General features: G+C 44.5%; 54 protein-coding genes and 11 tRNA genes (2 of these 65 running past the window's edge). 25 read left to right on the forward strand and 40 right to left on the reverse strand.

The genetic code is table 11. The features are described 5' to 3' along the window. Positions 1-888, reverse strand: partial view of an NADP-dependent oxidoreductase gene (locus tag M9196_RS01990; protein WP_250615852.1) — the 5' portion only. 63 nt of this gene lie to the left of the window's left edge; only the first 888 of its 951 coding nucleotides appear in the window; it begins with the start codon at positions 886-888; its stop codon lies off the left edge, out of view. A 167-nt stretch (positions 889-1,055) separates the two neighbouring features. Here M9196_RS01990 and M9196_RS01995 point away from each other — a divergent pair, with 167 nt between their 5' ends. Beyond that, entirely contained in the window at positions 1,056-2,159 is a 1,104-nt protein-coding gene (locus tag M9196_RS01995) for an OmpP1/FadL family transporter (protein WP_250615853.1), read from the forward strand. Between the two features lie 807 nt (positions 2,160-2,966). Then, positions 2,967-4,883, forward strand: a complete 1,917-nt coding sequence (locus M9196_RS02000; protein ID WP_250615854.1) for a methyl-accepting chemotaxis protein — start codon at positions 2,967-2,969, stop codon at positions 4,881-4,883. 271 nt (positions 4,884-5,154) lie between these two features. Here M9196_RS02000 and M9196_RS02005 read toward each other — a convergent pair whose 3' ends face one another. The 15 genes from M9196_RS02005 to pncC all read right to left on the reverse strand — a co-directional run bounded on the left by M9196_RS02005 (position 5,155) and on the right by pncC (position 16,092). Continuing rightward, positions 5,155-6,285 carry a sodium ion-translocating decarboxylase subunit beta gene (locus M9196_RS02005; RefSeq protein WP_250615855.1) on the reverse strand — a complete coding sequence of 377 codons (1,131 nt, stop codon included), beginning with the start codon at positions 6,283-6,285 and terminating at the stop codon, positions 5,155-5,157. Between the two features lie 9 nt (positions 6,286-6,294). Beyond that, positions 6,295-8,088: a sodium-extruding oxaloacetate decarboxylase subunit alpha gene (gene oadA / locus M9196_RS02010; RefSeq protein ID WP_250615856.1), complete on the reverse strand. Its 1,794-nt coding sequence runs from the start codon at positions 8,086-8,088 to the stop codon at positions 6,295-6,297. A gap of 31 nt (positions 8,089-8,119) precedes the next feature. Then, entirely contained in the window at positions 8,120-8,377 is a 258-nt protein-coding gene (locus M9196_RS02015) for an oxaloacetate decarboxylase subunit gamma (protein ID WP_250615857.1), read from the reverse strand. A gap of 400 nt (positions 8,378-8,777) precedes the next feature. Further along, a tRNA-Arg gene (locus M9196_RS02020) sits at positions 8,778-8,854 on the reverse strand. Positions 8,855-8,892: 38 nt separating this feature from the next. Further along, positions 8,893-8,969 (reverse strand) — tRNA-Arg (locus M9196_RS02025). 60 nt (positions 8,970-9,029) lie between these two features. Then, positions 9,030-9,106: transfer RNA gene (locus M9196_RS02030), tRNA-Arg, on the reverse strand. A 39-nt stretch (positions 9,107-9,145) separates the two neighbouring features. After that, positions 9,146-9,222: transfer RNA gene (locus M9196_RS02035), tRNA-Arg, on the reverse strand. 65 nt (positions 9,223-9,287) lie between these two features. Next, positions 9,288-9,380: transfer RNA gene (locus tag M9196_RS02040), tRNA-Ser, on the reverse strand. Between the two features lie 35 nt (positions 9,381-9,415). Then, positions 9,416-9,492: transfer RNA gene (locus M9196_RS02045), tRNA-Arg, on the reverse strand. Between the two features lie 51 nt (positions 9,493-9,543). Then, positions 9,544-9,636 (reverse strand) — tRNA-Ser (locus tag M9196_RS02050). 210 nt (positions 9,637-9,846) lie between these two features. Then, entirely contained in the window at positions 9,847-10,044 is a 198-nt protein-coding gene (gene csrA, locus M9196_RS02055; protein ID WP_004415691.1) for a carbon storage regulator CsrA, read from the reverse strand. Between the two features lie 92 nt (positions 10,045-10,136). Continuing rightward, on the reverse strand, positions 10,137-11,324 hold the full coding sequence (locus tag M9196_RS02060; protein ID WP_250615858.1) for an aspartate kinase: 1,188 nt from the start codon (positions 11,322-11,324) through the stop codon (positions 10,137-10,139). A 257-nt stretch (positions 11,325-11,581) separates the two neighbouring features. Continuing rightward, positions 11,582-14,167: an alanine--tRNA ligase gene (alaS, locus tag M9196_RS02065; protein WP_250615859.1), complete on the reverse strand. Its 2,586-nt coding sequence runs from the start codon at positions 14,165-14,167 to the stop codon at positions 11,582-11,584. 235 nt (positions 14,168-14,402) lie between these two features. Then, a complete protein-coding gene (gene recA / locus M9196_RS02070) occupies positions 14,403-15,443 on the reverse strand; it encodes a recombinase RecA (RefSeq protein ID WP_250615860.1) in 1,041 nt (346 codons plus the stop codon). A 148-nt stretch (positions 15,444-15,591) separates the two neighbouring features. Beyond that, positions 15,592-16,092, reverse strand: coding sequence for a nicotinamide-nucleotide amidase (gene pncC, locus M9196_RS02075; protein ID WP_250615861.1), 501 nt, complete (start codon positions 16,090-16,092; stop codon positions 15,592-15,594). A 122-nt stretch (positions 16,093-16,214) separates the two neighbouring features. Here pncC and mutS point away from each other — a divergent pair, with 122 nt between their 5' ends. Then, the gene (mutS, locus tag M9196_RS02080; RefSeq protein ID WP_250615862.1) at positions 16,215-18,773 is read left to right on the forward strand and encodes a DNA mismatch repair protein MutS; all 2,559 of its coding nucleotides are present in this window, start codon (positions 16,215-16,217) and stop codon (positions 18,771-18,773) included. Between the two features lie 87 nt (positions 18,774-18,860). On the opposite strand, the gene M9196_RS02085 is transcribed toward mutS, so the two are convergent. Next, positions 18,861-19,664, reverse strand: coding sequence for a glycosyl hydrolase 2 galactose-binding domain-containing protein (locus M9196_RS02085; protein ID WP_250615863.1), 804 nt, complete (start codon positions 19,662-19,664; stop codon positions 18,861-18,863). A gap of 127 nt (positions 19,665-19,791) precedes the next feature. Further along, a complete protein-coding gene (gene rraB / locus M9196_RS02090; protein WP_250615864.1) occupies positions 19,792-20,208 on the reverse strand; it encodes a ribonuclease E inhibitor RraB in 417 nt (138 codons plus the stop codon). A 559-nt stretch (positions 20,209-20,767) separates the two neighbouring features. Here rraB and arcA point away from each other — a divergent pair. The 5 genes from arcA to M9196_RS02115 all read left to right on the forward strand — a co-directional run bounded on the left by arcA (position 20,768) and on the right by M9196_RS02115 (position 25,309). Beyond that, a complete protein-coding gene (gene arcA / locus M9196_RS02095) occupies positions 20,768-21,988 on the forward strand; it encodes an arginine deiminase (protein WP_250615865.1) in 1,221 nt (406 codons plus the stop codon). A 120-nt stretch (positions 21,989-22,108) separates the two neighbouring features. Further along, on the forward strand, positions 22,109-23,116 hold the full coding sequence (gene argF, locus M9196_RS02100; RefSeq protein ID WP_250615866.1) for an ornithine carbamoyltransferase: 1,008 nt from the start codon (positions 22,109-22,111) through the stop codon (positions 23,114-23,116). A 288-nt stretch (positions 23,117-23,404) separates the two neighbouring features. Then, entirely contained in the window at positions 23,405-24,334 is a 930-nt protein-coding gene (pyrB, locus tag M9196_RS02105; protein ID WP_250615867.1) for an aspartate carbamoyltransferase, read from the forward strand. A 14-nt stretch (positions 24,335-24,348) separates the two neighbouring features. After that, positions 24,349-24,810, forward strand: coding sequence for an aspartate carbamoyltransferase regulatory subunit (pyrI, locus tag M9196_RS02110; protein ID WP_250615868.1), 462 nt, complete (start codon positions 24,349-24,351; stop codon positions 24,808-24,810). A gap of 109 nt (positions 24,811-24,919) precedes the next feature. Continuing rightward, positions 24,920-25,309: a RidA family protein gene (locus M9196_RS02115; RefSeq protein WP_250615869.1), complete on the forward strand. Its 390-nt coding sequence runs from the start codon at positions 24,920-24,922 to the stop codon at positions 25,307-25,309. 84 nt (positions 25,310-25,393) lie between these two features. Here the strand turns inward: M9196_RS02115 and M9196_RS02120 are convergent, their stop codons facing one another. The 8 genes from M9196_RS02120 to mlaF form a co-directional block, all read right to left on the reverse strand. Beyond that, on the reverse strand, positions 25,394-26,122 hold the full coding sequence (locus M9196_RS02120; RefSeq protein WP_250615870.1) for a 1-acylglycerol-3-phosphate O-acyltransferase: 729 nt from the start codon (positions 26,120-26,122) through the stop codon (positions 25,394-25,396). 70 nt (positions 26,123-26,192) lie between these two features. Next, entirely contained in the window at positions 26,193-27,458 is a 1,266-nt protein-coding gene (gene murA / locus M9196_RS02125) for a UDP-N-acetylglucosamine 1-carboxyvinyltransferase (RefSeq protein ID WP_250615871.1), read from the reverse strand. Between the two features lie 9 nt (positions 27,459-27,467). Further along, positions 27,468-27,722 carry a BolA family iron metabolism protein IbaG gene (gene ibaG / locus M9196_RS02130; protein WP_250615872.1) on the reverse strand — a complete coding sequence of 85 codons (255 nt, stop codon included), beginning with the start codon at positions 27,720-27,722 and terminating at the stop codon, positions 27,468-27,470. A gap of 9 nt (positions 27,723-27,731) precedes the next feature. Further along, positions 27,732-28,031 carry an STAS domain-containing protein gene (locus M9196_RS02135; RefSeq protein ID WP_250615873.1) on the reverse strand — a complete coding sequence of 100 codons (300 nt, stop codon included), beginning with the start codon at positions 28,029-28,031 and terminating at the stop codon, positions 27,732-27,734. Beyond that, a complete protein-coding gene (locus M9196_RS02140) occupies positions 28,028-28,693 on the reverse strand; it encodes an ABC transporter substrate-binding protein (RefSeq protein ID WP_406707604.1) in 666 nt (221 codons plus the stop codon). Before M9196_RS02140 ends, M9196_RS02135 begins: the two co-directional genes overlap by 4 nt. Next, entirely contained in the window at positions 28,674-29,162 is a 489-nt protein-coding gene (mlaD, locus tag M9196_RS02145; RefSeq protein ID WP_250615874.1) for an outer membrane lipid asymmetry maintenance protein MlaD, read from the reverse strand. Before mlaD ends, M9196_RS02140 begins: the two co-directional genes overlap by 20 nt. Positions 29,163-29,179: 17 nt before the next feature. Next, positions 29,180-29,959 carry a lipid asymmetry maintenance ABC transporter permease subunit MlaE gene (gene mlaE, locus M9196_RS02150; protein ID WP_250615875.1) on the reverse strand — a complete coding sequence of 260 codons (780 nt, stop codon included), beginning with the start codon at positions 29,957-29,959 and terminating at the stop codon, positions 29,180-29,182. A 1-nt stretch (position 29,960) separates the two neighbouring features. After that, a complete protein-coding gene (gene mlaF / locus M9196_RS02155) occupies positions 29,961-30,755 on the reverse strand; it encodes a phospholipid ABC transporter ATP-binding protein MlaF (RefSeq protein WP_250615876.1) in 795 nt (264 codons plus the stop codon). 301 nt (positions 30,756-31,056) lie between these two features. Between mlaF and M9196_RS02160 the strand changes: the two genes are divergently transcribed. The 12 genes from M9196_RS02160 to mgtE all read left to right on the forward strand — a co-directional run bounded on the left by M9196_RS02160 (position 31,057) and on the right by mgtE (position 40,240). Then, a complete protein-coding gene (locus M9196_RS02160) occupies positions 31,057-32,025 on the forward strand; it encodes a calcium/sodium antiporter (protein ID WP_250615877.1) in 969 nt (322 codons plus the stop codon). A 10-nt stretch (positions 32,026-32,035) separates the two neighbouring features. After that, the gene (locus tag M9196_RS02165) at positions 32,036-33,004 is read left to right on the forward strand and encodes a KpsF/GutQ family sugar-phosphate isomerase (RefSeq protein ID WP_250615878.1); all 969 of its coding nucleotides are present in this window, start codon (positions 32,036-32,038) and stop codon (positions 33,002-33,004) included. After that, positions 33,004-33,561 carry a 3-deoxy-manno-octulosonate-8-phosphatase KdsC gene (kdsC, locus tag M9196_RS02170; RefSeq protein WP_250615879.1) on the forward strand — a complete coding sequence of 186 codons (558 nt, stop codon included), beginning with the start codon at positions 33,004-33,006 and terminating at the stop codon, positions 33,559-33,561. Before M9196_RS02165 ends, kdsC begins: the two co-directional genes overlap by 1 nt. After that, a complete protein-coding gene (gene lptC, locus M9196_RS02175) occupies positions 33,558-34,121 on the forward strand; it encodes an LPS export ABC transporter periplasmic protein LptC (protein WP_250615880.1) in 564 nt (187 codons plus the stop codon). The genes kdsC and lptC overlap by 4 nt, the downstream gene beginning before the upstream one ends. Next, complete coding sequence (gene lptA, locus M9196_RS02180; protein WP_250615881.1) at positions 34,102-34,596, forward strand: lipopolysaccharide transport periplasmic protein LptA; 495 nt, start codon at positions 34,102-34,104, stop codon at positions 34,594-34,596. Before lptC ends, lptA begins: the two co-directional genes overlap by 20 nt. An 11-nt stretch (positions 34,597-34,607) precedes the next feature. Next, on the forward strand, positions 34,608-35,333 hold the full coding sequence (gene lptB, locus M9196_RS02185) for an LPS export ABC transporter ATP-binding protein (protein ID WP_250615882.1): 726 nt from the start codon (positions 34,608-34,610) through the stop codon (positions 35,331-35,333). 45 nt (positions 35,334-35,378) lie between these two features. Further along, positions 35,379-36,845, forward strand: coding sequence for an RNA polymerase factor sigma-54 (locus M9196_RS02190; RefSeq protein WP_250615883.1), 1,467 nt, complete (start codon positions 35,379-35,381; stop codon positions 36,843-36,845). Positions 36,846-36,870: 25 nt separating this feature from the next. After that, on the forward strand, positions 36,871-37,158 hold the full coding sequence (gene hpf / locus M9196_RS02195; protein WP_250615884.1) for a ribosome hibernation promoting factor: 288 nt from the start codon (positions 36,871-36,873) through the stop codon (positions 37,156-37,158). A 1-nt stretch (position 37,159) separates the two neighbouring features. Further along, on the forward strand, positions 37,160-37,606 hold the full coding sequence (gene ptsN, locus M9196_RS02200) for a PTS IIA-like nitrogen regulatory protein PtsN (RefSeq protein ID WP_250615885.1): 447 nt from the start codon (positions 37,160-37,162) through the stop codon (positions 37,604-37,606). A gap of 18 nt (positions 37,607-37,624) precedes the next feature. Further along, positions 37,625-38,482, forward strand: a complete 858-nt coding sequence (rapZ, locus tag M9196_RS02205; RefSeq protein ID WP_250615886.1) for an RNase adapter RapZ — start codon at positions 37,625-37,627, stop codon at positions 38,480-38,482. A gap of 9 nt (positions 38,483-38,491) precedes the next feature. Then, complete coding sequence (locus M9196_RS02210) at positions 38,492-38,767, forward strand: HPr family phosphocarrier protein (RefSeq protein WP_250615887.1); 276 nt, start codon at positions 38,492-38,494, stop codon at positions 38,765-38,767. A 114-nt stretch (positions 38,768-38,881) separates the two neighbouring features. Beyond that, positions 38,882-40,240, forward strand: a complete 1,359-nt coding sequence (gene mgtE / locus M9196_RS02215) for a magnesium transporter (protein WP_250615888.1) — start codon at positions 38,882-38,884, stop codon at positions 40,238-40,240. 155 nt (positions 40,241-40,395) lie between these two features. On the opposite strand, the gene rplS is transcribed toward mgtE, so the two are convergent. The 5 genes from rplS to ffh form a co-directional block, all read right to left on the reverse strand. Beyond that, entirely contained in the window at positions 40,396-40,749 is a 354-nt protein-coding gene (gene rplS / locus M9196_RS02220; protein WP_006074418.1) for a 50S ribosomal protein L19, read from the reverse strand. Between the two features lie 49 nt (positions 40,750-40,798). After that, on the reverse strand, positions 40,799-41,548 hold the full coding sequence (gene trmD, locus M9196_RS02225; protein ID WP_250615889.1) for a tRNA (guanosine(37)-N1)-methyltransferase TrmD: 750 nt from the start codon (positions 41,546-41,548) through the stop codon (positions 40,799-40,801). A gap of 35 nt (positions 41,549-41,583) precedes the next feature. After that, positions 41,584-42,138 (reverse strand): ribosome maturation factor RimM, encoded by a 555-nt coding sequence (gene rimM, locus M9196_RS02230; protein ID WP_250615890.1) that lies wholly within the window; start codon positions 42,136-42,138, stop codon positions 41,584-41,586. A 20-nt stretch (positions 42,139-42,158) separates the two neighbouring features. Continuing rightward, positions 42,159-42,407: a 30S ribosomal protein S16 gene (gene rpsP / locus M9196_RS02235; RefSeq protein ID WP_250615891.1), complete on the reverse strand. Its 249-nt coding sequence runs from the start codon at positions 42,405-42,407 to the stop codon at positions 42,159-42,161. A gap of 413 nt (positions 42,408-42,820) precedes the next feature. Beyond that, positions 42,821-44,197 (reverse strand): signal recognition particle protein, encoded by a 1,377-nt coding sequence (ffh, locus tag M9196_RS02240; protein WP_250615892.1) that lies wholly within the window; start codon positions 44,195-44,197, stop codon positions 42,821-42,823. Between the two features lie 172 nt (positions 44,198-44,369). Here ffh and M9196_RS02245 point away from each other — a divergent pair, with 172 nt between their 5' ends. Both M9196_RS02245 and M9196_RS02250 read left to right on the forward strand, forming a co-directional pair. Beyond that, positions 44,370-45,164, forward strand: coding sequence for a cytochrome C assembly family protein (locus M9196_RS02245; protein ID WP_250615893.1), 795 nt, complete (start codon positions 44,370-44,372; stop codon positions 45,162-45,164). Between the two features lie 105 nt (positions 45,165-45,269). Next, entirely contained in the window at positions 45,270-46,541 is a 1,272-nt protein-coding gene (locus tag M9196_RS02250) for an HlyC/CorC family transporter (protein WP_250615894.1), read from the forward strand. Positions 46,542-46,614: 73 nt separating this feature from the next. Here M9196_RS02250 and metH read toward each other — a convergent pair whose 3' ends face one another. After that, positions 46,615-50,292 (reverse strand): methionine synthase, encoded by a 3,678-nt coding sequence (gene metH / locus M9196_RS02255; protein ID WP_250615895.1) that lies wholly within the window; start codon positions 50,290-50,292, stop codon positions 46,615-46,617. Positions 50,293-50,592: 300 nt separating this feature from the next. Here metH and M9196_RS02260 point away from each other — a divergent pair, with 300 nt between their 5' ends. Further along, on the forward strand, positions 50,593-51,918 hold the full coding sequence (locus tag M9196_RS02260; RefSeq protein WP_250615896.1) for a cation:proton antiporter: 1,326 nt from the start codon (positions 50,593-50,595) through the stop codon (positions 51,916-51,918). A 336-nt stretch (positions 51,919-52,254) separates the two neighbouring features. Here the strand turns inward: M9196_RS02260 and M9196_RS02265 are convergent. The 7 genes from M9196_RS02265 to mutY all read right to left on the reverse strand — a co-directional run bounded on the left by M9196_RS02265 (position 52,255) and on the right by mutY (position 55,317). Then, positions 52,255-52,330: transfer RNA gene (locus M9196_RS02265), tRNA-Asn, on the reverse strand. Positions 52,331-52,384: 54 nt separating this feature from the next. Beyond that, positions 52,385-52,460 (reverse strand) — tRNA-Phe (locus tag M9196_RS02270). Positions 52,461-52,467: 7 nt separating this feature from the next. Beyond that, a tRNA-Thr gene (locus M9196_RS02275) sits at positions 52,468-52,543 on the reverse strand. 74 nt (positions 52,544-52,617) lie between these two features. Beyond that, positions 52,618-52,693, reverse strand: a tRNA-Phe gene (locus M9196_RS02280). Between the two features lie 104 nt (positions 52,694-52,797). After that, the gene (mltC, locus tag M9196_RS02285; protein WP_250615897.1) at positions 52,798-53,931 is read right to left on the reverse strand and encodes a membrane-bound lytic murein transglycosylase MltC; all 1,134 of its coding nucleotides are present in this window, start codon (positions 53,929-53,931) and stop codon (positions 52,798-52,800) included. A gap of 52 nt (positions 53,932-53,983) precedes the next feature. Continuing rightward, positions 53,984-54,256, reverse strand: a complete 273-nt coding sequence (locus tag M9196_RS02290) for an oxidative damage protection protein (protein WP_250615898.1) — start codon at positions 54,254-54,256, stop codon at positions 53,984-53,986. A gap of 14 nt (positions 54,257-54,270) precedes the next feature. After that, positions 54,271-55,317, reverse strand: a complete 1,047-nt coding sequence (mutY, locus tag M9196_RS02295; protein ID WP_250615899.1) for an A/G-specific adenine glycosylase — start codon at positions 55,315-55,317, stop codon at positions 54,271-54,273. Between the two features lie 152 nt (positions 55,318-55,469). Here mutY and trmB point away from each other — a divergent pair, with 152 nt between their 5' ends. Together trmB and glsB are read left to right on the forward strand one after the other, a co-directional pair. Then, positions 55,470-56,189: a tRNA (guanosine(46)-N7)-methyltransferase TrmB gene (gene trmB / locus M9196_RS02300; RefSeq protein ID WP_250615900.1), complete on the forward strand. Its 720-nt coding sequence runs from the start codon at positions 55,470-55,472 to the stop codon at positions 56,187-56,189. A 71-nt stretch (positions 56,190-56,260) separates the two neighbouring features. Next, positions 56,261-57,181, forward strand: a complete 921-nt coding sequence (glsB, locus tag M9196_RS02305) for a glutaminase B (RefSeq protein ID WP_250615901.1) — start codon at positions 56,261-56,263, stop codon at positions 57,179-57,181. A gap of 90 nt (positions 57,182-57,271) precedes the next feature. Here glsB and M9196_RS02310 read toward each other — a convergent pair whose 3' ends face one another. Next, a protein-coding gene (locus tag M9196_RS02310) for an LTA synthase family protein (RefSeq protein ID WP_250615902.1) crosses the window boundary here: on the reverse strand, positions 57,272-57,671 show its 3' portion. Its footprint extends 1,454 nt past the window's final position; only the last 400 of its 1,854 coding nucleotides appear in the window; the start codon falls outside the window, past its right edge; the stop codon is at positions 57,272-57,274.

Below are 57,671 nucleotides of genomic sequence, written 5' to 3' on the forward strand. Positions count from 1 at the left end.
ATGAATGACATCATGCAATGGGAAGATGTGCTGTATTTCGGTTTTCAGTAAACCGACGCCGACCATATAAAGCAATGTCTCCATCTGCTTAGGGTCTGGCGACACCAGCATACCGCTGGCACTAAAACCTAGTAGTGTCGCTTTCTCACAGACGAGTTCCGCCGTCACTGTAGGAATGGTGATCACTCGAGCATGGTCTTTTAAACACTTCAATGCATCAAGGGCGACATCTCCACCAACAAGGTCAATCAAGACATCAATATCAGACAAGCGCTCTGACGCGGGTGCAAATTGATAGTTAATCGCATGTGCACCTAAAGTAGCAAGGTAGTCTAGGTTACTTTCACTACATGTCGTATATACCTCGGCTTTCGCAGCAACGGCTATTTGGACAGCAATATGCCCAACACCACCAGCTCCCGCCAAAATAAGTACACGCTCGCCTTCTTGAACTTGTGCTTTATTAATCGCTTGAGCGGCTGTTTGACCTGCAAGAGGCAATGCCGCCGCTGCGTCTAGGGCCACGGTGCTAGGAACCGAAGATAATTCGCTCTCTGGAACGCAAACGTATTGGCTGTAACCGCCTCCACGAACTGGGAATCCAATAAAACCCGCAACTTCATCACCAACAGAAAAATGGGATACATTGTCGCCACACTGCTCTATCTTGCCAGAAATGTCATACCCAGGTACCCAAGGCAAGTTATCTTTATTCTCATTGGCCGCCCAACCAAGACCCGCTCGTGTCTTGACATCAATCGGATTGATCCCTGAATAGGCCACTTTCACAAGCACCTCACCAGCAGCAGGCTTTGGGATTGTAACTTCACGAATAGCCAAAACTTCAGGTTGGCCAAACTTCGGGATAACAATTTGTTTGCATGACATGACAGTATCCTTTTTAGTGCAGTATTCATCATCTTAGCTATTTAAAACCAAGAGTACTAGAGTAAAAACAAACCCTAAACATTTACAGATTTTACCAAGTATTGATATATCATCAGCGAGACATGTTACTGTCGACACCTCAACGACTCTTTGCGATGCACATACGAATGTATTCCCGACCTCTACCTTTTATTTTGGCTCTTGTCAGTTCCTCATCATATGCCACTGGCTTAAATTTTTGGGAGTCTTCAGCGTCTAATAGTGCGCTTGCAAGTGCAAATGGTGCAAAAGCCATTGATGCCAGTATTTTAGCTACCGCGCCCTCTAGTATGACGCAGTTGAAAGGTACTACCGTGACCGCTAACGTGACTTACTATCAAGTCACCACCGACTACAACATCTTTGGTAAACAAAGCCAAAAATCTCAAGCATCCCCCATCCCAGCAGGATTTATGGTTACACCCATAAATGACAAATGGTATTTCGGCTTAGCCGCATACAGTCGTACCGCCGCCGATATATCACTTCCTGATTTAGCACCCCTTCCTATTTCGGAATTAAGAGAAACTCGGGTTAGACCAATTGTTGTCTCTCTCGCACCAAGCGTGGCGTATCGACATAATGATGTGAGTATCGCCCTCACCGCTGAATACTTGTACGGTGACTACTTACTTGAGCAACAAAATTGCGGTTTGTTTCAATGTAACGGCACGACAGAAACCTCTGGCAACACCAGCGGCTGGAGCGGAGCGTTAAGCGCGACATGGGCGGTAAATCAAGCGATGACGCTCGCCATTGCCCATCGATTCGACAGTCAATTTGGAGATGATGAGATTCAGTTTCAACTTCCTTCCATCACTAGTGTATATGGCACGATTCAAATCAATGAACAGTTACAATGGCACAATACCTTTAGCTTAAGTCGATGGAATGGCCAAGGTATTCACTATCAAAATTACAGCGATCCTGTCGGGTTATTACGAGGCCATCGCCACAGTAAACGAGCCGGCACTTCAATGAGCTACGATTGGGACAAATTGACCTTACGAGGTGGTCTCAGTATCGATGAAGCCATCGATAGTTACGGTGGAAATGATATACGTTACCGCATAGGACTCGCTTACCGATTTACGCAACGTCTCACTTTAGATGTAACCGGTTTTAAAGAAGACTATGCTGAGAAGCAATTCAGTGATGGTAAGCAAACACTCGTGAATGTCAGTAATAACGGTGTCGGAGTAAGCGTAGGGATCAGTTATCAGTTTAACTAATACACGCAGCAAGGACGACGGCACCCAGTAAATCTGAGGCCAAACAACAAGCGAAAAAAATAGCCGTTGAGTCGTCGACATCACCAATAATGGCAATCAATCGCATGACGTACTTTTATCGAAGAGCCAAACTGGATCATTGCAAATGCAATAGCAGTGAGGCTTTATTGGTTATTAGATGGTATGGGTTAATGATAAATAGTTTCGGAACTCGACTAATCAAATAGACTCAATCCCCCCATAGGCTCAGAGGAGACAGTTTGAAGATTGGAACGACTTCAGAGCATGTTTATATCTATTTATTCGTTCAGAGCCTTGTAACCTGTCAGGGTAATTCAGTGATAATGCATTTTAAAATCGGTAGCAGCAGCAAGAAAATAGTCAAACCCAAAATCCAACGTTTAACTCATTGTTTATATTAAACCAAATGCACCCTTCACCTCACGAGAAAACCGATTTATTCGATACATGAATTTCATCACAAAATAAAATCGTGATATCCGCTACTCTATTTGTATTATATTAATTCAAATAGAGCTCTATGGAAAAATCACCTTAACCTCCCACTCCTAATTTTGCCCATTGATTAATTCACCACAGCTAACGCTACTCATTTTCGTTTCCTTTAAGCAATCGCATTCAAGTGAAACAGGTCAACTTTACAATAAAAGTCACACCAATAATCATGCTGCGAAACATAGGACATTTTACCCTGAAACCGAATATCAAATAATAATGATAGGCTTCTATTGATGAATAGAGACCTGTTTTGACCAGAATAGATGTTACACGGAGTATTATTCTGCTATGGATATATTTAGCATGGGCTTTAAGTCCAAACTCATCATGGCGTTGACGGCAACGACAGCCCTATCGCTTCTTGCTACTAGTTACTTTTCCCACTCTATGCTGAGTGAGCAAGTAAACCAAAGAATATTATCAGAGATAGATCACTCACTCACTCTCGAAATTAACGAGCTAGAGAACACTGTCCAAAGGACAATTGAAACAGTGAACGCCGTTGCTGAAGAGTATCAAACCAATACCAGTCGTGAGGTTGCAAATGAACAATTAATGCACCTTGCCTATCGCTTCGGTGGAATAGACAAAATAGTTATTGGCTTCGATGATGGCTCTTCCTTCACTTCTCGCCCTTCAGAGTCCTTTCCCAATGGCGTTGGTATCAAAAGCAAATATAACCCGACAGAACGCCCTTGGTATCAAACTGCCAAGCAGCAGTCTGGCCTCTCATTAAGTGACGTATTTTTTACTAAGAGCGATCAAACACCCATGATTGGTGTTATGTATTCATTTGGGGACGGCGTCATTATGGCGGACATTCGATTTAATGAAGTACAGAAAAAATTAACTGAACTCGATCGCATTGGGAATGCCACCGCATTCGTCATTGATGATAAAGGGTTAGTCATTGCGTCAACGCTTGAAGGCATTACATCGCAGACGCGCATCCAAGATTCTATTATCGCAACCGATATTAATAACATCATTCGTCATCCAGAGCAGTTCTCCGAGTTGACCATTGACGGACAAAACCTGCTCGCAATCGCCAAGCCTGTCAATATCGGTAAGCAGACCAACTGGCAAATGGTTGTTACCTTAGACAAGAACACTGCATTAACGGAACTTAATGCTGCAAGCCAACGTTCGATGATGATCATGCTGGCGACGTTGATTGTTGCTTTAATTATTGTCGTGCTAGTTTTGAACAAGTTGTACCAACCTATTGTGTCCTTAAAAGCGATTATCGAAGACCTTGCTAAAGGCGATGGTGACCTAACACAACGGCTCTCCGTCAAATCAACTGACGACCTTGGTCAAATAGCAATGGGCATCAATCGATTTATCGATGGTCTACAAAGCATGCTTCAAGAAGTGCAATCGTCAACTAAAGAGCTAGGCAATAAAACCTTACTGATCGAGTCAAGTTGCCAAGACACACATACAACGCTCGATACACACACGAATGAAACCACTCAAATTGTCACCGCAATTGATGAGCTATCCCATTCCTCGGTTGAAGTAGAGAAACACTCAGGTTCAGCAGCACAAGTCGCTCAAGAAGCAGCAAGTTTGAGTAATGATACTAAGCAAATAAACATTTCGACTCAGCAGCACATTGCTGAGTTAGAGAATCAAATATCTATGACATCGACCGATATCTCTGAAATGGCTTCTGAAACTCAAAGTATTCAATCGATTGTTAATGTTATTGGTGGGATTGCCGAGCAAACCAACTTGCTTGCGCTTAATGCCTCTATTGAAGCAGCAAGAGCAGGAGAACATGGCCGAGGCTTTGCTGTGGTTGCCGATGAGGTTCGTGCCCTAGCTAATCGTACTCAAATCAGTACATCTGAAATTGAAGCTGCCCTCGCCAAACTGCAAGAGCAGTCGGACAATCTCGTTCAATCTATCGAACAAACCAAACAAAACTGCGAAGGGACCCGTCACCAGGTCGACCAATCCGTCTCTATGTTAGAAACGCTCGATCAGCAGATTGACACCATCAGTCGCTTTAATGACGAGATTTCAACGTCGTCCAGTGAGCAAAATACGGTTATCCAAAGTGTGAATCGAAATATTCACCACATCAACGACATTGTCAATGAACTCAACCAGTTAAGCGATAAGCAAGTCGAAGAGTCTAAAGATATCACCGTGCTCAATACTAATGTTGAAACGCTCGTAAAGCGTTTTAAAGTTTAAATGTCATGGCTGTAGCTCAACGATCAGTAAAAAAACAGAAGGTAGCGTCTCTCGCATCTATCTTCTCAAGCAAGAACTGGATTGGGTTGAATCCTATAATTCAGTGATTTTATTTAATATAAAACACTGACACATTAGGCATCAGATAGCCACCTCACAAAAATCTCATGGAAGCACATACAAAAGAACCCTACTCAAAAGAGTAGGGTTCTTTATCAACCGTAACAGGGGATAGCAATCCTCCCCCTCCTTTTACTTCCAGGCTACTTAATTAGCCAACCAGAGCCAGTAATATACCTGCCGCCACTGCTGAGCCTAATACACCTGCAACATTTGGTCCCATCGCATGCATCAACAAGAAGTTTTGTGGGTTAGCCTCTAAGCCAACTTTATTCACAACTCGTGCTGCCATTGGTACCGCAGAAACACCTGCAGCGCCAATTAATGGGTTAATGTCCTCTTTAGAGTACTTATTGAGAAGCTTAGCCATGAGCACGCCTCCAGCTGTACCAATACTAAATGCCACGGCTCCTAGAGCTAAAATACCTAAGGTTTCAAAATTTAAGAATTGATCCGCTTGTAACTTTGAACCGACACCGAGTCCTAAAAAGATAGTGACGATGTTGATCAGCTCGTTTTGCGCTGTTTTTGATAGACGATCAACAACACCAGCCTCACGCATCAAGTTACCGAGACAAAACATCCCGACCAACGGCGTTGCCGAAGGTAAGAACAAGATTGTCATCAACAAAACGGCTAGAGGAAAGAGAATCTTCTCGCCTTTACTCACATGACGTAGCTGAGCCATCTTGATCTTGCGCTCTTCCGGAGTCGTCAATGCTTTCATGATAGGCGGTTGAATAATCGGTACTAATGCCATGTAACTATAGGCGGCAACAGCGATAGCTCCCAATAAATCTGGGGACAAACGGCTGGCTAAGAAAATAGCGGTTGGTCCGTCGGCACCACCAATAATGGCTATCGACGCCGCATCTGGCATAGAAAACTCCATACCAGGTACGTAGTTGAGCAAGATTGCCCCAAATAGCGTTGCAAAAATACCAAACTGAGCCGCAGCGCCTAGCCATAACGTTTTCGGGTTGGCAATTAATGCTCCGAAATCGGTCATGGCACCAACGCCCATAAAAATTAATAGCGGAAAAACACCCGTTTCAATACCAATGTAATACACGTAGTACAGTAAGCCGCCAGGATCGGTAAATCCAGCATTAGGGATATTCGCGAGTACTGCGCCAAAGCCAATCGGCAATAATAACAAAGGTTCAAAGCCTTTCTTTATTGCTAAGAATAGCAATAAACCACCGACTAACATCATACAGATCTGGCCAAACTCGAAGTTAGCGATCCCTGTTTCTGACCACAAGGTCATCAATCCGTCCATGGTACTCCCTTACGCCAAACTAACTAGAGGTGCGCCAACGGTAACCGCATCGCCCTCTTTGACATGTATATCGTGCACCACACCACTTTGTGCTGCTCGAACTTCTGTTTCCATTTTCATTGCTTCTAAAATCAGTAACACGTCACCTTCCTCCACCTGAGCTCCAGAAGCGACGTTGACCTTAAAGATATTGCCTGCCAACGGAGCGCCTACTGCTTCTACATTTGTAGGAGCAACAGGGGCTGCTTGTACCGGAGCAGGAGCAACTGCGGATGAAGGCGTTACCGATGTCAATTCACCTTTAGGGCCAACCTCAACATCATAAACTTGTCCATCAACCTTCACGCTATAAGACTCGATTCCACCAGTGCTTGGTGCAGCTACTGCTGCTTGAGCGGCTGGCGTCGCCGTTTCTAACGTCGGGGCTGGTTCAAATGCATCAGGGTTATGACGATTTTTTAAGAACTTTAAGCCAACTTGTGGAAACAACGCATACGTCAATACATCATCAACCGTATCTTCAGCCAACGAGATGCCTTCAGACTTAGCCTTAAGAAGCAGTTCGTCCGTTAATGTATGCATTTCTGCGGCTAGTTGATCTGCAGGACGACAAGTGATCGGCTCCGCTCCATTGAGTACTTTTGCTTGTAGCTCGGCGTTCACCGGCGCAGGTGCTGTTCCGTATTCCCCTTTAAGGACCCCTGCCGTCTCTTTAGTAATGCTCTTATAACGCTCGCCCGTCAGTACATTAATGACCGCTTGAGTACCGACAATTTGCGATGTTGGCGTAACCAATGGAATGTGCCCTAGGTCTTCACGTACACGAGGGATCTCTTCAAGTACTTCATCAAGACGATCGGCAGCACCTTGCTCTTTAAGTTGACCTTCCATGTTAGTCAGCATGCCACCTGGCACTTGCGCGATCAAAATACGAGAATCAACACCTTTCAGTTGTCCTTCCCATTTTGCGTATTTTTTACGAACCTCTCTGAAGTAAGCTGCGATAGGCTCGATTTGCTCTAATTTAAGATTAGTATCACGTTCAGTTCCTTGTAACATCGCCACTACGGTTTCAGTTGGCGTATGACCATAAGTCTGACTCATTGATGAGATAGCGGTATCTAAAATATCCACACCGGCCTCAACCGCTTTCACTGCCGTTGCCGCAGATAAGCCTGTCGTAGCATGACAATGCAACGCGAGTGGTACATCACAAGATGCTTTAATTCTAGAGATAAGATCTTCAGCTTCATAAGGTTTTAAAAGACCAGCCATGTCTTTTATACAAAGGGAGTGACACCCAAGATCTTCAAGGCGTTTCGCTAAATCAACCCAAGTATTGGTGTTGTGTACTGGGCTTGTGGTGTAAGAAAGTGTGCCTTGCGCATGAGCACCCACGTCAACCGTTGCCTTCACCGCTTTTTCAAAGTTACGAACATCGTTCATCGCATCAAAGATACGGAAAACATCCATGCCATTGGTGTGAGCACGTTCAACAAATTTTTCTACTACGTCATCAGCATAATGGCGATAACCCAATAAATTCTGCCCACGCAGAAGCATTTGCATCGGCGTGTTCGGCATTGCCTTCTTTAGTTCACGCAAGCGCTCCCAAGGATCTTCCCCTAAGAAACGAATACATGAATCAAAAGTGGCACCGCCCCATGTTTCCAACGACCAGTAGCCGACTTTATCCAGCTCGGCGGCAATAGGTAACATATCTTCAATTCGCATACGGGTAGCAAACAGCGACTGATGGGCGTCACGAAGTACCACATCCGTGATAGCTAGTGGTTTAGACATGCTCATTAACTCCTTTTAATCTTAACTCAATCTATTTTGCGGCCGAAGTGCGGTATTGGTGTACGGCTGCAGAAATAGCAGCGACAACACTTGGGCTAACAGTATTCGATAGGGGTAGTGATGGTTTAGTTTGTTTTGGGGCTGCGATCGGCTCTGGTGCTTCTTCTGGCACCAATTTCGACATTAACCGAACGAGATAAACAAGAATAGTTAGAAATACGAATACAACGGACATGCCCGTTAGCATTAGGGTAGCCGCATCTCCTAGCAGGCTTCCAATATTAGTCATTTTGCGTCCTTTCTTTGTCATCCTGACAAGTCATTCAACCAAGTACTAGGCATCATTGCCTAAGGTTAGATATGCATACGTTCTTACATTGCTTCCATTGCAAGAGGACTAGGATTATCTCGATTGGTGAAAGTTTGTCAATTTTGTTTAATCTAGAGTTGCCATTAAAACGTTATTCAAACGAAAAACTATGATGAAGCCGACAATTTATCGTGTAAGACACGTTACACAGAACTTAATACTGAGTGAACAACATAACAAAGTAAGGGTTTAAAACTGAGACACGCTTAAAATTACAAACAACTTTCTTATAAAAAACAGCAGTTTGTAATAATAAGGTTAGCAATATGATAAATTTTTGTTAATAAAAAACCCCGCCAAAGGCAGGGCTTTAAATAAGTGGCGCGTCCTGGAGGATTCGAACCTCCGACCGCCTGGTTCGTAGCCAGGTACTCTATCCAGCTGAGCTAAGGACGCACAGATGTCTAATATTACTATCAAACATTTCCAAATTGTGGCGCGCTCTGGAGGATTCGAACCTCCGACCGCCTGGTTCGTAGCCAGGTACTCTATCCAGCTGAGCTAAGAGCGCACTAGGTTTTGATACTGTATTCTTCAAGAAAACGGCATCAGGATCTAAGACCCTAAAAAGTGGCGCGTCCTGGAGGATTCGAACCTCCGACCGCCTGGTTCGTAGCCAGGTACTCTATCCAGCTGAGCTAAGGACGCGCAGTATGCTCGATACTGCTATCAAACATTTTCAAATTGTGGCGCGCTCTGGAGGATTCGAACCTCCGACCGCCTGGTTCGTAGCCAGGTACTCTATCCAGCTGAGCTAAGAGCGCACAGAATGTGAAGCATATCACATTAAATTGTCTTGAGAACAAAAAAATTGACTCAAGGTCAATAATGGCGGTGAGGGAGGGATTCGAACCCTCGATACGGCTATAAACCGTATACTCCCTTAGCAGGGGAGCGCCTTCAGCCTCTCGGCCACCTCACCGTCTTGTATTGCTAATCTTCCCTTGCAAGAGGAAGTGGCGCGCTCTGGAGGATTCGAACCTCCGACCGCCTGGTTCGTAGCCAGGTACTCTATCCAGCTGAGCTAAGAGCGCATCATTTACTTCGCTTTATGAATAACTTCATAAAATTAAGCAGTGCAAGAATGGCGGTGAGGGAGGGATTCGAACCCTCGATACGGCTATAAACCGTATACTCCCTTAGCAGGGGAGCGCCTTCAGCCTCTCGGCCACCTCACCGTCTTGCGGAGGCACATATTACGATTTACCAAAAATAAGTCAAACACTTTCTTGGCAAAAATTGCAAAAAACAGCTCAACCGTTGGCAAATTAATCAAAGTGCCACATAAGCACATTTTTGCTGTTTAAAATTCGCACTAAGTCTAAGACATAAAGGCAAATTGTAGATAATAAAAAGGCCAGCAAAATGCTAGCCCTCTTTATAAGAAATTAGTAGTTGCCAGATGCAACATTACCATTTCCCTTTTCCGCTTGAATACGCATGTAAATTTCTTCACGGTGTACTGATACTTCTTTAGGAGCATTAACACCAATGCGAACCTGGTTACCCTTTACACCCAATACAGTAACAGTGACTTCGTCACCAATCATTAATGTTTCGCCAACGCGGCGAGTCAAAATCAGCATTCTTTGCTCCTTGAGTAATCTCTAATTATCTTGCTACGAAACACATTATCCAATAAAAGTTATATTTTCGTAAACTATCTTCTAACAACTATTTACCCCAAATAGGCCAGTTTCTCTTCTCTTGAAACGGTAATATTGGTGATAATGTAGTTATCATGCAGTACGTTAGCCGCTTTGTCGATAGCCTCTGAGTCTATAACCAGGGTAAATGAGTGTTTATCTTCACAAAAGTGTAGGACAGATATTTCAGCCAAGTTGAGAAGTTGTTGAGATTGTGAGATCAAGGATGCCGTAATCTCTCCCACGACGGTCACGAGCCCTACCTGCGTTTCCTCGATAACCGTATCGGATAACATTGAAATAGCTCTGTGTATCGCGTCAGGTTGCGCAATCAGGGTGTAATCGCTGCCATCCATAATCTGACAATCTATCTCTATGCCACACAGCTTAATTTGCTGATCAATTCGCGGCTTTTGGTGTAGAGGCATCGATATTGCGAGTAACCGTTTTTGCAATGCGACACCTGAAATACCTGGTTCAGGGTCCCGACCCTTAACCAACGTACCGGGTCCGGATTCAAAACTTGAGAGGACGCGTAAAGGAACATCATTTTCCCCAGCATACGTCACGCAAGGTAAATGCAATACTTTTGCGCCTTTCTTTGACATGACTTCCATGGTGGTAAAATCAATTTTCTCTAAACACCTCGCATTCACCACAATACGTGGGTCAGCGGTATACACGCCAGCTACGTCGGTGTAGATTTGGCATTCATCAGCCGATAATGCACCCGCGAGTGTGACTGCCGTCGTGTCCGATCCGCCTCTTCCTAAAGTCGTAATATCACCAAGAGCATTGACCCCTTGAAAACCGGCGACAATAACGATGAGATCGTCGTCTAGATAGCGCTGTATTACTTGCGGGTTTATGTCGCTAATCGTGGCATGGTTATGCTGATTATTCGTCTGGATCTGAGCTTGATGCCCTGTCAACGAAACAGAGTGATGACCTAATTTACTCAAGGCCATTGCTAACAGTGCCATTGAAACTTGCTCTCCTGTAGAGAGCAGTACATCGAACTCTCGAGCATTCGGCACACTATCAATTTGTTTCGCCAACTCAACTAAGCGATTTGTCTCACCCGACATCGCCGATACTACAACCACAAGTCGATTCCCAGCCAGTTTAGCTTGAATCACTTGCTCTGCAACATTTTGAATTCGCTCAATAGAGCCGACCGAAGTCCCACCAAATTTTTGTACGATTAGCGGTTTTTTCACCAGTTTTCACCATCCCAGACAGCTGTAATATGTCTCTTACCCATAGGAGCCCTATACCAATCGCCTGTTTAACCTGTCATAAACTCTAGCGACGATTTCAACTCTCGAAGCACAGTTAAACTATTGCGTGGTCATAGAACCATAAAATATAGCGCATTAGTTTGCACTGCCATTGACTGCGCTTATCAAAGGCACCTTAAAGCAACAATGCCCAATCAATAGCTATTGATTGGGCATTGTATTACCAGCTTAAATCGTTATAAGCGTTCTTCTAACCAAACACGCACTGACAAAAGCGCTTCTGGTAGAGCCTCTACATCCGTGCCGCCAGCTTGGGCCATATCTGGACGACCACCACCTTTACCACCAATCTGCTCAGCAACCATCTTAACGAGATCGCCCGCTTTGACTTTACCAATAAGATCTTTTGTCACACCAGCAATAAGACCTACTTTTCCATCCGCGATATTGGCAATCAAAATAATGCCGCTACCCACTTGGTTCTTAGCATTATCGACCATAGTACGCAGGTTTTTATTGTCAGCGCCTTCAATCGCCGCGACCAGTACTTTGGTCCCTGCAATTTCTTCAACTTTGCCCATGATGTTAGCGCTTTCTGCCGCCGCCATCTTGTCTTTCAATTGCTGAATTTCTTTTTCAAGCGACTTCGACTTTTGCGCTGACTCTGCAAGTTTTGCTTCTAGTGCTTGCTGTTGAGCTTCCACTGCATCAAGCGCCGTTTCACCCGTTACCGCTTCGATACGACGGATTCCGGCAGCAATGCCCCCTTCTGACGTGATCTTAAACAGACCAATATCACCCGTATTGTGTGCGTGAATACCACCACACAGTTCCGTTGAGAAATCACCCATTGAAAGTACACGCACTTCTTCGTCATACTTCTCGCCAAAGAGCGCCATTGCACCTTTCTTCTTCGCCGATTCAATGTCCATCACTTGAGTTTCAATGCTATGGTTAATTCGAACCTGCGTGTTAACAAGTCGTTCGACTTCTTTAATTTCTGCTTTTGTCATGGCTTCTAAATGAGAGAAGTCAAAACGTAAGCTGTCGGCTTTAACCAAAGAGCCTTTTTGTGCAACGTGCTCACCTAACACTTGACGCAATGCTGCATGCAATAAGTGGGTCGCTGAGTGATTCAAAGTAATTGCAGCGCGACGCTCAGCATCGACGATGGCATCGACATCATCATGTTTAGCAAGTACACCTTCAATCAGTTCACCATGGTGAGCAATCGCATTGCCTAACTTTTGAGTATCTTCAACGTTGAAGAGTCCTGCCGACGTTTTCAGTACACCAGCATCACCACACTGACCACCCGATTCAGCATAGAAAGGGGTTTCTTCAAGAACCACAATCGCTTTGTCGCCAGCAGAAAGAGCATCGACTTCGTTACCTTCTACAAACAGTGCTGCAATCGTGCTAGCACCTTGAGTCGTGCTATAACCACAGAACTCCGTGTTTGTGTCGACTTTGATCGTTGCATTGTAATCAGTACCAAATTGACCCGCTTCGCGAGCTCGTTGGCGCTGCGCTTCCATTGCTTTTTCAAAGCCAGCTTCGTCAATAGTAAACTCGCGTTCACGAGCAACGTCATTGGTTAAGTCAGCAGGGAAGCCGTAAGTATCGTAAAGCTTAAACACGGTTTCGCCATCAAGGATTTTCTCGTCGCCAAGTGCGTCTAGGGCGTCATTTAGAATGACCATGCCACGCTCAAGTGTGCGGCTAAAGTTTTCCTCTTCGATACGCAGTACTTTTTCAACCAGTGCCTGCTGCTTCTTCAGTTCTTCGCCAGCCGTACCCATGATTGTAGCTAGAGTGCCAACAAGCTTATAGAAGAACGCACCTTGTGCACCTAGCTTGTTACCGTGACGCACAGCGCGACGAATAATACGGCGCAATACGTAACCACGACCTTCATTTGAAGGCATCACACCATCAACGATTAAGAATGAACATGAACGAATGTGGTCAGCAATAACACGTAATGACTGGTTAGACAGGTCTTCATAGCCAATTGTCTCTGCCGCGTCTTTGATTAGCGTTTGGAAAACATCGATTTCATAGTTAGAGTGCACCCCTTGCATGATGGCAGAGATACGCTCAATACCCATACCCGTATCTACTGAGGGCTTAGGTAATGGCTCCATCGTACCGTCGGCATGACGGTTGAACTGCATAAATACGTTGTTCCAGATCTCGATAAAGCGGTCGCCATCTTCTTCAGGCGTACCAGGGCGTCCACCCCAAATATGCTCACCGTGATCATAAAATATTTCCGTACAAGGACCACATGGACCCGTATCACCCATCTGCCAGAAGTTATCTGACTCATAGGCTTTACCGCCTTTCTTGTCACCGATACGGATAATACGGTCAGCAGGAATGCCGACTTTCTTATTCCAAATTTCAAACGCTTCGTCATCTGTCTCGTAGATAGTGACTAATAGGCGCTCTTGTGGCAGTTTCAATGCTTCTGTCAGGAATTCCCAAGCAAAGCCAATCGCATCTTCTTTGAAGTAATCACCAAAGCTGAAGTTACCCAGCATCTCGAAGAAAGTATGATGACGAGCAGTAAAACCAACGTTTTCAAGATCGTTGTGTTTACCACCAGCACGTACACAACGCTGTGACGTCGTCGCTCGTGTATAGCTGCGTTTTTCTGAGCCTAAGAAGCAGTCTTTGAACTGGTTCATACCGGCGTTAGTGAAAAGCAACGTTGGATCATTGTGAGGAACCAATGATGAACTTTCTACGATTTGGTGCCCTTTGCTCTCAAAGAACTTAAGGAACGCGTTGCGAACCTCATCTGTGCTCATGTACATGCAGCTTTTCCTGAAATAATTCGAGTTAGATTTTGGGGACATATTGTAACCCCATGAATAAGCATTCGCCTAGTCTTCTCATAAAAAAGGACAGAAACAAAGCGATTTTATCGGTCATGTTAGGCAAGAAAAGTGATGTCTGCTACACCAACTTTACTGATAGAAATAATAAAGCCCCGCGTTAGCGAGGCTTTATTCAATATTCAATCTATTTTAGGAGCAGGCAATCTCAGCGTTAGAACTCTTCTTCTGCTGGTGCTTCGCCTTTTTCAGGCTCTTCTGGCAATGCTGGAGTGAGCAACATCTCGCGAAGTTTGGTATCAATCGCTAATGCAGCCTCAGGGTTTTCACGAAGGTATTTACCTGCGTTTGCTTTACCTTGACCGATTTTATCGCCATTGTAGCTGTACCATGCACCGGCTTTCTCGACCAACTTGTGCTTCACGCCCAAATCGATAAGCTCACCTTCACGGTTAAAGCCTTTACCATACAAAATTTGTGTTTCAGCTTGCTTAAATGGTGCTGCAATCTTGTTTTTAACGACCTTAATACGTGTTTCGTTACCAACAATCTCATCGCCTTCTTTGATAGAACCTGTACGACGGATATCAAGACGAACTGATGCATAAAACTTAAGTGCATTACCGCCTGTGGTCGTTTCTGGGTTACCAAACATCACACCAATCTTCATACGGATTTGGTTGATGAAAATACACATACAGTTAGATTGCTTCAAGTTACCTGTTAGCTTACGCATTGCTTGCGATAACATACGCGCTTGAAGACCCATGTGACTATCGCCCATTTCGCCTTCAATTTCGGCTTTTGGTGTTAGTGCTGCAACGGAGTCGACAACCATGACATCAATCGCGCCAGAGCGTGCTAATGCATCACAAATTTCAAGCGCTTGCTCACCCGTATCTGGCTGAGAAACCAACAACGCATCGATATCTACACCTAATTTTTTAGCATAAATAGGGTCTAGCGCGTGTTCAGCATCGATAAACGCACAGGTTTTACCAACACGTTGCGCTGCTGCAATCAGTTCGAGTGTTAACGTGGTTTTACCTGATGATTCTGGACCGTAAACTTCAACGATACGTCCCATTGGCAAGCCACCCGCTCCCAATGCGATATCAAGAGAAAGTGAACCCGTTGAGATAGTTTCAACATCCATCGTACGGTTGTCACCAAGGCGCATGATAGAACCTTTACCAAATTGTTTTTCAATCTGACCTAGTGCTGCTGCTAATGCCTTTTGTTTATTCTCGTCCATTACTTTCTCCACAAGTATCCGCTAGGGATAACACGCTATGCGCAATTCTTAAAATAAGTGAGCGGTTGGTATTAAAAGTGACCGCGATATGGTTTTATTATACTGTTGATTCATACAGTGTCTATAGCTGTATGAAAATTTTATTGGTTTATTTAAAAGGCACCCCTTCTAAAACTGAATGATACAAGATGAGCAAAGCATGCAACACTGCTTGTTGTCTGACTTGCGCACGATCTCCACTAAAACAACATGTCTCACTCATGTTCCACCCTTGAGACGATGCCCAAGCAAAACAGACTGTCCCTACTGGTTTATCTTCTGTCCCACCGCCAGGCCCTGCAATACCACTAATTGCAATACTTAACGTTCCATTAGAAAACTGCAACGCCCCACTCGCCATTTCACTCACAACCGCTTCACTTACCGCCCCTTCTTGATGCAGCGTTTCTGGTAATACTTGTAACATCTCAAACTTAGCGTCATTGCTGTAAGTCACAAAAGCGCGGTCAAACCAAGCGGAGCTCCCTGCTATGTCAGTAATCGCCGTCGCCACCCCACCACCAGTGCACGACTCCGCCGTGACCAGTTGCTGATTTTTACCATGGAGTAGTTCACCAAGGGTTGCGCTTAATTCTTGAATATTGTGCATAAATCCAATCCTTCAATGTTGTTAAAACATTCCAGTCGTACAGTTACCAACAATGTCCCTTTCCGCTAAGTGCGGTTTCACGTATCCTAACAACACTCAAAACCAGCAGCAAAGATGTCACAGTGAAATCGGAACAAAAACACACGCCAATGATGCAGCAATACCTGAAGCTAAAAGCTGAAAATCCAGAGATATTGCTTTTTTATCGTATGGGAGATTTCTACGAGTTATTTTATGACGACGCAAAAAAAGCCTCGCACCTACTCGATATTTCTCTAACCAAACGCGGCGCCTCTGCTGGCGAGCCGATTCCAATGGCAGGCGTTCCATTTCATGCCGTAGAAGGTTATCTCGCAAAGTTAGTACAGTTAGGTGAATCTGTCGCTATCTGTGAGCAAGTTGGCGATCCCGCGACAAGCAAAGGTCCGGTCGAACGCCGAGTGGTGAGAATCGTCACGCCAGGTACGGTGACTGATGAAGCATTATTATCTGAGCGACTCGACAATCTCATTGCCGCTATTTACCACCACAACGGTAAATTTGGCTATGCGACTTTAGACATCACCTCTGGACGATTCCAGCTCTGTGAGCCAGAAACCGAAGAAGCGATGCTTGCAGAACTGCAAAGAACAGCGCCTAAAGAATTACTCTTTCCAGAAGATTTTGAGCCGGTTGAGATTATGGCGGGCCGCAACGGTAACCGCCGTCGACCAATCTGGGAATTCGAAATAGAAACGGCAAGACAGCAACTCAATCAACAATTTGGCACCAAAGATCTCGTGGGTTTTGGTGTAGAACAATGTCTGCTTGGGCTGTCGGCTGCTGGTTGTTTGATCCAGTATGTCAAAGATACACAGCGAACGGCATTGCCTCATATCCGCGCATTAACACTTGTCAGTCAAGATCAGTCCGTCATCTTGGATGCGGCGACGAGACGCAATCTTGAGCTCACACAAAATCTATCAGGCGGTTACGACAATACTCTTGCAGAGGTGCTTGACCATACTGCAACGGCTATGGGTAGTCGGATGCTTAAGCGCTGGATTCATCAGCCAATGCGTTGTCAAAAAACACTAAACTATCGTCTCGATGCTATCACAGAGTTAAAAGAAGACACGCTATTCTCTGAGCTTGCTCCCGTCCTAAAACAGATTGGCGATATCGAACGTATATTAGCGCGCCTTGCCCTACGTTCTGCTAGACCCAGAGACATGGCTCGGCTACGTAGTGCAATGCAACAGTTGCCTGAGCTAGCTCTCAGCTTAGAGTCCGTGTCACACCCGTATTTGCAACAACTTGCCCAGTTTGCCGCGCCGATGAACGAGGCTTGCGAGTTATTAGAGTGTGCCATTAAAGAAAACCCTCCCGTTGTGATTCGCGATGGAGGCGTCATTGCTGATGGCTATCACGCCGAACTTGATGAATGGCGTGAGCTGGCCAATGGCGCGACGGCTTACTTAGACAAACTGGAACTCGATGAGCGTGAGCGCCACGGTATCGATACCTTGAAAGTCGGCTATAACAACGTCCATGGCTTTTTTATTCAGGTGAGTCGAGGTCAAAGCCATCTTGTACCCGCACATTATGTTCGCCGCCAAACACTAAAAAATGCCGAACGCTACATTATTCCAGAGCTTAAAGAACACGAAGACAAAGTGTTAAGCTCGAAATCTAAGGCGCTTGCGATTGAAAAGCAGCTCTGGGAGTCGCTCTTTGATCTCCTACTTCCGCAGCTTGAGCAATTCCAAAACTTGGCATCAGCACTGTCTCAACTGGATGTATTACAGAATTTAGCAGAACGAGCAGAAAGCCTAGATTACTGCCGCCCAACCATCAGCGACAAAGTAGGGTTAAGTATTCAAGCAGGTCGTCACCCTGTGGTTGAACAAGTGATGAACGACCCGTTTATTGCTAACCCTATTTCGCTTAATGCTCAACGACAAATGCTGATCATCACCGGACCTAATATGGGAGGTAAATCCACCTATATGCGTCAAACGGCGTTGATCGCCCTACTCGCTCACATTGGCTCCTATGTCCCCGCAGAAAGTGCCGAAATTGGTTCGATTGATCGTATCTTTACTCGTATAGGCGCTTCTGATGACTTAGCTTCGGGTCGCTCAACCTTTATGGTTGAAATGACAGAAACGGCGAATATTTTACACAATGCGACCCCAAATAGTTTGGTCTTAATGGACGAGATTGGACGCGGTACTAGTACCTACGATGGACTATCGCTTGCTTGGGCAAGCGCCGAGTGGTTGGCTTCCAAAATTGGCGCTATGACCCTATTCGCCACTCATTATTTTGAACTCACTGAGTTGCCAAACCAATTACCACACCTTGCTAACGTGCATTTGGATGCGGTTGAACATGGCGATTCCATTGCCTTTATGCACGCCGTTCAAGAAGGGGCAGCAAGCAAATCTTATGGGCTGGCTGTTGCTGGACTGGCAGGTGTGCCAAAAGCCGTCATCAAAAATGCACGTCAAAAACTTAGCCAGCTAGAGCAACTCGCACAAAAACCTGCCCCTTCCTCTTCTCAAGTAGATGTGGCAAACCAACTTAGCCTAATCCCTGAACCAAGTGAAATCGAAGAGGCGTTAGCGGGAATCGATCCCGATGACCTCACGCCGCGCCAAGCACTTGAAGCTCTCTATCGTCTCAAGCATATGCTGTAGCTCTCGTCATAAACATTCCCTACGCATATGAAAAAAGCGACCATACGGTCGCTTTTTTGACATTAAACTTCATCCGTTTTGAACAAATTAAAGTGGGCAATGCGTCGCACAAAGAGAGCGATTCAAGACGACGTCCAACGTCTGCTCCTGTCCATCGAGTTCAACATGCAAAGGATACACATCCTCTCTATTAGGCTGTTTAGGGTCGGTATAGCGAGGTGCTTCCACTTGGAACAACGCAGAAACTTGCTGCTTTCTCACGTCAATGGGTAATGAGTACGTCATGCCATTAAATTTAACCGACGCCGATAACAACCCCGAACGATACGTTTTGTAGTAAAGATCCACCTTAAACTCACAACCTCCGCCATGATGCCAAATTTGCTCCATCGCCACGTATTCTAAACGGACGTGTGGAATAAATTGCAAGTAAGGCAAATGCCAAATGCCCATTCTTGGATCATTTTCAGGCGGTTTGACTCCTAATGAACATTGCGGCGTTATCGCCTCTTCATCAACGAGCAAATCCTCGTCATCGTACTCAAGAAATAATACTTCTATTCGATTACGCCCAAGTTGAAGGTGTGGTCGCACTTCTTTACGGTAGGTCACTTCACTGCCGTCACAATCCATAACAGCAACACCGTTAACTCTTACTTCCGCAAAGTAATCAATACCGGAAAAAACGAGATCGACGGCTGGATGGGACAATTCGTGCTCAGTCAGCTCAACATCATGCATCAGATGCCACTCTTGCTCAGCTATTGTCGCTTCAGACAACGTTTCTGGGAGAATTTGACTAAGAGCACCGGGGAACTGCAGATCCCCTTGAGGAATAGAAAGATCAGTCAGCGGGGAAAGCTGCCAATAACCTGAAATGTTTACTTTCATTATAATAATCAGACCTACGCCGTATTTTGCGCAGTATAGTCAAATTGTTGCTAGAAAGATACCGTTGTTAAAAGCATAAACAAGAGACAAAAAAGGCCAGCAGTGCTGGCCTTTCAATCAATAATACTTACTCTTCGTCAGCATCATCTTCTTCGGTATACAAGGCGTCTTCGCCTTCATAGTACGTACCCCAGCCATCATAGATGATGTCGTACTTTTCAGCGAGGTTCACAAGCTTTTCAACCTGAGCATCAATTTGCTCAGCGTTTAACGCTGATTCCATCGTTGCATCACAACAAAGCAGCTTATTGCCATCTTCGTCTTCTGTTTCTTCAGCTTCAAGGACCTCAAAGCCCAGTTTGAATGCCTCGACCACTGCTTTTTCTAAACGCTCAAAATCTTCAGCAAAGAAATGATGCTCAATCTCATAAAGAGAGTCTGGATCACTACCATCTTCAATTAATGCTTGAATGATATCGCGAGTTTCTTCCTTTTGAATTTCGATCAATTCTTCAACGGTTAGATACTCATCTTGTTGAGACATAAAAGTGCTCCAGCTAAATTAGGTTATCGGACGAATAATACGGTATGTCGCTATAAATCGAAAGATCGAAGCGGGATCTTTCGCAACAAATTTTCACTTGTGTTGATTTTTATAGATCGATCAAGATCACAGATACAAAAAATTAACATTTCACCGTTACATCATGGTCCATCGCTATTTATCTCATAACCAGCCATTGATCTGCCAAAAGGACCAAAGAAAACTTATGAATTCATTTTGCATATCATCTCGCCTTACCTAAATGTGACCATTGTGGTTTTAATCACTGAACAACAGAAAAACAATGCCATCTTGTGTATTTATGCACAGATACCCGATGATTAGTAACGCTTCGCCCGTTAACTTTGCTGAATATCCAAGCATTAATGTCACACTTGCATCACCAACTAATTCAGAAAATTTATCTGCTTTTTATTCTAAGATTAGCGATTTGTTGCTGTGTATTGGTCAATTAGCAGCAACTAATCGCTGTTTTCACACTTGCATCTTGATAACAAGCTTGTCATAAATAGCGCATTCAATATTGAAAGGAATCACAATGAGCACGTTGTACGTAGGGTCCGAAGTTGGCCAATTGCGCCGAGTATTGCTAAATCGCCCAGAAAGAGCACTTACTCACCTCACACCATCTAATTGCCATGAACTGTTGTTTGATGATGTGCTGGCGGTTGAAGCGGCAGGGGTTGAACACGATGCATTTGCTGACACGTTGCGTAGCCAAGAAGTCGAAGTCCTGTTGCTCCACGATCTCCTCGTCGACACCCTCGCAGTACCAGAAGCAAAGTCTTGGTTGCTTGAGACTCAAATCTCTGATTATCGTTACGGCCCTATCTTTGCTGGTGAACTCAAAGTTTACCTAGCGGAAATGGACAATGAACACCTTGCATCAATTTTACTTGGCGGCCTTGCTTACTCTGAGCTTCCGATTAAAACCACGTCAATTTTGCAAAAGATGAGCCGCCCACTCGATTTCGTTATCGAGCCGCTACCCAATCATCTATTTACTCGAGATACGTCATGCTGGGTTTATGGGGGGGTCTCATTAAACCCAATGATGAAACCAGCTCGTCAACGCGAAACGAATCATTTACGTGCCATCTATCGCTGGCACCCGACGTTCGCCGGCCAAGACTTCATCAAATATTTTGGTGATGAAGACCTACACTATGACAATGCTAATATTGAAGGCGGCGATGTGCTTGTCATTGGTAATGGCGCTGTACTTGTTGGTATCTCTGAACGCACAACGCCACAAGGTGTCGAAAACTTAGCGGCGAATCTTTTTAAAACGGGTCAAGCTAGCCAAGTGATTGCTTTAGATCTTCCTAAACATCGCTCTTGCATGCACCTGGATACTGTCATGACACATATGGATGTGGATACCTTCTCTGTCTATCCCGAGATTATCAGCGACAAGCTTGATACATGGCGACTCACGGCTGCTCCAGAAGGAAAGATGCATGTTGAGAAACTGCCTAACTATTTAACTGCGTTAGAAAGTGCGTTAGATGTCGATAAGTTGAATATCATTACAACAGGCGGTGACAACTATGAAGCCGAGCGTGAGCAATGGAACGACGCAAACAACGTGCTTACCGTGAAACCTGGTGTCGTCATCGGTTATGAAAGGAATGTCTATACTAATGAAAAATATGACAAAGCAGGCATAGAAGTTCTCACAATCCCGGGGAATGAATTAGGGCGCGGGCGTGGAGGCGCACGCTGCATGAGCTGTCCAATAGAACGTGATGGCATTTAATTACCATAGAGAAAAAGCGCCATACAGGCGCTTTTTTTTTATTTAATCGAGAAATAAATATTCACTTCAAAAGCATTTATATGTATAAATAAGCTAACCCACACTCACTAGGTACGGCACATGGCTTATAACTTACGTAATAGAAACTTCTTAAAGCTTCTAGATTTTACGCCTAAAGAAATTCAATTCCTTCTCGACCTTTCTATTTCTTTAAAGTCAGCAAAATACGCAGGCACAGAACAAAAGAAATTGCTCGGAAAAAACATTGCCTTAATCTTTGAAAAAGCCTCTACCCGTACCCGATGTGCATTTGAAGTAGCAGCATTTGACCAAGGTGCCCAAGTCTCTTATCTCGGGCCTTCGGGCTCTCAAATTGGCCATAAAGAATCGATGAAAGACACCGCTCGAGTACTAGGTCGAATGTATGACGGCATCGAATATAGAGGCTTTGGGCAAGCTATAGTTGAAGAGCTTGGAGCACACGCTGGGGTCCCTGTTTGGAATGGCTTGACTGATGAATTTCACCCCACACAGATTTTAGCCGATTTCCTAACTATGCTTGAGCATGGCAAAGGAAAGCAATTACACCAAATGACCTTTGCCTATCTGGGTGATGCTCGCAATAACATGGGCAATTCTCTAATGGTGGGCGCGGCAAAGATGGGGATGGATATTCGCTTAGTGGCTCCAAAATCCTTCTGGCCTGAACCGCTTTTAGTCGAAGAGTGCCAAGCTATCGCAGAAAAAACAGGTGCGACAATCACGTTAACTGAAAGCGTCGTACAAGGTGTTAAAGACTGTGATTTCCTCTATACCGATGTGTGGGTGTCAATGGGCGAGCCCGCTTCAGCGTGGGAGGAGCGAATTGCACAAATGAAACCTTATCAGGTCAATATGGCTATGCTCGAATCTACGGGTAACCCTGATGTGAAATTTATGCATTGCTTACCGGCATTTCATGATGACCAAACGACCATAGGCAAAGAAATTGCAGAAAAATATGGTCTAAATGGCTTAGAGGTCAGTGACGAAGTATTTGAATCCGAACATTCTATCGTTTTTGACGAAGCAGAGAATCGAATGCACACCATAAAAGCGGTGATGGTTGCAACACTAGGCAATGGATAAAAAGTCACAATATAACGGTTAAACCTTTGATGTAATCGCTTGCGCTCACAGTCGTTAAGAGTATAATTCTCCGCAATTTGTCAGGGGGATAGGACATGGCGCAACCGAGTTTTAGTACATTGCTTCGCTTTACTAAATGTGTAAACGTCAACGCAATGGTAACTCTCGATAAGTTATTTACTTATCGCGCACCATTATTATTTCCTATTGAATACTAAGCCTCCCACTATGGGGGGCTTTTTTATGGCTGCTAACTCTGGTTTAGTTTTAACTATAGGGAAGATAAACATGGCGAATACGCTGTACCAAAAGCACATTATCTCAATTCCTGAGCTGTCTCGTGAAGAGCTCGAGCTCATCGTGGAAACAGCTGGACAACTTAAGTCAAATCCACAACCTGAGCTGATTAAAAATAAAGTCATTGCCAGCTGCTTCTTTGAACCTTCAACCCGCACGCGCTTGTCGTTCGAAACCGCTATCCAGCGAATTGGCGGGGATGTGATTGGTTTTGATAGTGGCGGCAACACATCACTCGCAAAAAAAGGCGAAACACTTTCTGATTCCGTTCAAGTTATCTCTTCATACGTGGATGCCTTTGTCATGCGTCACCCACAAGAAGGAGCGGCTCGTCTTGCATCTGAGTTTTCAAATGGCACACCTGTCATTAATGCTGGTGATGGTGCCAATCAACACCCGACACAAACGCTTTTAGACCTCTATAGCATTTATGAAACTCAGGGTCGACTTGATGACATCAATGTCGCATTCGTCGGTGATTTAAAATATGGTCGAACCGTTCACTCGTTAACTCAAGCACTCGCGAAATTTAATAATGTTCGTTTTTATTTCATCGCGCCAGAGGCACTTGCCATGCCTGACTATATCTGTGAAGAGCTTGAAGAATCAGGTATCCAGTTTAGTGTTCACCAAGAGATTGAAGAAGTTGTGCCTGAACTAGATGTGCTTTACATGACTCGGGTACAGAAAGAGCGCTTTGATGAATCAGAATATGCGCACATCAAATCAGCCTATATTTTATCCGCGGACACTTTGAAGCAAGCACGCGACAACCTAAAAGTACTTCACCCTCTTCCTCGTGTTGATGAAATCACCGTGGACGTTGATAAAACGCCTTACGCTTACTATTTCCAGCAAGCAGAGAACGGCGTCTATGCGCGTGAAGCGCTCTTAGCTCTTGTGTTAAATGAATCGTTGTAAGGTAGGCACAGAACATGACTAGAGAAACTCAACTACAAGTAGAAGCAATTAAGAACGGTACCGTCATCGACCATATTCCTGCCAACATTGGTATCAAGGTCTTAAAACTGTTTGCCATGGATCAATCTCAACAACGTGTAACGATTGGTTTAAACCTTCCTTCTTCAGCGTTAGGCAGTAAAGACTTACTCAAAATTGAGAATGTCTTTGTTAGTGAAGAGCAAGCCAACAAATTAGCACTTTATGCGCCTCATGCCACGGTTAATCAAATCGAAAACTATGAAGTCAGTAAGAAATTAGCACTGGCGCTGCCAGAGCATATTACGGGTATCTTCGAATGCCCAAATACGAACTGCATTACTCATAATGAGCCTGTAGACAGTAGCTTCCAAGTCTTCGAAAAGCATGATGACATTCGACTAAAATGTAAGTACTGCGAGAAAGTCTTTGCCAGAGAGATACTAACTGAGCGTTAAACACACGGACATTATTAATCAAGCCTACTCAATGTAAGCTTGATTTTTATGAAGCCAGTTGGCAGTCTAGCCTTTATATTATTTCCCCTAACACAATGGAAGATGAACAATGACTAAAGTACTTCATACTGAATCAGCTCCTGCTGCGATTGGCCCTTACGTTCAAGGCGTCGATCTTGGCAATATGGTTCTTACTTCAGGTCAAATTCCTGTCAACCCAATCACGGGTGACGTTTCTGATGATATCTCTGAACAAGCTCGTCAATCTCTAGACAACGTAAAAGCGGTTGTCGAATCATCAGGTCTAACGGTTAGTGATATCGTCAAGATGACAGTTTTTGTTAAGGATTTAAATGACTTTGGTACCGTCAATGACGTCTACGGCAAATTCTTTGATGAGCACCAAGTTGCCAACTACCCTGCTCGCTCATGTGTAGAAGTCGCACGTTTACCAAAAGATGTGAAGATTGAAATCGAAGCCATTGCGGTTCGTAAATAGCACACTATCGTGTTATTTCATTGTCGATGAATAAGACATTGAAATACTAGAAACTAAAAAGGGTTGTTCACACAACCCTTTATTTTATTTCGTTTTATTGAGCTCGATAACTTCTGCATCAAGCTGCTCTAGCTTATGCTTCATCTGCTCTCGACACTGATTGGCAAGTTCTCGAATATTATCCTTACTGCATCCTTCGGTAGAAACAGGTGGCAACATTTCAACAATGATATGTCCATTATCCCACTTGTTCAGCTTGAGGTGGGATGAGCTGCTACACACGATAGGGATAATTGGCACTTTCGCCCCTATTGCAGCATGAAATGCACCCGTTTTAAATGGTAGCATCCCACGACCACGTGAACGCGTTCCTTCAGGAAACATCCAAACCGATAGATTGCTTTTTTTCATACTATCGACAACTTGATCAATAGTTCCCTTCGCCTTGCTGCGATTGGCTCGATCAATCAAGATATTACCCGTGAGATAGTACAGCTGACCAAAAAAGGGCATCCACGCTAAACTCTTTTTCCCAACCGTCACTACATTCGGTGTCACAGCGGCAGAGACAGTAAATAAATCCCAGTTATTTTGGTGGTTAGCTATATAGACATGCTGACCACGCTGATAGGCATCTTCTGGTAATCTAAGTTCGAGTTTTACACCAAAAACTTTAGACATCGCACCAAAGTAGCGACCAAATCTAAATACATGCTTTGGGTTTCTAGGGCTCAATAAACAGTAGCCGCACCCAAAAACAAACATGACGATAGCGAAAATAGCCACCGCTATACAGCGGAAAAAAGCGATCATTTTGTGCTCCGACAGATATCAAAAAAAAGCCGAAACCTCTCGATTCCGGCTAATTGCTATTACTTAAACGCTATTCTGAACCCGGGATACGAGTAATATTCGCACCGAGTAACGATAGCTTATCTTCGATACGGTCATAACCGCGATCGATATGATAAATACGATCGACGATCGTTTCGCCTTTCGCGATACAACCCGCGATAACCAAGCTCGCAGATGCTCGAAGATCCGTAGCCATCACTTGCGCACCACTCAACGAGTCAACATCACCACAAATCACAGTGTTGCCTTCGATGTCCGCTTTCGCGCCCATTCTCATGAGTTCAGGTACATGCATGAAGCGGTTTTCAAAGATAGTTTCAGTGATGACACCACCACCTTTCGCCATGATATTTAGCAGCGTAAACTGAGCTTGCATGTCAGTTGGGAACCCTGGGTGTGGCGCCGTACGAATAGAAACGGCTTTTAGGTCACGCCCTGTCATATCAAGCGAAATCCAGTCTTCACCACTTTCAACCTTTGCACCCGCTTCTTCAAGTTTAGCAATAACGGCTTCTAACAAATGCGCACTGGTGTTGCGACATGTCACTTTGCCGCCAGAGACAGCAGCAGCAACTAAAAATGTCCCGGTTTCAATACGATCGGCAACCACGCTGTGTTTACCACCCGTCAGACGCTCCACGCCTTCGATAGTAATGGTGTCAGTACCTGCGCCTGACACTTTTGCTCCGATTGCATTCAAGAAGTTGGCTGTATCGACAATTTCAGGCTCGCGAGCAGCATTATCAAGCACCGTCTTACCTTCTGCTAAAGTTGCAGCACACATGACGGTGATTGTCGCCCCGACACTCACTTTATCCATAACAATATGAGCGCCTTTTAGACGACCATCGACTTCCGCTTTTACGTAACCATCTTCTAAAGTAATGGTTGCGCCAAGTTGCTCAAGGCCGTGGATATGCAAATCAACGGGTCTAGCACCAATCGCACAGCCGCCAGGTAGAGACACTTGGCCTTTACCAAATCGGGCAACCAATGGACCAAGCGCCCAAATAGAAGCTCGCATGGTTTTCACTAAGTCATACGGTGCGCAAAACTCATTAATTTGGCGGCCATCAACATGTACGGAACCATTACGATGAACTTTAGCGCCGAGACGACCCAGTAATTTCATCGTGGTATCAATATCACGTAAACGTGGAACATTCGCGACTTCTACTGGTTCTTCAGCAAGAATAGAAGCAAATAAAATAGGTAGTGCCGCATTTTTGGCACCAGAGATCAACACGTCACCAATAAGTGGCGCGTCGGATCCAATAACTTGAAACTTATCCATTACTTAACCTTAAAGTGACATCAACTTTTTATCTCTAGCCCACTCTTCTGGAGTGAACGCCTTGATCGAGACGGCGTGGATGTCGTTACGCTGAATATATTCCATCAGAGGCTTATAGATCATCTGCTGTTTTTTAACTCGGCTCATGCCTGCGAATTGAGCATCTACTGCGATCACTTCGTAGTGGCTACCTTCACCTTTCACATGTACTTCTTCTAGGTTTAGTTCGCTTTGCAATAGTTCCTGTACTTTTGTGCTATCCACAAGATACTCCTAAATGTGTTTCTCAATTACCGATTCAACATTACTTAGCTGAAACAACATTTTCAGCTCGTCGGGCACGAAGCTGAGCATTATATGACACTTTCGATTTTTTGCATGCTCTATTAAGTGAATTAGCATCACCATACCAGCAGAATCTATCCGTTCTACCTCTTTTAAAGACACATTAATACCCGATTCAGGGTAGTCAAGTGCCTCTACCTGCTTCCAAAGTGAAGGGACAGTGTCTCGCGTCAAGATACCAATTAAGGATAAATTGATACCGTCACTAAAGTCGAATTCAGCACTCACTGTCCTGACTTCCCTTCAAATCGAATCGATGCCTGAGACAATGTCTCCAATTCTTTCGCCACAGAGAGGATACCCTCTTGACGGATTTTACTGTTCCATTCTGACTGCTTACTTGACAGCAGGCTTATACCTTCTGCAATCATATCAAACGCTTTCCAGTCACCTGTTTTCTTATCTTTTCTTAGTTTGAACTCAAGATTAATATTAGGTCTTGGCGAGTCCAATATCGTGACTCTTACGCCTGTGATCGTTGTTTTATCGTCAATACTAGGCCTAGGTCCAAATTGAATCTCTTGTCCGGTATATTGCGTTAACACTTGCGCATAAGAGGTAACAAGGTATTCGCGAAATGCTTTTGCAAACTCTAATACGTCCTCACGCTTCGCGCCTTTTAAATTCGGACCTAACAATTTTAACGCTGCATAGCGATCGTTAACATAAGGCATTAACTCTTCTTCAACGACCACCTTTAGATAGTTAGGGTCGTTTTGAACTAACGACTGCTCTTTCGCCAGCCGCGCAAAAGTACGATCCGCTACTTTTTGCATCATCTCGTAAGGCTGACTTTTATCAATATCTTGAGCCGACACACTAAACGTGCCCAACACAACCATCAGCGCCACCCAAATTCTGATTATCGTATTACTCTTTGTTCGAATCATCTGAACTTCCTCCAATGCTGTACAGCACTTGACCTATCATATCTTCCAACACTAAAGCTGACTTGGTGTCTTCTATTCTGCCGCCATCCACTAAATATTCTTCGTCATCAAATATAAAACCTGGAACGAGACCGACATATTGCTCGCCAATTAGCCCCGAGGTGAGTATCTGTGCACTGGAAGTATCCGGAAACTGATAGTCCGCATTAATCGATAGTTCAACGACAGGTAAATAGCTTTCCTTATCAAGATGTATCTTACTAACTCGCCCAACGACTACCCCGCCAACCTTGACTGGAGAGCGTGCTTTTAAGCTACCAATGTTGTCAAATCGAGCCTCTAATGTGTAAGTATCCGTTGAACCAAGCCCTTTCACGTCAGCAACCTGAAAAATGATAAACAAAATTGCGCAAAGTCCTGTGAGAACAAAGCCACCTACCCACATTTCTAGCTTTCTAGTTTGTTGCATTCATAATTCCTTTATTCTCAATTGCCAAACATCAATGCGGTGAGTAAAAAATCCAACCCTAATACCGCCAGCGACGAGTGAACGACCGTTCTTGTTGTCGCCTGACTGATGCCTTCTGATGTTGGTACCGCATCGTAACCATTAAAGAGCGCTATCCAAGTCACCGTTATTGCAAATACAATACATTTCAACGCACTGTTACCAATGTCTCTTCCCAACTCTACCGATGACTGCATCGCCGACCAAAAGCTTCCATGGTCGATGCCTTTCCAATCCACACCAACTAATTGCCCACCCCAAATACCAATAGACATAAAGATCATCGCCAGTAATGGCATCGAGATAACACCAGCCCAGAAACGGGGTGCTATAACGCGTTTTAGCGGATCCACTGCCATCATTTCCATGCTCGATAATTGCTCTGTCGCTTTCATCAAACCGATTTCTGCCGTTAATGCTGAACCAGCGCGACCTGCAAATAACAATGCTGTCACAACTGGTCCTAACTCCCTAAGCAGTGACAGAGACACCATTTGCCCAAGGCTTCCTTCCGCCCCATAATCCACCAGCACAACATAGCCTTGTAAACTCAATACCATGCCAATAAACAACCCCGAGACGGTGATAATGGCCAGAGACTGTACACCCACATTGTGTAATTGCTTAATTAGCAAAGGGAAATTTTTTATAGGTTGAGGCTTTGATAGCAGCACCCCTAACAAAACAAAGGTCGCACGCCCCCACGACTGACAAAACATCAGAGTACGGTGACCAAGCTTTTGTACCAGCTCTAACATATTAAAAAAGATCCTGTTCTAGTGACTTGGCTGGATAGCGAAACGGCACTGGGCCATCAGCATCACCGACTAAAAACTGCTGAACTCTTGGGTCTGGATTATTTCTAAGCTCCGCAGGAGAGCCTTTGGCTACAATTTTTCCGTCAGCAAGCAAATATACCCAGTCTGCAATGGACATCACCTCAGGGACATCGTGTGACACTACGACAGAAGTAAGATTAAGCGCTGTGTTTAACGAGCGAATTAATTGAACCAACACCCCCATTGTAATCGGGTCCTGCCCCACAAACGGCTCATCATACATAATGAGTTCAGGATCGAGCGCGATGGCTCTTGCCAGTGCAGCTCGCCGTGCCATGCCACCAGAAAGCTCACTTGGCATTAACTGGGCTGCGCCTCGCAAACCGACGGCTTCAAGCTTTAACAATACAAGTGTTCGTATCAGCGATTCTGATAATTGAGTGTGTTCTCGAAGGGGAAAGGCAACATTGTCAAAGACGGTAAGATCAGTAAACAGTGCTCCAGACTGAAACAGCATGCTCATTTTTTTTCGTACTTCGTATAAACGTTTACGAGATAATGAGGGAATATTGGCGTCTTCAAACCAGATTTCGCCACGATCTGGGTACAACTGTCCGCCAATTAGACGCAATAACGTCGTTTTACCAATTCCAGATGGCCCCATGATTGCCGTGATCTTCCCTTTAGGCACACGCAGTTCAATATCATCGAAGATAACACGCTCGCCTCGAGAGAATGACAGCCCTTTCACGGAAACCAAGTCATTGTTTGACATAGAGTTCCTTATCTACAAAGCCAAATCCTTAGAGCCTTACATCATAATGATCGCAACGCACAATGAAAACCCTAAAATGATGACGAGTCTCGATGCTGCGACACGCATGTCTGAGTATTCATCGCATTTCCGGCCGATAATGCGACTAACATTGATGCGGCTCTCGGATTCACCACTATTATTAGCGTATATGGTTCTGAAACATAATGTGTATTTTATTTGTTGATTAGCTTCCATTTTGGATGCTAAACCGTCAAAATTACCCGCCAAATATCTTAATAAAAGTGAATGGATCTAAAGCATGCTTGAAGCAGTGGTGTTTCTTATTATCGGTCTCGTATTTCTAGTATGGAGTGCAGACAAACTCGTTTATGGTTCCGCAGCATTAGCGCGAAATTTTGGTATATCACCGCTAGTTATTGGTATGACGATCCTTGCTATGGGCTCTTCTGCGCCAGAAATGATGGTGTCAGCAACCGCGGCTCTAGAAGGTAAAACGGATACGGCGGTCGGTAACGTTCTTGGCTCAAACATCGCCAACATAGCGCTGATCCTTGGTATCACCGCGATGATCAAGCCACTTTCCATTTCTTCTGGCATTTTAAGACGTGAACTTCCACTGATGATCGCGGTCACACTAATAGCCGGTATCTTACTTTGGGATAGCCACTTAGGTTTTTACGAAGGCATCATCTTATTCGCGCTATTTGGTGCTTTCATTATCGCTATGCTTCACATCAGCAAAACGGAAAAAGCCAGTGGCGGAGACGTTATGCTTGATGACCAAGAGTCTGAGATCCCGGAAGGAGTGAGCAACGGCAAAGCCGCGATGTGGGTTATTATTGGTCTAATTATCCTCCCTATTGCCGCTGGCCGTCTCGTTGATAGCGCTGTAACGATAGCGCAATTCTTCGGTATGAGTGACCTTGTTATCGGCTTAACCATTATTGCTATTGGTACTAGCTTACCTGAACTCGCCGCTTCTTTGGCCGGCGTTTTGAAAGGCGAAGATGATATGGCAGTCGGTAATATTATTGGTTCCAATGTCTTTAATATCCTCGCCGTTATGGGTATACCTGGCGTATTAAATCCATCTGTTTTGAGTGAACACGCAATGGGCCGTGATTTTTGGGTCATGTTAGGCGTGTCATTGTTGCTCGTTGTCATGGCACTTGGAAAATCTCGTAGCATCAATCGCCTAGAAGGCTTCATCCTATTTGCCTGTTTCCTGGCTTATCAAATCTACCTCATCGCCAATATGGCATCTTAGGAGTCACGTCATGTCTTCATTTGATTATATCGGTTCCGCAAAGCGCGTGTTAGATACTGAGATTTTAGCCCTACAACATCTTGAGCATTACATTGATGAGCATTTTGAAGCCGTTTGTCATAGCATTTTGAACCATCAGGGCAAAGTGATCGTTATGGGAATGGGCAAGTCTGGTCATATTGGCAAAAAGATGGCGGCAACGTTTGCTAGCACAGGGACCTCCGCTTTTTTCGTGCACCCAGGTGAAGCGGCGCACGGTGACTTGGGTATGATTGAAGCGAAAGACCTCGTTATTGCGATATCTAATTCCGGTGAATCACATGAAATCATTAGCCTGTTTCCTGTATTCAAACGCCTAGGTATCACCACGGTAAGCATGACAGGTAAACCCACCTCCACGATGGCTAAGCTTTCCGATTATCACTTACAAATTACTGTGCCCAAAGAAGCATGCCCACTCGGCTTAGCACCCACATCAAGTTCCACCGCCACTCTAGTGATGGGAGATGCTTTAGCCATTGCTTTACTTGAAGCAAGGGGGTTTAGTGAAGAAGATTTTGCGCTCTCCCACCCTGGTGGCGCGCTAGGGCGTAAACTACTGCTAAAGTTAAGTGACATCATGCACTCAGGAGAGGCGCTACCGTTTGTTAGCCCTGAAACTCTCGTCCGAGATGCACTGCTAAGAATCACAGAAAAAGGGTTGGGTATGACCGCTGTGGTTAATGAGTCTCGTGAACTGTTAGGCATTTTTACTGATGGCGACTTACGACGCATTTTAGATAAACGCATTGATATTCACACGACGAGTATCGGTGAGGTTATGACGCTCAATCCAACCACTGCCGAGCCAAACATGCTGGCAGCAGAAGGGCTTAACCTAATGCAATCTAAAAATATTAATGGCTTAATTTTACTCGAAGACAGTCAGGTGGTAGGGGCACTCAACATGCACGACTTGCTAAAAGCAGGGGTAATGTAATGACTCAAATGACCGAAACACTTTATGGACCAGTAGCAACCACGCTTGTTAACCAAGCGGCACAGGTCCAGTTACTTATTTGTGATGTTGATGGGGTCTTCTCTGATGGCCTTGTTTACATGGGTAACGATGGTGAAGAACTCAAAACGTTTCATACTCGCGATGGATATGGCGTCAAGGCACTAATGAATGCGGGTATTGAGGTGGCTATTATTACTGGCCGAACATCAAGAATCGTTGAAAATCGAATGAAAGCCTTAGGTATTACTTTGATTTACCAGGGCCAAGATGACAAAGTCATTGCGTATCAAGATATCTGTAATAAGCTCAATATAGCGGCTAGCCAAACCGCCTATATCGGGGATGATCTCATTGATTGGCCAGTTATGGAACAGATTGGCTTTAGTGTTTGTGTGGCGGATGGGCACCCATTATTGGCAAGAAAAGCCGACTACGTCACCTCAATACCGGGTGGACGTGGCGCGGTTCGAGAGGTTTGCGATATTATTTTAGAATCGAAAGGACAACTGGAACTTCATAAAGGTTTGAGTATATGAGTCTATCTCGTACTATTTATACCCTTTTATTCATCATATCGCTTGGTTGTGCGTATTATCTCTATACCAAAAAAGATACTGACGTAATTCAAGTTGCACCAAATATTGAACTACCAGCCTTCAGCGGCAGAGATCTGCATAATATCTCTTATTCCGATAGTGGTGTACGAAGCTACAGCATTAATTCCATCCATCTCGAGCATTTTTCTAAAAAAGGCGAGACTGTATTTGAGCGCCCTGTATTAAAGATCTATGTACAGGGTACAACTCAAGAGTGGGAAATTTCAGCGGCAAGAGCCATTCTCGACAAGCAAGATGTGTTAACTCTCTATGAGGATGTCATCGCTAGAAATTTGCTTGATGACTCTGGTTTCGATACCTTATCAACAGACCAAATGAGCATTCAGTTAGACAATCGTGATTTTTGGGCAGATACTAACGTTCTTATGTTAGGCCCACAGTTTGAAACGCGTGGGGATGCGATGAAAGGAAACTTCGCAGACAACCTCGCAGAGCTTTATAAAAAAGTGAATAGTAAATATGAAACTCTCACACCTTAGCATTGGGCTTTGCCTGATATTACCAGTAGCCGCATACGCACTCTCTACGGATACGGAACAACCCGTGTATATCGACTCTGACAGCCAACAGCTTGATATGAAAAGTAATCAAGTCACGTTCGTCGGCGATGTAAAACTAAAACAAGGCAGCATAAATATTAATGCCGACAAGATCATCGTTACCAGAGAAGCCAAAACAGGCGCACTTCAAGTGATTGAAGGATTCGGTAATTTAGCGACGTTCTCGCAATTAACTGACGACGGTAAGACCTTGTATGGCGAGGCAAAGACACTACATTACGCCCTGCAAGATGATCAATTAACGATGACAAACCAAGCAATGCTGTCGCAAGATGGCAGTATTATTCGCGGCACCACCATTCGCTATAGAATTTCATCGCAAAAACTCATTGCTGATGGTAACTCTAATGAACGGGTATCTACCGTCCTTCAACCTCAACAAGCTCAAGAGTAAATACTTCGATTATGGCGCTACTTAAAGCAACTCACTTAGCAAAAAGCTATAAAAATCGAAAAGTCGTTTCTGATGTGAGTCTCTCCGTAGAATCAGGTCAGATTGTCGGCTTACTAGGACCTAACGGTGCGGGTAAGACCACGTCTTTCTACATGATCGTTGGGCTAGTACCACGAGACGAAGGTTCTATCACTATCGATGGCGAAGACATCAGTATCTTACCGATGCACAGCCGCGCAAAAATGGGGATTGGCTATTTACCGCAAGAAGCGTCCATTTTCAGAAAACTGAGCGTTGAGAATAACATTTTAGCGGTACTTGAGACCCGTAACGAATTGACGCAAGAAGAGCGACAGGATCGCCTAGAAGACTTGCTCGAAGAGTTTAGCATCCAGCATATTCGTAAAAGTGCTGGTATGGCATTGTCGGGTGGTGAACGCCGCCGTGTCGAAATTGCTCGAGCACTAGCCGCCAACCCACAATTTATTTTGCTCGATGAACCCTTTGCTGGGGTTGACCCCATATCAGTGATTGATATAAAAAAGATCATAGAACATTTAAGAGACCGAGGCCTGGGCGTGTTAATCACTGACCATAACGTTCGTGAAACACTGGATGTTTGTGAAAAAGCTTACATCGTTAGCCAAGGCCACCTAATCGCTGAAGGGACACCGGAAGATGTTCTCAATAATGAACATGTAAAACAGGTTTATCTCGGAGAACAATTCCGACTATGATTTAATAGTCAGGTAGAACATTTACTAATAGGCCAACAAGACTGCATGAAACCCTCATTACAACTCAAGCTAGGTCAACAGTTAGCAATGACACCACAACTGCAGCAAGCGATACGCTTATTGCAGTTGTCTACACTCGACCTTCAACAAGAGATTCAAGAAGCCTTGGACTCAAACCCACTACTTGATGTTGAAGAGTCAGTAGAAGAAAGCAACGCTAGTGAAGAAAAGACGAACCTAGAAAAGAAAGAGGAAGCCAGTCTTGAGACGACAAACGAGCCTGAACCTAAAGACAGCTCTGAGCTCATCGAGTCTTCTGAAATAACCAATGATTTAGAAATCGACACTACTTGGGACGATGTTTACAGCGCGAATACAGGCAACACAGGGATTAGCTTGGATGACGACTTACCGATCTACCAAGGCGAAACGACTCAATCACTGCAAGATTACCTTATTTGGCAGCTCGACCTGACTCCATTTTCTGACACCGACCGAGCGATTGCACTCGCGGTGATCGATGCCATTGACAGCCAAGGCTACCTCACTCAATCGTGTGAAGAGTTGCTCGACAGTGTCGATATCGACGGCCTTGAACTTGACGAAGTAGAAGCAGTACGTAAACGTATTCAGCAATTCGACCCACTAGGCGTTGCGTCAGTGAATTTGCAAGACTGCCTTTTACTGCAACTTGCAACATTCCCTGAAGATACCCCATGGTTACATGAAGCCAGACTGATTTTGGCACATCATATTGACCAATTAGGCAATCGTGATTACAAACTCGTCATCAAAGAGGCTAAGCTAAAAGAGACAGAGCTTAGAGAAGTCCTACAGCTTATTCAGCAACTCGACCCTCGTCCTGGTAGCAAAATCACTCCAGATGAAACTGAGTATGTGGTTCCCGACGTCTCTGTTTTTAAAGACCGTGGGAAGTGGATCGTACAAATAAACCCAGACAGTGTGCCCAGATTAAAGGTCAACCAACAATACGCGCAGCTCGGTACAGGGAATAGCCCTGATAGCCAATATATTCGCTCAAACCTGCAAGAAGCGAAGTGGTTAATCAAAAGCCTAGAGAGTCGAAATGAGACTCTGCTCAAAGTCGCAAAATGTATTGTTGAACATCAGCACGACTTCTTTGAGTATGGAGAAGAAGCGATGAAACCTATGGTATTAAATGACGTAGCATTAGCGGTTGATATGCACGAATCAACCATATCTAGGGTAACAACACAGAAATATATGCATACACCACGTGGTATTTTTGAACTGAAATATTTCTTTTCAAGCCATGTATCGACAGACAATGGTGGCGAGTGTTCCTCTACCGCCATTCGAGCCCTTATCAAGAAGCTTGTTGCTGGCGAAAATTCAGCCAAGCCATTGAGCGATAGTAAAATCGCAGCTCAGCTAGCTGACCAAGGCATCCAAGTTGCTAGACGGACCATAGCAAAGTATCGAGAGTCGTTAGGCATCGCCCCTTCAAGTCAGCGTAAACGCCTACTTTAAGGCCCATAACCAAAAAGGAAAGTCTATGCAAATTCAAATCCAAGGCCACCATGTTGATCTTACTGAGTCAATGCAAGACTACGTTAATAGTAAATTTCAGAAACTAGAACGCTTTTTTGATCATATAAATACCATTCAAGTGATATTACGTGTTGAAAAATCAAATCAGATCGCTGAAGCTACGCTCCACATAAATCAAGCTGAAATTCATGCGACAGCTGAAGATGAGAGTATGTATGCCGCTATCGACTCTCTCGTTGACAAGCTTGTCCGACAATTGAATAAGCATAAAGAAAAAATAAGTAATCACTAACATGCAAATAAGTGAAGTATTAACTCTGGACTGCACAAAAAGTGCAGTCCCTTGTACGAGTAAAAAACGCGCCCTCGAAATCATCAGTGAAATAGCTGCTGAACAAACAGGCCAGAACTCAACAGAATTGTTTGAATGCATGCTCAATCGCGAGAAGGTCGGCAGTACTGGCATCGGCAATGGTATTGCGATTCCTCACGCACGAATGCAAGATAGTGATAAAGCTGTCGCCATTTTGTTGCAGTGCCAAGAGCCCGTTGAGTTTGACTCAATAGATAATCGACCTGTTGACTTAATGTTTGCATTGCTGGTTCCTGATGCTCAATGTAAGGAGCACCTTAAGACGCTGTCGTGTATGGCTGAGCGTTTAAACGACAAAGCAGTGCTCAAACAACTCCGTAAAGCCCAAAGCGATCAAGAGCTTTACGATATCATCGTTAGCCACTAACTATACAGAGTCAAAATTATGCGATTGGTTGTTGTGAGTGGGCATTCTGGAGCAGGGAAAAGTGTCGCTCTTAGGGTACTAGAAGACTCAGGGTATTACTGTGTGGATAACCTACCCGTCGATTTACTTAATCATTTTGTAAAGAGCACTCAAGACTCTCAACAAAATGTCGCAGTCAGCATCGATATTAGAAACCTACCGGAAAATCTAAATCAGCTCAGTGTAAAGCTTGATGAGTTAGGTAAACAACACGACGTAAAGGTGCTGTTTCTTGATGCTACGAAATCGGTCCTTCTTACTCGCTACAGCGAGACAAGACGAATTCACCCACTTTCTCAGCAAAAAGATAAACTTTCTCTCGAACAGGCCATTGATCTGGAGCGAAAACTACTAAAACCAATCAAAGAGCAAGCAGACTACTTGATCGACTCCAGCGAGCGCTCTATTCACGACCTTAGTGAAACCATACGCATTGAACTGGAAGGCAAAGAGAAAAAAGAATTAGTAATGGTATTCCAATCATTTGGATTCAAATATGGAATGCCTAGTGATGCCGACTATGTGTTTGATGTGCGCTTTCTTCCCAACCCTCACTGGCAACCAGATCTAAGACCCCTCACTGGTCTTGACGCGCCAATTAAGTCATTTCTTGAATCACACCCAGAAGTCATTGAGCTGAAGTTACAGATCCAAAATTTCATAGAACGATGGTTACCTATGCTAGAGAAAAACAACCGCAGCTACCTAACAGTAGCCATCGGCTGTACTGGAGGTAAACACCGCTCAGTTTACATCACCCAGCAAATTGGCGAATACTTCTCCCAATGCGGACATCAGGTCCAAATACGACATGCGTCGCTAGAACATAATCAATAGGAACCCTTCATGTCGACATCCCGAACCGTTTTGATTCAAAATCGTTTAGGTTTGCACGCTCGTGCAGCCGTCAAACTCGTCGAACTTGCACAAAGCTTTCATGCGACGGTTACCGTTTGTAATCACGAGCACAAAGAAGCGACAGCGGACAGCGTCATGGGGTTACTGATGCTAGAGTCAGCTCAAGGGGAGTTTATTACCATCAAAGCCGATGGAGAACAGGAAGAGCAAGCTTTAAAGGCGGTTTGTGAACTGGTTGAACATCGTTTTGATGAAGATGAGTGAGCAAATTCTTAGTGAGTAAAAATTTCATACCACCGTTCATACGTTGTTGTTAATTAACGTGTAGAATTAGACTAATATTCAGTAAATTAAAGCAGTTAAGTTCAAGGGGTAGCCATGGCAGAGCAAATAGAATTCGACCAAGCTCACCAAACGCTCCAAGAAGTAAGTGAAGCGCTAGAAAATGGTCGCTTTGTTTACGTACGCAGACAGCTTCAGGACATGGAACCTGAAGACATTGCCCACCTTCTCGAGGCTTCCCCTCGTAAAAGTCGCGACGTCCTTTGGCAACTCACCGATCCTGAAGACTACGGCGAGATTCTTGATGAATTAAATGAAGACGTCAAAGATAATCTTGTGTCCAAAATGGCACCGGAGAAGCTGGCTGAAGCAACAGAGGGCATGGACACCGATGATGTCGCCTATGTTTTACGAAGCCTACCTGATGACGTCTCCCGAGAAGTCCTTTCCCAAATGGACACGGCTGATAGACAGCGTGTAGAGACGGCCCTTTCCTACCCGGAAGACAGTGCCGGCGGCATCATGAATACCGACGTAATTACCATCCGTGGTGATGTCGATGTCGACGTTGTACTTCGCTATCTTCGCATGCGAGGCGAGCTCCCTGAGGCGACCGATGCCCTCTATGTCATTGATGAAGAGAGTATGCTGATAGGACACCTCTCTCTGAGTACCATTTTGACTACTCAGCCTGACGTAAAAGTTATGGATGTCATGGATGATGCTGACGAGGCGATCCACGTGGAAACCAGTGACTCCGATGTTGCTTCCTTGTTTGAACGACGAGATTGGGTATCCGCGCCAGTCGTCGATAGTGACCATCACCTTGTTGGTCGTATCACTATCGATGACGTGGTTGATATCATTCGAGAAGACGCCGAACACTCGATGATGAGCATGGCAGGCATGGATGATGATGAAGATACCTTCGCACCTGTGGTTAAATCGGCAAGGCGTCGAAGCGTATGGCTTGGTGCCAACGTCTTAGCAGCACTTGCGGCAGCTTCAGTTTCGAATATGTTTGAAGCCACTTTAGAGCAAATGGCCGCTATCGCCGTGCTGATGACCATCGTCCCATCGATGGGCGGAGTGGCGGGTAACCAAACCGTCGCGTTAGTTATTCGAGGTCTTGCATTAGGTCACATTGGTGACAGTAACAAGCGAGAACTGTTACTTAAAGAAGCAGCAATTGGCTTTCTAAACGGTATACTCTGGGCATTAATCATTGGTGGTATTGTCGTGGCGTGGAAAGGAAATTGGATGCTAGGAGGCATTATTTCAGCGGCCATGCTCACCAACTTACTGGTCGCGGGTATTGCTGGGGTAACCATCCCTATTTTCCTGAAGAAGCTAAATATTGATCCAGCACTTGCCGGGGGCATGGCATTAACGACGATTACCGATGTGATCGGCTTGTCTGTCTTCCTTGGCTTAGCGACAGTGCTTCTCACCTAATTGCATTTTCAGTCCTATCTAGTGAGAAGCCCCTACTACTATCTTGATATTATGGCCTTCTCTCTCGATACAAAAGCCAAGACACAGATAACGTACAATAAAAAAACGGAGCCCATTGGGCTCCGTTTTTATTTGAGAACGCTAGTTTAATAGCATTACTTCTTAGCAAGTTTCTCTTTAATACGAGCTGACTTACCAGAACGCTCACGTAGGTAGTACAACTTGGCACGACGTACTGCACCACGGCGTTTAACTTCGATGCTATCAACCATTGGAGAGTGAGTTTGGAACGTACGCTCAACACCTTCACCGTTCGAGATTTTACGAACTGTGAATGCAGAGTGAAGACCACGGTTACGAATAGCGATTACAACGCCTTCGTATGCCTGTAGACGCTCACGGTCACCTTCTTTTACTTTAACCTGAACTACAACAGTGTCACCTGGTGCAAATTTAGGTAGGCCTGATTTCATTTGCTCTTCTTCAAGAGCCTTGATGATGTTACTCATGTTCTTAAATTCCTAGAATAAACTGATACTAAAATAAATAGGTTACTGCTTACTTTTTATCTAAACGATACGCTTTGATAAATTCAGCCAGTAATTGTTCCTGTTCGTCAGTCAGAGCTAGGTTTTCCAGGAGCTCCGGTCTTCTTAGCCAAGTACGGCCCAACGACTGTTGTAGTCGCCAGCGACGAATGTCTTTGTGATTTCCAGACTTTAGTACACTTGGTATTTCCAGTCCATCCAACACATCAGGGCGCGTGTAATGCGGACAATCCAACAAACCATTTGCAAAAGAGTCCTCTTCTGCTGACGCAAAGTCACCCAATACCCCCGGAACAAACCGAGACACTGAGTCAATCAACGTCATGGCTGGGATTTCCCCACCCGTCATCACAAAATCTCCAATTGACCATTCTTCGTCAACTTCAGTTTGGATGATGCGCTCATCTACCCCTTCATAGCGACCACATATCAACACTAGGTTGTCGTTCTTCGCTAATTCCTCTACCCCTTGCTGATCGAGTTTTCGACCTTGGGGAGACAGGTAAATCACTTTCGTCTTACCCGGTGATGCAGCTTTGGCAGTTTTAATGGCATCGCGCAAAGGCTGAACCATCATCAACATACCTGGACCACCACCGTAAGGTCTATCATCGACAGTGCGATGCTTGTCATGAGTGAAATCTCGAGGATTCCAGGTCTCAATAGACAATAAACCTTTTTTAACCGCTTGACCTGTTACTCCGTAGTCAGTAACGCTGCGGAACATGTCTGGAAACAGGCTAATTATGCCAACCCACATCTGTTCTCTCGCTCTATTGGTTACCAGCTACTGGATTAGAATCCAGGATCCCAGTCAACTTCGATCCGTCGAGCTACGCGATCAACATTTTTGATCACTTGCTCTTCAAGGTACGGTACCAACCGTTCCTTTTGCCCGAAAGCATCTTTAAGATTTGCTTTCACTACCAAAACATCATTTGAACCGGTTTCCAACATGTCAGTTACTTCACCTAAGTCGTAACCTTTTGTTGTAAACACTTTCATTCCAAACAATTCACGCCAGTAGAATTCATCTTCTGACAGTTCAGGCAGCACCGCTGGGTCGATTGCGATTTCAAAGTTAGTCAGTAGGTGAGCTTCTTCTCGAATCTCTAAACCTTCTAGTTTACACACCATACCTTTGTTATGGCGCTTCCAACTTTCAACCTTAACCTCAACCCATTTGCCCTTCTGGTTAATATACCAAGGGCTGTAATCAAAAAGGTTTTCAGGATCGTCTGTATAGGAAAAAACTTTCAGCCATCCACGAATGCCATAAGTAGAACCTAATTTACCTACAACAATTCTTTCGCTTTGGTTACTCATCGTGTCTTTACCTTTCATCGACATACTGCTTACTGAGCTAATAATTAAGCCGCTTTTTGAGCGTCTTTAACTAGCTTAGCTACGCGGTCAGAAACTGTAGCGCCTTGGCTAACCCAGTGGTTAACGCGCTCTAGATCTAGACGTAGGCCTTCTTCTTGACCTTGAGCAGTTGGGTTAAAGAAACCTACTTTCTCAATGAAACGACCAGTTGCAGCATTGCGGCTATCCGCTACTACGATTTGATAGAATGGACGCTTCTTCGCGCCGTGACGTGCCAAACGAATGGTTACCATATCGTCCTCTTTGCTTTCTCAATAATAAAAATGACCTCAGAAGCGTTTCTCTTATGAAAAACCTGAGGTCTCGTGCCAAAATAAAGCCCCGGAATTTTACTCTTATTCCGTTTCAATGCAAGGTATTTAGCTATTTTTTCACCAGCACAATCGTGAGTTTAGCAATGTGATTGAGTTAACAGTTTGAAAAATAAGCTTGCTAATAAGTAATTACACCACTCTGCATTGATTAAATTTCAACCTCCACACCTGAATCAAGACCGATTCATGCGTCGTAACGGTTAATCGACAAAGATTCAGTATAGAAGAGGAAAAAGGGTTACGGCCTATGCTCGTAACCCTATATATATGAAAAGTTGTGACTTTACTTAGCGTTCACCTAAACCCGTTCACTTCATCGCGAAGCAATGATTTTAGCGTCCGAATGGGTTACCACCGCCACCCATGCCGCCCATCATGCCTTGCATGTTACGCATCATGCCGCGCATGCCGCCTTTTTGCATTTTTTTCATCATCTTCTGCATCTGTGTAAACTGCTTTAGGAGACGGTTAACATCTTGAACTTGAGTACCAGAGCCTGCAGCGATACGCTTTTTACGCGAGCCTTTAATCAGCTCAGGGCGCTGACGCTCTTTCATCGTCATAGAGTTGATGATCGCTTCCATCTGCTTAAACATTTTATCATCAACTTTATCTTTCACATTGTCTGGGACGTTCGACATGCCTGGTAGCTTATCCATCATTCCCATCATGCCGCCCATATTTTGCATCTGACCCAGCTGCTCGCGGAAATCTTCAAGGTCAAAACCTTTCTTTTCCTTAAACTTCTTGGCCATTTTTTCGGCTTTATCGGTATCAACGTTGCGCTGTAAGTCTTCAATCAGCGACAGCACATCGCCCATACCTAAGATACGTGAGGCCACACGATCAGGGTGGAAGGGTTCAAGCGCATCCGTCTTTTCACCAACACCCAAGAACTTAATCGGCTTACCGGTAATATGGCGAACCGATAATGCTGCACCACCACGTGCATCACCATCCACCTTGGTCAGAACAACACCAGTTAATGGCAGCATGTCACCAAACGCTTTTGCCGTATTGGCAGCATCTTGACCAGTCATCGCATCAACAACGAACAGCGTCTCGACAGGATCGATAGCCGCGTGAAGATCGCGAATCTCTTCCATCATTTCATGGTCAACCGCTAAGCGACCCGCCGTATCGACAATCAGTACGTCGTAGAATTTTTTCTTCGCATGCTCGATCGCATTGTTGGCAATATCAATCGGCTTTTGATCAGCAGATGAAGGGAAGAAATCAACGCCTACATCGCTAGCCAATGTCTCGAGTTGTTTGATCGCCGCCGGGCGATAAACATCGGCAGACACGACCAACACTTTCTTTTTCTCACGCTCATGGAGCATTTTTGAAAGTTTACCAACACTGGTCGTTTTACCGGCACCTTGTAGGCCCGCCATCAAAATAACGGCAGGTGGCTGCGCGGCAAGATCCAAAGCTTCATTCGATTCGCCCATCACGGACTCAAGCTCAGCTTGAACAATCTTAATGAACTCTTGACCAGGCGTCAGTGACTTCGACACTTCAACGCCAACGGCGCGCTCTTTAACGCCTTTGATGAACTCGCGAATGACAGGTAGTGCCACATCCGCTTCTAGAAGCGCCATACGAACTTCGCGCAACGTGTCTTTGATATTATCTTCGGTCAAGCGACCTTTACCGCTGATGTTCTTCAGCGTTTTGGATAGACGATCCGTTAAATTCTCAAACATTATTTTCTCTTCGCTTAAAAATTGCGATCAATTATAGTGAGTATACCTTAGCCAGCGATCAGAGTCATACTTAACAAGATCAAATACTAATCAATACTTTTTACATATGCCGTAGCTCATTGGGTCGATGCAGGGTATAATTCAAGCTCTAAACCATAGATTTTTAGGCAAAATGGACAGTTTAATCGCAACTTCTGCAGCCATTTTTTATGCGCTTGCTATCGCTACCATCATCCCAGGCTTGGTTCAACAAGTCGGGATCCGCACGAAAACTGTTCTTACCAGTGCTTCGCTAGCCCTGCTATGTCATGCCTGGCTGCTAAGTGATCTTATCTTAAGTGGTTCTGGACAAAATCTTAGCATCCTAAATGTCGCCTCACTGATTGGTTTTATTATTTCACTCTTTATGAGTGCCGCTATGATGAAAACACGCATTTGGTTTTTACTGCCTGTCGTGTATAGCTTTGCCGCCATCAATTTATCCGTCGCAGCATTTGTACCAACCGCCTTTATTACCCATCTAGAGCATAACCCTAAACTATTACTCCATATCGCTTTAGCACTGTTTTCATATTCTACCTTATCAATTGGTGCGCTTTACGCCATCCAACTTGCTTGGCTCGATCACAAACTAAAAAATAAGAAAGCACTGGGTATCAACCCAAACCTACCTCCATTAATGATGGTAGAAAGGCAGCTTTTCAAGATCATTTTAATTGGAACGATACTACTCAGTGCTACATTGGTCACAGGCTTTATCTTTGTCCAAGATATGTTTGCACAAGGTAAAGCTCATAAAGGCATCTTGTCATTCATGGCATGGATTATCTATTCAGTGCTCCTTTGGGGACATTACCGTAAAGGATGGCGCGGTAAAAAAGTGACTTGGTTTGCAATTGCTGGCGCAACGCTGCTAACCCTTGCGTACTTTGGCAGTCGTTTTGTCCAGGAAATCATTCTAAGCTAAGCAGTTCTGACGCTTTGCTCACTGTTATTCAAAAGTAGCATTGACATCTTGCGTCTGATCGAACATTAATTGACCAATCACTTAACTCAAAGGAACGACGACGTTTTGGACGACATTTCGACCGGTATTTTATTTGCCATTCTCGCAGGTCTAATTGTAATTTCCGGCTATTTTTCCGGCTCAGAGACAGGGATGATGTCTTTGAATCGCTATCGACTCAAACATCTATCGAAAACAGGCCACAAAGGTGCGAAGCGAGTGGAGCGATTATTAAATCGTCCAGACCGTCTGATAGGATTAATCCTTATCGGAAACAACCTCGTCAATATTCTCGCCTCCGCAATTGCAACCGTTATTGGCTTACGCTTATACGGGGATGTCGGAGTCGCGATCGCAACGGGTGCCTTGACCCTTGTTATTTTAGTGTTTGCAGAAGTTACGCCAAAAACACTGGCCTCTCTCTATCCTGAGCGAGTCTCCTTCATGAGCAGCATCTTACTCACGATTTTAATGAAGGTACTCTCTCCTCTTGTCATTTTGGTTAACTTCATTACTAACGGGTTTATTCGACTGCTTGGTATTAAAGCTAATCATAATGATGAAGACCACTTAAGCTCTGAAGAATTACGTACTGTAGTCAATGAAGCAGGCTCATTAATCCCTAGACGCCACCAAGATATGCTGATTTCGATTTTAGATCTTGAGCATGTCACGGTGAATGACATTATGATTCCACGTAATGAAATCACTGGCATCAACATCAATGATGATTGGAAGTCTATTGTACGTCAGCTCACACACTCCCCTCACGGCCGAGTGGTGCTTTATCGCGATCAAATAGATGAAGTCGTCGGCATGCTAAGACTCCGTGAGTCTTATCGCCTGATGTTAGAGAAAAATGAATTCACTAAAGAAACGTTATTACGCAGCGCCGATGAGGTCTACTTTATTCCGGAAGGTACTCCACTTAACGTACAAATGCTCAAGTTTCAACGCAATAAGCAACGAATTGGTCTTATCGTAGATGAGTATGGTGACATCAATGGTCTGGTCACGTTAGAAGATATTTTAGAAGAGATTGTTGGCGAGTTTACTACGTCTATCGCACCAACATTAGCAGAGGAGATTTCTCCACAAGGTGACGGCAGTTTCTTAATCGAAGGCAGCGCCAATATACGAGACATCAACAAAGGCCTAAAGTGGACACTTCCGACTGATGGCCCAAGAACGCTTAATGGCTTGATGTTAGAATACTTAGAAGACATTCCCGAAAGTCACCTAAGTGTAGAAGTAGCCGAGCATCAAATGGAAATTGTCGAACTAGAAGAAAACCGAATTAAGATGGTTAAGGTTTTTCCGAAGAATCATCAAGCTTGATAGACATATCTTAGCGATAAAAAAACGGCTCTTTATGAGCCGTTTTTTTATTTATCGGTTAACGTTGCCAACGCTAGTTTATGTTTGGCCCTAACCACTTTTCAGCCTCAAGCCTATCCCAACCTTTGCGATCTGCATAACTCAACAATTGATCTTCTTGGATTTGCGCTATCGCAAAATAACGTGAATCTGGATGCGAGAAATACCATCCTGATACCGACGCCCCTGGCCACATCGCATAACTCGTCGTTAACGACATATTGATCGATTCTTCCACTTGAAGTAAATCCCAAAGCGGCCCTTTCTCTGTATGTTCAGGACAAGCAGGGTAACCAGGTGCCGGTCGGATACCTTGGTATTTTTCACGAATCAGATCTTCGTTATCCAATGATTCGTCGGGTGCATATCCCCAAATTTCTTTACGAACACGAACATGCAAGTACTCTGCAAATGCTTCAGCTAGACGGTCAGCGACGGCTTGAATCATAATCGCGTTATAATCATCACCATTCGCTTTATATTCATCGGCTAACTCCCGCTCTCCGATCCCGCCCGTTACTGCAAAAGCCCCTATCCAGTCATGCTTACCACTGCTTTTTGGCGCTATATAATCGGATAGACAGTAGTTAAAGCCTTTTGGTTTCTTAGTTTGCTGTCTTAGATTACACAATAGCTGTTTGACTTCGGTTCGTGACTCATCGGTATACACTTCAATATCATCATCAACGCTGGCAGCTGGAAATAAACCACAAATACCTCTAGCCTTCAGGAGTCCTTCTTTTTCAACGCGATCGAGCATATCGTTCGCATCTTTAAACAGGCGCTTCGCTTCCTCACCGACTTCTTCATGCTCAAAGATCTTTGGGTATTTACCCATTAGCGTCCACGTCATGAAAAATGGCGTCCAATCGATGTACTCGCGCAACGTTGCAACATCAAAATCATCGAAAATATGAATACCAGGTTTTAATGGGGTTGGCGGTGTATAGCTATCCCAATCAATCGCGACTTTATTGTCTCGAGCTTGCTCAAGTGTGACGGGCGCGGTTCTTGGCTTCTTGCGATTATGCTGATCACGTACACGGTCATAATCAATATCGAGCTTGCTAACAAAATCTGGTTTCAGCTCGTTCGACAGTAGCGAAGTACACACGCCAACAGCTCGTGATGCATTGTTAACATAGACAACGGGCTGGTTGTAGTTTTGTTCAATCTTAACGGCAGTGTGCGCTTTAGATGTGGTTGCGCCACCGATGAGCAATGGTAGGTCAAAACCTTGTCGCTCCATTTCTTTGGCAACATGAACCATTTCATCCAGCGATGGAGTAATCAGCCCTGATAAACCAATAATATCGACGTTTTCTTCTTTCGCTACCTTCAATATTGTTTCGCAAGGAACCATAACGCCTAGATCGATGATCTCATAGTTATTACATTGCAGTACAACGCCAACAATATTTTTCCCTATATCATGAACATCACCCTTTACCGTCGCCAGCAGTATTTTGCCATTGGTCGAGCCCGCTTCTTTCATAGCATTAATGAAAGGTTCTAAATGTGCCACCGCCTGTTTCATCACTCGAGCAGACTTTACTACCTGCGGCAAAAACATTTTCCCTTCACCAAATAAATCACCAACCACATTCATGCCATCCATTAACGGACCTTCAATGACATGTAACGGTTTTTCAGCATTAATGCGCGCTTCTTCAGTATCCTCAACAATAAACTCAGTTATACCTTTAACTAGGGCATGCTCTAAGCGCTTTTCTACCGACCAAGTACGCCACTCCAACGCACTGGCATCTTCTTCTTTGCCAACACCTTTATTCGCATACTCAGAGGCAATATCAAGTAGCCTCTCGGTGCCATCATCACGACGGTTTAGCACTACGTCTTCAACAGCTTCACGAAGCTTATCTGGAACGTTGTCATAGACCTCTAACTGACCCGCGTTTACGATCCCCATATCCATACCATTTTTGAAACAGTGGTAAAGGAATACGGCGTGAATCGCTTCACGAACATAATTGTTGCCACGGAACGAGAACGAAACGTTCGAGACACCACCGGAGATCATGGCGTGAGGCAGATCTCGTTTGATATCTGCGACGGCTTCAATAAAATCGACGGCATAATTGTTATGCTCATCAATGCCCGTCGCAACAGCGAATATATTAGGGTCAAAAATAATATCTTCTGGTGGGAAGCCCACTTCATCCACCAGCACACGATAAGCTTCTGTACAAATTTCGATTTTTCTTTCACGCGTATCCGCTTGGCCCACTTCATCGAATGCCATCACAATTACGGCTGCGCCATAACGACGAATCAACTTAGCTTGCGCGACAAATTTTTCTTTGCCTTCTTTTAATGAGATCGAGTTAACGATCCCCTTACCTTGGATACACTTCAATCCTGCTTCGATCACTTCCCACTTAGAGGAGTCGACCATAATTGGCACTTTAGAAATTTCAGGCTCTGACGCACAAAGATTTAAAAATCGCACCATACAGGCTTCAGCATCCAACATGCCTTCATCCATATTGATATCGATGATCTGTGCACCGTTCTCAACTTGCTGCCTTGCGACTTCAAGAGCTTCGTCATAGAGCTCTTCTTTAATAAGACGCTTAAAACGAGCAGAACCTGTCACATTGGTTCGCTCACCAACGTTAATAAACAAGCTGTCTTTTTCGATGGTGAGAGGCTCAAGACCTGACAGTCTGCATGCCACAGGAATATCTGGTAATGGGCGAGGCGTTACACCTTCCACGGCTAGTGCCATCTGACGAATATGTTCAGGGGTGGTTCCACAACATCCCCCGACTAGATTTAAAAAGCCACTTTGTGCCCATTCACCAATGTGCTCTGCCATATCTTCAGGTGATAAGTCATACTCACCAAATGCGTTAGGAAGGCCTGCGTTAGGGTGAGCGGAAATATAGCCTTCACCAATACGGGAAATTTCTTGTACGTATTGACGTAGTTCATCAGGGCCTAGCGCGCAGTTAAGACCAAACGAGATAGGATTGACATGACGCAATGCGTTATAGAAAGCTTCGGTGGTTTGTCCGGATAGTGTACGTCCAGACGCATCGGTGATGGTGCCCGAAATCATAATAGGTAAATCGATATCGAGCTCTTCAAGTACCGTTTCAACCGCAAACGCACAAGCCTTAGCGTTCAGCGTGTCAAAGACGGTTTCGATAAGAATAAGATCCGAACCGCCTTTAATCAGCGCTCGTGTTGACTCTGAATATGCTTTGACCAACTCATCAAATGAAACATTGCGGTAGCCAGGATCATTGACATCAGGGGAAATTGAACATGTTCTGTTTGTCGGACCTAAGACCCCGGCGACAAATCTTGGTTTATCTGGATTTTTTGCGGTCCACTCATCGGCAACTTCACGAGCAAGGCGCGCCGCTTCGAAGTTGATTTCATCACTTAGGGATTCCATATCATAATCGGCCATCGCAATCGTGGTGGCGTTAAATGTATTGGTTTCAAGAATATCGGCACCCGCGTCTAGGTAAGCACTGTGGATTTCTTTGATGAGATCAGGTTGAGATAAAACCAAAAGATCATTATTACCTTTGAGATCGGATGGCCAATCAGCAAAACGTTCCCCTCGATAATCCGCCTCTTCCAATTTATAGCCTTGAATCATCGTCCCCATCCCACCATCAATGAGTAGGATGCGTTTTTTCAATTGAGTCTCAATCACTTGTCTAATGCTGCTTACCACAATACTGCCTCGTTCCTTGCTGTTATAGCCATCCTATCATAGTAACTTTAGAAATCTAGACGTCTAAAATAACTTTTGAGTGCTTTATTTCCAACCAAACTAACCAAGTCCAATCTCTCTCGCAACCTTTTCGTGACTTCACTTGCCATAACAAGAATAAAAACAAAACTTGATGTAAAGAAAGTCAATTAATGGCGAAACGTTCTATAACTAAAAGGGATGAATTTTCAATTAGTGATTGATCTTCACTCTCGACAGGAACAGAATCCATTCACAATTTATTACAATTAGGGTGACTTAATGTCCGTTTATCAGACACTATGCTTTTTGTCTGCAGCAGCCATGCTGATTGCATTCATCAATAGTAAGATCGGTAAAATGCAAACCACCATCGCCATAACTGCCGGAGCCATGCTACTTTCTTTGATGATTCTCATCGCAGGACAAAATGGTTGGTTCGATTTAACGGATGTCGCCTATAAGATGGTTGCCAACATTAATTTCGAAGACTTTCTTCTTAAGGGAATTTTAGGCTTTCTTCTATTCGCCGGCGGCCTCGGCATAAAATTACCTCACCTGAAAGATCAACGGTGGGAAATCACTGTATTGGCATTAGGCGCCACGCTGTTTTCAACCTTTTTTATTGGCGCTGTGCTTTATGGTTTCTGTCAGATTATCGGTGTGCAATTTGACCTGATTTATTGCCTACTCTTTGGGGCACTTATTTCGCCCACCGACCCTATTGCTGTGTTAGCCATTGTAAAAAAACTGGATGCGCCTGAACGCATTTCAACACAGGTTGAGGGCGAGTCTCTATTCAACGATGGCTTTGGGCTAGTGATTTTCGTAACGTTATACACCATAGCCTTTGGTAATGAAGCGCCGAGTGTGAGCGGGGTTTCATTGCTGTTCTTGCAAGAGGCCGTCGGAGGCATTATCTACGGTTTCTTACTTGGCCTCCTGTTCCATTATCTGATAAGTGCAACTGATGACCACTCAATGGAGTTATTGCTGACTATTGGAGTGCCTACTGCTGGTTACGCCTTCGCCGATGTCCTGCACGTCTCAGGTCCACTTTCCATGGTGGTATCTGGCATCATGATTGGCAATTGGACTCGCTATATTGGTTTTTCAAAAGAGTCTGAAGAACACCTTGACCAATTCTGGGAGTTGATTGATGAGTTTTTAAATGGCGTGCTGTTCCTATTAATAGGTATGTCGATGCTGTTATTTCAATTCCATGAAGAAGATTGGATTCTGATGGCTTTCTCAATCCCGCTAGTGCTAGGGGCTAGATATCTCAGTGTTGCGCTTTCCTATGTCGGTTTTAAGCGCTTTAGACATTACAACCCATGGTCGGTAAGAATACTCACTTGGGGCGGGCTAAGGGGCGGGCTAGCACTTGCTATGGCGCTATCAATACCAGCGGGTGTTTGGGTAATAGAAGACAAACTCATTGACGTGAAAGAGATCATCCTCGTCATGACCTACTCCGTCGTTGTATTCTCAATTTTAATCCAAGGTTCAACCATTACCCCTATGATTGAAAAAGCTAAACTCGCAGAAAAAGAGATGGCAAATAAAGACACAACACCAGAAAGTGCATCATCTAATCCGAAGGGCTAGCGCTTTCTATTGCAATGAACATAAGAAAGCAGAGATGAAGGGTAATCTTAGTCTCTGCTTTCTGTAACTTGCTCTGTAATCACCACAAATGCTCCCAGAGAGCGCATTAGAGAGCAAAACTAGCATCAAGTCACCCATTCCCCCCCTATCAAATAAAACGCCATAGCGGCCCTAGAAGCGGCGATAAGGTACGATAGTGAAGAATAAATGAATACGGTAGGGAGAGCGAGAGCGAGTCAACGCATCCTTAATCGGCGGTATGATTCAAAACCATATGACTTTCAAACGATAAAATGCAAAAAAGGCCTCATCTTTCGATGAGGCCTTCTTCTAAAGTGGCTCCCCTTGCAAGACTTGAACTTGCGACATACGGATTAACAGTCCGCCGTTCTACCAACTGAACTAAAGGGGAATTATCTGTGTCAACATCAGGTCCTAAGACCATTATTTGTTAAGCACCAAATAATGGTGCCTCGAGGCGGAATCGAACCACCGACACGAGGATTTTCAATCCTCTGCTCTACCGACTGAGCTATCGAGGCAAAAGAATGGTGCCGACTACCGGAGTCGAACTGGTGACCTACTGATTACAAGTCAGTTGCTCTACCTACTGAGCTAAGTCGGCACACTAAATTCTTTATGCTTCTGTTCGTGCTGCAAATCTTTATTAAAAATTGTTGGCACCAACAAATCAAATTGTGGTGCCCGGAGGCGGAATCGAACCACCGACACGAGGATTTTCAATCCTCTGCTCTACCGACTGAGCTATCCGGGCAACGGGGCGCTATTAAACGGATTTTCCGCTCTCCCGTCAACAGGTTTTTTAAAAAAAACTTCAAAAAACCGTTTAAGCGCTGCATTTTTCAGCAAAAGTAACTATTAACCCTTTCCTGCGTTAAAATCTTTTTTGAATTTTGTTACTTTTTCTAAGTATCGGCGTGATTCGGAATTTGGATGTTTTTTTGTTAATGCCCAATAAACTTGATTAGGTTGCAGAGAGTTCAAATCATTCATTGCCCGCTTTCTATCTTTACTGAATGTATTTAGCACCCCACCCGTTCCTCCGTTGTAAGCTGATATCATGCTGTACTCTAGCGATGTAGGATGACTAACCGCCTTTAGGTAGCGATTTTTCAAGATATAGAAATAGGCTGTACCCGTATCAATATTTTGCTCGGGATTAAAAAGATACTCTGGTGATGGCTCACCTGGCTTATTTTTCACCAGCTTAAATACGTCTCGTCCCGCTGTTTTAGGAACCACTTGCATCAACCCATACGCATTTGCCCAACTGACTGCATAGGGATTGAAACTACTTTCTGTTTTGATAATGGCGTAGATGAGATCTTCTGGGATGTCATATTTGAGCGATGCACGTCTAACAATATCGGCATACTGATAACTTCGCTTGCTCGCATGGTCTTTTACCATGGGGATTTCTACGTAATACGCTTTCTTATAATCGACATTTTTTGTTTTTACTTTATTAGCAATAAGATAATCAGCAAAACGGCTGGCACGCCACGACCATTGCATCGGTTTTTGTTCTTGATCGACAACTTGGTTATAGAGGAAGGGCTGCCCCTCAAGCTTGATACTGCGAGAAGAAAACAAATCGACACTCGCGGGGTCATCAGGAGTAAGCAAAGTCGTCACAATCGCGTTTTTAAGGTGCTTTTCTGGTTCAGTAGGCGAGACGGTTTCTATCGTTATCACCCCCTTGCTAAAGTCCACCTCTGCGCGACTAAGGTAATTATCAATGTACTTAACGTAATTGCTTTTCCCCGCCACTTTAATCTCACTGCTACCCCAGCGTTTTTCGATATTGCCATTAAAGCTACCGATCAGAGCATCCATCGCTTTGGTATCTTTCAGGTATTGCCCTGGAAGTTCGGCAAGGTTTTTGGCAAAACGATTCGTCGGCTCGTAGTTAACATCGTAAATTTTTTCAATAAATTCACGACTGCAACCCACCAGCAGTATTGGTACCAAGAAGTAAATCAGTTTTTTCATAGTCGCTAACAAAAACACCACGCTAGGTGGTGTTTTCTAATATCCTTATTTCTTATTCTGACGGCGGCGTGTAACCATCAATCACAACGTCTTTCCCTTCAAATAGAAAGTTGACCATTTCAGTTTCAAGCAACTTGCGATGTTCAGGATCCATCATGTTAAGTTTTTTCTCATTGATCAGCATCGTTTGTTTTGATTGCCACTGCGCCCACGCTTCTTTTGACACATTGTCAAAAATGCGTTTGCCTAAATCGCCAGGGTAAAGTTGAAAATCTAACCCTTCGGCATCTTTTTGTAGTCGCGCACAAAAGACCATACGGCTCATAATGTTATCCTTAATTATATTCGTTGTAAGGCGTGGATGAGCTGCTTGACTGGTGCAGCTAAACCAACCTTATCTGGTTTAGACATGTTATACCAAAGACCTTGCGACGGTGCCATGATCATTGTAGGAAGCTGATTCAACGTCACGATGATTGGCGTAATATCGAGATGGTAATGGCTAAAGGTATGGCGAAAAGCAATATCGGTTTCCATTGACTGAATCATACTTTCCTCAATGTTAAGTCTCTCTAAGCTTTCCGTGATATCAGCAACTTGACTTTCAGGGAAACAAAAAAGCCCACCCCAAATCCCTGATTGAGGCCGTTGCGCCAACCACACCTCCTCCTTGTGCTTCAAAATAACAAACCACGTTTCTTTTTCTGGCTTAATTTTTTTCGGCTTTTTACCCGGAAATTCTAATTGCTTATCTTGCTTGTTAGCCACACAAAGCGTTGAGACTGGACACAAGGTACATTTGGGGCGACTGCGCGTGCATACCAGCGCCCCCATATCCATCATGGCTTGATTATACTTATCGGTATTGATCGACGGTGTATGGCTTTCTGCAATCTCCCACAGCACGTTCTCTACTTTTTTCTGGCCTGGCCAACCTTCAACGGCAAAGCTCCTCGCTAAGGTGCGCTTTACATTGCCGTCCAAAATAGCATGGGGCAATTTATACACCGAAGACAAGACAGCCGCAGCAGTTGAACGCCCGACTCCTGGTAATGCATTCATGGCTTCAAGCGTTTTCGGAAATTCACCCCCATATTCACTCATTACGATCTGCGCGGCTTTGTGCAAGTTACGAGCTCTCGCGTAATAGCCTAGCCCTGTCCATAAATGCAGAACTTCATCTTGTGGTGCACGAGCTAGAGCTTCCACTGTGGGAAAGTGTTGTAAAAAACGCTCAAAGTACGGAATCACAGTGGTAACTTGCGTCTGCTGCAACATAATTTCAGACAACCAAACTTTATAGGCGGTTTTGTCTTGTTGCCACGGCAGAGACTTTCGACCGTACTTTTCATACCAGTCTAAAATTGAGCTTGCATAAGGCGTCACATTTCTTCTCTTTTTACTTATAATTTGCGCGAAATTGCACCACACTTATTGAAAGAAGTAAAACACTGGGAATTTCCTGAGTAATAACACTTGCACCTTGGCAAATTCTTTGGATAATTCCCGCTCTGATTATTGATTGAACAGGCAGACCAATGAGTGAAGTGACCACAAATGAATACACAGAAGATGGCAAGCTGGTACGTAAAATACGCAGCTTTGTTCGTCGCGAAGGACGCCTAACAAAAGGGCAAGAAGCCGCGATGGAAGCATGCTGGCCAACAATGGGTATTGATTACCAAGACACTTTACTCGATTGGAATCAAGTATTTGGCAATGATAACCCCGTTGTTCTAGAGATTGGGTTTGGCATGGGTGCATCACTAGTTGAAATGGCAAAAAATGCACCAGAGAAAAACTTCTTTGGCATTGAAGTACACAGCCCTGGCGTTGGCGCTTGCCTGTCTTCGGCGAGAGAAGCGGGTGTGACAAACTTACGTGTTATGTGTCACGACGCCGTTGAAGTTTTCGAAAATATGATTCCAGACAGCAGCCTAACGACTCTGCAGCTGTTTTTCCCAGACCCTTGGCATAAAAAACGTCATCACAAACGTCGCATTGTGCAACTAGATTTTGCTGAAATGGTGCGCCAAAAGCTTAAGCTTGAAGAAGGCATCTTCCATATGGCAACCGATTGGGAAAACTACGGTGAACATATGATTGAAATAATGAATCAAGCACCAGGTTACGCCAATACAGCAACGGATGGCGACTTCATCCCAAGGCCTGAAGACCGACCTCTAACTAAATTTGAGGCTCGAGGCCATCGACTCGGTCACGGTGTTTGGGACATTAAGTTCCACCGTACGAAGTAACACTAAGACCCATTCGAAAGCCAACATTATGTTGGCTTTTTTGTTCCTAGTCCTTTATCCCACAGGTGTATATGAAACCAACTCAGCAGATACTGTCGCAAATTGTGAGCGAAGTTCGCCCCCTTATTGGTCAGGGTAAGGTCGCCGATTACATCCCTGCGCTTGCTCGTGTCGCCAATAATAAAATTGGCATAGCGGTATGCACCAATGATGGCGAGATTATTTGCTCTGGGGATGCGGAAGAAGCGTTTTCCATTCAATCGATTTCCAAGGCGTTAAGCCTCACCTTAGCAATGATGCTGTACAAACCCGAAGAGATTTGGCAACGAGTTGGCAAAGAACCGTCTGGGCAAGCTTTTAACTCTCTAATTCAGCTCGAAATGGAACATGGAATTCCACGTAATCCATTTATTAATGCCGGTGCCATTGTGGTGGCCGATCTATTGCAAAGCCGCTTGTCTGCGCCTAAGCAGCGCATGCTCGAATTTGTAAGGCTACTCTCAGGCGATAATCATATTGTCTACGACAAGGTTGTCGCGGCCTCAGAAATGATGCATAGCGACCGCAATGCGGCGATTGCCTATTTAATGCGTTCCTTTGGTAACTTTGACAATGAAGTCATCCCAGTTCTTAATAACTACTTTCACGCATGTGCATTAAAAATGAGCTGTGTCGACTTAGCCAAAACTTTTAGCTACCTCGCCAATAAAGGTCAGTCGGTACACACTAAGAAACACATTATTACTCCTACACAAACCAAACAGCTCAATGCGATGTTAGCGACTTGTGGGCTCTATGACGGAGCGGGAGAATTTGCTTACCGAGTGGGTATGCCAGGAAAGTCTGGTGTGGGTGGCGGCATTGTCGCTATCGTCCCAGGTGAAATGACCATAGCCGTATGGTCTCCAGAACTCGATTCTTCGGGAAACTCCTTAATCGGTACTCGCGTCTTAGAAATGCTTTCTACTCGGATAGGTCGGTCGATTTTTTAACGACAACCACCAGCACTGCACCTCTTCGATAACAATAAAGCCAGCACAATTTGCTGGCTTTATTCATTATCCGCTCAATTGCTCGCAGAATTAATATTGCTGAGTTGTACCATCAAATAAGTGTTGCTGACTATATAACATGTAGTCTTTTCCTTGCTGGTACAAGTTATAAAATTCTGGTGCATTACATGCCTGTTCGATTAGAGTGGTTGTGTTTCCACCTATCCGGTAACACGCTTCTTTATCCCCAGACGTTGCATTGATTCTTACCAGCTTTTGTTGCGCCGCCCAAAAGAATTGGTTATTGACAGTAAAGTCAGCTCCTGCTTGGTAGCTAGCAGATAGTAAGCTTTGACCAGAGAACCAACTTACCTCACCGCCTAGCCAATCCAATATCGTCGGCGCTATATCTTTATGTGAACCAGCAACATCCAATTCCCTTGGGGCAAGGTCGGTATTAATACCAACCATTAAAAACGGGATGGACACA

Origin of the sequence: Vibrio methylphosphonaticus, assembly GCF_023634655.1 — a bacterium.
Lineage (GTDB): Bacteria > Pseudomonadota > Gammaproteobacteria > Enterobacterales > Vibrionaceae > Vibrio > Vibrio methylphosphonaticus.

What these genes read in the sequence shown, in the direction of transcription:
- M9196_RS02260 (WP_250615896.1), top strand. Translation starts at nt 50,593, where the DNA reads ATGTCCGTTTATCAGACACTATGCTTTTTGTCTGCAGCAGCCATGCTG.
- M9196_RS02165 (WP_250615878.1), top strand. Translation starts at nt 32,036, where the DNA reads ATGTCTTCATTTGATTATATCGGTTCCGCAAAGCGCGTGTTAGATACT.
- murA (WP_250615871.1), bottom strand. Translation starts at nt 27,458, where the DNA reads ATGGATAAGTTTCAAGTTATTGGATCCGACGCGCCACTTATTGGTGAC.
- alaS (WP_250615859.1), bottom strand. Translation starts at nt 14,167, where the DNA reads ATGTACATGAGCACAGATGAGGTTCGCAACGCGTTCCTTAAGTTCTTT.
- M9196_RS02140 (WP_406707604.1), bottom strand. Translation starts at nt 28,693, where the DNA reads ATGATTCGAACAAAGAGTAATACGATAATCAGAATTTGGGTGGCGCTG.
- recA (WP_250615860.1), bottom strand. Translation starts at nt 15,443, where the DNA reads ATGGACGAGAATAAACAAAAGGCATTAGCAGCAGCACTAGGTCAGATT.
- M9196_RS02190 (WP_250615883.1), top strand. Translation starts at nt 35,379, where the DNA reads ATGAAACCCTCATTACAACTCAAGCTAGGTCAACAGTTAGCAATGACA.
- M9196_RS02015 (WP_250615857.1), bottom strand. Translation starts at nt 8,377, where the DNA reads ATGACTAATATTGGAAGCCTGCTAGGAGATGCGGCTACCCTAATGCTA.
- rapZ (WP_250615886.1), top strand. Translation starts at nt 37,625, where the DNA reads ATGCGATTGGTTGTTGTGAGTGGGCATTCTGGAGCAGGGAAAAGTGTC.
- lptC (WP_250615880.1), top strand. Translation starts at nt 33,558, where the DNA reads ATGAGTCTATCTCGTACTATTTATACCCTTTTATTCATCATATCGCTT.
- M9196_RS02210 (WP_250615887.1), top strand. Translation starts at nt 38,492, where the DNA reads ATGTCGACATCCCGAACCGTTTTGATTCAAAATCGTTTAGGTTTGCAC.
- M9196_RS02120 (WP_250615870.1), bottom strand. Translation starts at nt 26,122, where the DNA reads ATGATCGCTTTTTTCCGCTGTATAGCGGTGGCTATTTTCGCTATCGTC.
- oadA (WP_250615856.1), bottom strand. Translation starts at nt 8,088, where the DNA reads ATGTCTAAACCACTAGCTATCACGGATGTGGTACTTCGTGACGCCCAT.
- trmB (WP_250615900.1), top strand. Translation starts at nt 55,470, where the DNA reads ATGAGTGAAGTGACCACAAATGAATACACAGAAGATGGCAAGCTGGTA.
- pncC (WP_250615861.1), bottom strand. Translation starts at nt 16,092, where the DNA reads ATGCACAATATTCAAGAATTAAGCGCAACCCTTGGTGAACTACTCCAT.
- pyrI (WP_250615868.1), top strand. Translation starts at nt 24,349, where the DNA reads ATGACTAGAGAAACTCAACTACAAGTAGAAGCAATTAAGAACGGTACC.
- mltC (WP_250615897.1), bottom strand. Translation starts at nt 53,931, where the DNA reads ATGAAAAAACTGATTTACTTCTTGGTACCAATACTGCTGGTGGGTTGC.
- mlaD (WP_250615874.1), bottom strand. Translation starts at nt 29,162, where the DNA reads ATGCAACAAACTAGAAAGCTAGAAATGTGGGTAGGTGGCTTTGTTCTC.
- csrA (WP_004415691.1), bottom strand. Translation starts at nt 10,044, where the DNA reads ATGCTGATTTTGACTCGCCGCGTTGGCGAAACATTAATGATTGGTGAC.
- rraB (WP_250615864.1), bottom strand. Translation starts at nt 20,208, where the DNA reads ATGTCTCAACAAGATGAGTATCTAACCGTTGAAGAATTGATCGAAATT.
- mlaF (WP_250615876.1), bottom strand. Translation starts at nt 30,755, where the DNA reads ATGTCAAACAATGACTTGGTTTCCGTGAAAGGGCTGTCATTCTCTCGA.
- ffh (WP_250615892.1), bottom strand. Translation starts at nt 44,197, where the DNA reads ATGTTTGAGAATTTAACGGATCGTCTATCCAAAACGCTGAAGAACATC.
- lptA (WP_250615881.1), top strand. Translation starts at nt 34,102, where the DNA reads ATGAAACTCTCACACCTTAGCATTGGGCTTTGCCTGATATTACCAGTA.
- trmD (WP_250615889.1), bottom strand. Translation starts at nt 41,548, where the DNA reads ATGTGGGTTGGCATAATTAGCCTGTTTCCAGACATGTTCCGCAGCGTT.
- rplS (WP_006074418.1), bottom strand. Translation starts at nt 40,749, where the DNA reads ATGAGTAACATCATCAAGGCTCTTGAAGAAGAGCAAATGAAATCAGGC.
- mlaE (WP_250615875.1), bottom strand. Translation starts at nt 29,959, where the DNA reads ATGTTAGAGCTGGTACAAAAGCTTGGTCACCGTACTCTGATGTTTTGT.
- M9196_RS02115 (WP_250615869.1), top strand. Translation starts at nt 24,920, where the DNA reads ATGACTAAAGTACTTCATACTGAATCAGCTCCTGCTGCGATTGGCCCT.
- glsB (WP_250615901.1), top strand. Translation starts at nt 56,261, where the DNA reads ATGAAACCAACTCAGCAGATACTGTCGCAAATTGTGAGCGAAGTTCGC.
- arcA (WP_250615865.1), top strand. Translation starts at nt 20,768, where the DNA reads ATGAGCACGTTGTACGTAGGGTCCGAAGTTGGCCAATTGCGCCGAGTA.
- M9196_RS02160 (WP_250615877.1), top strand. Translation starts at nt 31,057, where the DNA reads ATGCTTGAAGCAGTGGTGTTTCTTATTATCGGTCTCGTATTTCTAGTA.
- M9196_RS02245 (WP_250615893.1), top strand. Translation starts at nt 44,370, where the DNA reads ATGGACAGTTTAATCGCAACTTCTGCAGCCATTTTTTATGCGCTTGCT.
- ptsN (WP_250615885.1), top strand. Translation starts at nt 37,160, where the DNA reads ATGCAAATAAGTGAAGTATTAACTCTGGACTGCACAAAAAGTGCAGTC.
- rimM (WP_250615890.1), bottom strand. Translation starts at nt 42,138, where the DNA reads ATGTCGATGAAAGGTAAAGACACGATGAGTAACCAAAGCGAAAGAATT.
- mgtE (WP_250615888.1), top strand. Translation starts at nt 38,882, where the DNA reads ATGGCAGAGCAAATAGAATTCGACCAAGCTCACCAAACGCTCCAAGAA.
- M9196_RS02005 (WP_250615855.1), bottom strand. Translation starts at nt 6,285, where the DNA reads ATGGACGGATTGATGACCTTGTGGTCAGAAACAGGGATCGCTAACTTC.
- M9196_RS02000 (WP_250615854.1), top strand. Translation starts at nt 2,967, where the DNA reads ATGGATATATTTAGCATGGGCTTTAAGTCCAAACTCATCATGGCGTTG.
- hpf (WP_250615884.1), top strand. Translation starts at nt 36,871, where the DNA reads ATGCAAATTCAAATCCAAGGCCACCATGTTGATCTTACTGAGTCAATG.
- M9196_RS01995 (WP_250615853.1), top strand. Translation starts at nt 1,056, where the DNA reads ATGTATTCCCGACCTCTACCTTTTATTTTGGCTCTTGTCAGTTCCTCA.
- pyrB (WP_250615867.1), top strand. Translation starts at nt 23,405, where the DNA reads ATGGCGAATACGCTGTACCAAAAGCACATTATCTCAATTCCTGAGCTG.
- lptB (WP_250615882.1), top strand. Translation starts at nt 34,608, where the DNA reads ATGGCGCTACTTAAAGCAACTCACTTAGCAAAAAGCTATAAAAATCGA.
- argF (WP_250615866.1), top strand. Translation starts at nt 22,109, where the DNA reads ATGGCTTATAACTTACGTAATAGAAACTTCTTAAAGCTTCTAGATTTT.
- M9196_RS02290 (WP_250615898.1), bottom strand. Translation starts at nt 54,256, where the DNA reads ATGAGCCGTATGGTCTTTTGTGCGCGACTACAAAAAGATGCCGAAGGG.
- M9196_RS02085 (WP_250615863.1), bottom strand. Translation starts at nt 19,664, where the DNA reads ATGAAAGTAAACATTTCAGGTTATTGGCAGCTTTCCCCGCTGACTGAT.
- rpsP (WP_250615891.1), bottom strand. Translation starts at nt 42,407, where the DNA reads ATGGTAACCATTCGTTTGGCACGTCACGGCGCGAAGAAGCGTCCATTC.
- kdsC (WP_250615879.1), top strand. Translation starts at nt 33,004, where the DNA reads ATGACTCAAATGACCGAAACACTTTATGGACCAGTAGCAACCACGCTT.